At 66.4% G+C, this 48,415-nt stretch carries 58 protein-coding genes, 1 tRNA gene and 1 pseudogene; 39 read left to right on the forward strand and 21 right to left on the reverse strand.

The genetic code is table 11. From position 1 onward, the window contains the following. Nucleotides 1-331: 331 nt before the first annotated feature. The 3 genes from CA984_RS11095 to CA984_RS11105 all read right to left on the reverse strand — a co-directional run bounded on the left by CA984_RS11095 (nt 332) and on the right by CA984_RS11105 (nt 2,610). On the reverse strand, nt 332-928 hold the full coding sequence (locus CA984_RS11095) for a nucleoside/nucleotide kinase family protein (protein WP_086570954.1): 597 nt from the start codon (nt 926-928) through the stop codon (nt 332-334). Further along, nucleotides 925-1,677, reverse strand: coding sequence for a P-loop nucleotide/nucleoside kinase family protein (locus CA984_RS11100; protein WP_242675873.1), 753 nt, complete (start codon nt 1,675-1,677; stop codon nt 925-927). Before CA984_RS11100 ends, CA984_RS11095 begins: the two co-directional genes overlap by 4 nt. Nucleotides 1,678-2,241: 564 nt before the next feature. After that, nucleotides 2,242-2,610 carry a GntR family transcriptional regulator gene (locus CA984_RS11105; RefSeq protein ID WP_242675874.1) on the reverse strand — a complete coding sequence of 123 codons (369 nt, stop codon included), beginning with the start codon at nt 2,608-2,610 and terminating at the stop codon, nt 2,242-2,244. A gap of 138 nt (nt 2,611-2,748) precedes the next feature. Here CA984_RS11105 and CA984_RS11110 point away from each other — a divergent pair, with 138 nt between their 5' ends. From CA984_RS11110 to CA984_RS45420, 9 genes are all read left to right on the forward strand, one after another. Next, a complete protein-coding gene (locus tag CA984_RS11110; protein WP_086570958.1) occupies nt 2,749-3,087 on the forward strand; it encodes an SCO3933 family regulatory protein in 339 nt (112 codons plus the stop codon). Then, on the forward strand, nt 3,084-4,457 hold the full coding sequence (locus tag CA984_RS11115; RefSeq protein WP_242675875.1) for an FtsK/SpoIIIE domain-containing protein: 1,374 nt from the start codon (nt 3,084-3,086) through the stop codon (nt 4,455-4,457). Before CA984_RS11110 ends, CA984_RS11115 begins: the two co-directional genes overlap by 4 nt. Before the next feature lie 21 nt (nt 4,458-4,478). Continuing rightward, nucleotides 4,479-5,180, forward strand: coding sequence for a DUF2637 domain-containing protein (locus CA984_RS11120; protein WP_086570960.1), 702 nt, complete (start codon nt 4,479-4,481; stop codon nt 5,178-5,180). Between the two features lie 17 nt (nt 5,181-5,197). Beyond that, nucleotides 5,198-5,374, forward strand: coding sequence for a hypothetical protein (locus CA984_RS45985; protein WP_165781198.1), 177 nt, complete (start codon nt 5,198-5,200; stop codon nt 5,372-5,374). Then, nucleotides 5,371-5,502 (forward strand): hypothetical protein, encoded by a 132-nt coding sequence (locus CA984_RS48635; protein ID WP_278248998.1) that lies wholly within the window; start codon nt 5,371-5,373, stop codon nt 5,500-5,502. Before CA984_RS45985 ends, CA984_RS48635 begins: the two co-directional genes overlap by 4 nt. A gap of 101 nt (nt 5,503-5,603) precedes the next feature. Then, the gene (locus CA984_RS11125) at nt 5,604-6,974 is read left to right on the forward strand and encodes a replication initiator (RefSeq protein ID WP_086570962.1); all 1,371 of its coding nucleotides are present in this window, start codon (nt 5,604-5,606) and stop codon (nt 6,972-6,974) included. Next, nucleotides 6,967-7,152 (forward strand): helix-turn-helix domain-containing protein, encoded by a 186-nt coding sequence (locus tag CA984_RS11130; RefSeq protein WP_086570964.1) that lies wholly within the window; start codon nt 6,967-6,969, stop codon nt 7,150-7,152. Before CA984_RS11125 ends, CA984_RS11130 begins: the two co-directional genes overlap by 8 nt. Then, the gene (locus tag CA984_RS11135; protein WP_207620818.1) at nt 7,152-8,393 is read left to right on the forward strand and encodes a site-specific integrase; all 1,242 of its coding nucleotides are present in this window, start codon (nt 7,152-7,154) and stop codon (nt 8,391-8,393) included. The genes CA984_RS11130 and CA984_RS11135 overlap by 1 nt, the downstream gene beginning before the upstream one ends. 296 nt (nt 8,394-8,689) lie before the next feature. Continuing rightward, nucleotides 8,690-9,379: a hypothetical protein gene (locus CA984_RS45420; RefSeq protein ID WP_133061619.1), complete on the forward strand. Its 690-nt coding sequence runs from the start codon at nt 8,690-8,692 to the stop codon at nt 9,377-9,379. A 642-nt stretch (nt 9,380-10,021) separates the two neighbouring features. Here CA984_RS45420 and CA984_RS11145 read toward each other — a convergent pair. After that, on the reverse strand, nt 10,022-10,660 hold the full coding sequence (locus CA984_RS11145; protein ID WP_133061620.1) for a DUF6461 domain-containing protein: 639 nt from the start codon (nt 10,658-10,660) through the stop codon (nt 10,022-10,024). Between the two features lie 584 nt (nt 10,661-11,244). On the opposite strand from CA984_RS11145, the gene CA984_RS11150 reads away from it, so the two are divergent. From CA984_RS11150 to CA984_RS11155, 3 genes are all read left to right on the forward strand, one after another. After that, nucleotides 11,245-12,429 (forward strand): AlbA family DNA-binding domain-containing protein, encoded by a 1,185-nt coding sequence (locus tag CA984_RS11150; RefSeq protein ID WP_133061621.1) that lies wholly within the window; start codon nt 11,245-11,247, stop codon nt 12,427-12,429. A gap of 123 nt (nt 12,430-12,552) precedes the next feature. Beyond that, nucleotides 12,553-13,293, forward strand: coding sequence for a hypothetical protein (locus CA984_RS45425; RefSeq protein WP_133061622.1), 741 nt, complete (start codon nt 12,553-12,555; stop codon nt 13,291-13,293). 367 nt (nt 13,294-13,660) lie between these two features. Further along, on the forward strand, nt 13,661-14,221 hold the full coding sequence (locus CA984_RS11155; RefSeq protein ID WP_086570972.1) for an NUDIX hydrolase: 561 nt from the start codon (nt 13,661-13,663) through the stop codon (nt 14,219-14,221). Here the strand turns inward: CA984_RS11155 and CA984_RS11160 are convergent. Beyond that, entirely contained in the window at nt 14,202-15,419 is a 1,218-nt protein-coding gene (locus tag CA984_RS11160; protein ID WP_086570975.1) for a helix-turn-helix domain-containing protein, read from the reverse strand. The genes CA984_RS11155 and CA984_RS11160 overlap by 20 nt on opposite strands. Nucleotides 15,420-15,539: 120 nt before the next feature. Here CA984_RS11160 and CA984_RS11165 point away from each other — a divergent pair, with 120 nt between their 5' ends. The 11 genes from CA984_RS11165 to CA984_RS11210 all read left to right on the forward strand — a co-directional run bounded on the left by CA984_RS11165 (nt 15,540) and on the right by CA984_RS11210 (nt 22,891). Continuing rightward, the gene (locus CA984_RS11165; RefSeq protein WP_242675876.1) at nt 15,540-15,950 is read left to right on the forward strand and encodes a hypothetical protein; all 411 of its coding nucleotides are present in this window, start codon (nt 15,540-15,542) and stop codon (nt 15,948-15,950) included. Between the two features lie 143 nt (nt 15,951-16,093). After that, entirely contained in the window at nt 16,094-16,249 is a 156-nt protein-coding gene (locus tag CA984_RS47800) for a hypothetical protein (protein ID WP_242675877.1), read from the forward strand. A gap of 92 nt (nt 16,250-16,341) precedes the next feature. Next, nucleotides 16,342-17,058, forward strand: coding sequence for a GntR family transcriptional regulator (locus CA984_RS11175; RefSeq protein ID WP_086570980.1), 717 nt, complete (start codon nt 16,342-16,344; stop codon nt 17,056-17,058). A 120-nt stretch (nt 17,059-17,178) separates the two neighbouring features. Then, complete coding sequence (locus tag CA984_RS11180) at nt 17,179-17,619, forward strand: plasmid replication, integration and excision activator (protein ID WP_086570982.1); 441 nt, start codon at nt 17,179-17,181, stop codon at nt 17,617-17,619. Then, nucleotides 17,616-17,936 carry a hypothetical protein gene (locus CA984_RS11185; RefSeq protein ID WP_086570984.1) on the forward strand — a complete coding sequence of 107 codons (321 nt, stop codon included), beginning with the start codon at nt 17,616-17,618 and terminating at the stop codon, nt 17,934-17,936. Before CA984_RS11180 ends, CA984_RS11185 begins: the two co-directional genes overlap by 4 nt. Nucleotides 17,937-18,021: 85 nt before the next feature. Then, nucleotides 18,022-19,476, forward strand: coding sequence for an FtsK/SpoIIIE domain-containing protein (locus CA984_RS11190; RefSeq protein WP_086570986.1), 1,455 nt, complete (start codon nt 18,022-18,024; stop codon nt 19,474-19,476). Then, the gene (locus CA984_RS11195; protein ID WP_086570989.1) at nt 19,473-19,670 is read left to right on the forward strand and encodes a hypothetical protein; all 198 of its coding nucleotides are present in this window, start codon (nt 19,473-19,475) and stop codon (nt 19,668-19,670) included. The genes CA984_RS11190 and CA984_RS11195 overlap by 4 nt, the downstream gene beginning before the upstream one ends. After that, the gene (locus CA984_RS45990; RefSeq protein ID WP_165781199.1) at nt 19,667-19,822 is read left to right on the forward strand and encodes a hypothetical protein; all 156 of its coding nucleotides are present in this window, start codon (nt 19,667-19,669) and stop codon (nt 19,820-19,822) included. Before CA984_RS11195 ends, CA984_RS45990 begins: the two co-directional genes overlap by 4 nt. After that, nucleotides 19,819-21,492: a replication initiator gene (locus tag CA984_RS11200; RefSeq protein ID WP_086570991.1), complete on the forward strand. Its 1,674-nt coding sequence runs from the start codon at nt 19,819-19,821 to the stop codon at nt 21,490-21,492. Before CA984_RS45990 ends, CA984_RS11200 begins: the two co-directional genes overlap by 4 nt. Then, nucleotides 21,489-21,683: a helix-turn-helix domain-containing protein gene (locus CA984_RS11205; protein WP_086570993.1), complete on the forward strand. Its 195-nt coding sequence runs from the start codon at nt 21,489-21,491 to the stop codon at nt 21,681-21,683. The genes CA984_RS11200 and CA984_RS11205 overlap by 4 nt, the downstream gene beginning before the upstream one ends. Then, nucleotides 21,680-22,891: a tyrosine-type recombinase/integrase gene (locus CA984_RS11210; protein ID WP_086570995.1), complete on the forward strand. Its 1,212-nt coding sequence runs from the start codon at nt 21,680-21,682 to the stop codon at nt 22,889-22,891. Before CA984_RS11205 ends, CA984_RS11210 begins: the two co-directional genes overlap by 4 nt. Nucleotides 22,892-22,952: 61 nt before the next feature. On the opposite strand, the gene CA984_RS11215 is transcribed toward CA984_RS11210, so the two are convergent. Further along, nucleotides 22,953-23,025, reverse strand: a tRNA-Arg gene (locus CA984_RS11215). A gap of 771 nt (nt 23,026-23,796) precedes the next feature. Further along, nucleotides 23,797-24,387: a hypothetical protein gene (locus tag CA984_RS11220; protein WP_086571054.1), complete on the reverse strand. Its 591-nt coding sequence runs from the start codon at nt 24,385-24,387 to the stop codon at nt 23,797-23,799. 143 nt (nt 24,388-24,530) lie between these two features. Between CA984_RS11220 and CA984_RS11225 the strand changes: the two genes are divergently transcribed. Together CA984_RS11225 and CA984_RS11230 are read left to right on the forward strand one after the other, a co-directional pair. After that, a complete protein-coding gene (locus CA984_RS11225; protein ID WP_242675878.1) occupies nt 24,531-25,661 on the forward strand; it encodes a sensor histidine kinase in 1,131 nt (376 codons plus the stop codon). Continuing rightward, a complete protein-coding gene (locus tag CA984_RS11230) occupies nt 25,658-26,299 on the forward strand; it encodes a response regulator (RefSeq protein ID WP_086570999.1) in 642 nt (213 codons plus the stop codon). The genes CA984_RS11225 and CA984_RS11230 overlap by 4 nt, the downstream gene beginning before the upstream one ends. Here the strand turns inward: CA984_RS11230 and CA984_RS11235 are convergent. Genes CA984_RS11235 through CA984_RS11245 form a run of 3 tightly spaced genes read right to left on the reverse strand, consistent with a single transcriptional unit; the run spans nt 26,269 to nt 28,689 of the window. Further along, the gene (locus CA984_RS11235) at nt 26,269-26,739 is read right to left on the reverse strand and encodes a MaoC family dehydratase (RefSeq protein WP_086571001.1); all 471 of its coding nucleotides are present in this window, start codon (nt 26,737-26,739) and stop codon (nt 26,269-26,271) included. The two genes, CA984_RS11230 and CA984_RS11235, sit on opposite strands and share 31 nt — an antisense overlap. Before the next feature lie 10 nt (nt 26,740-26,749). Then, a complete protein-coding gene (locus tag CA984_RS11240) occupies nt 26,750-28,213 on the reverse strand; it encodes a hypothetical protein (RefSeq protein WP_086571003.1) in 1,464 nt (487 codons plus the stop codon). Continuing rightward, nucleotides 28,210-28,689 (reverse strand): SigE family RNA polymerase sigma factor, encoded by a 480-nt coding sequence (locus CA984_RS11245; protein WP_242675879.1) that lies wholly within the window; start codon nt 28,687-28,689, stop codon nt 28,210-28,212. Before CA984_RS11245 ends, CA984_RS11240 begins: the two co-directional genes overlap by 4 nt. A gap of 824 nt (nt 28,690-29,513) precedes the next feature. On the opposite strand from CA984_RS11245, the gene CA984_RS45995 reads away from it, so the two are divergent. Next, a complete protein-coding gene (locus CA984_RS45995) occupies nt 29,514-29,687 on the forward strand; it encodes a hypothetical protein (RefSeq protein WP_165781200.1) in 174 nt (57 codons plus the stop codon). A gap of 30 nt (nt 29,688-29,717) precedes the next feature. Here CA984_RS45995 and CA984_RS46000 read toward each other — a convergent pair whose 3' ends face one another. Continuing rightward, nucleotides 29,718-30,101: a VOC family protein gene (locus CA984_RS46000; RefSeq protein WP_165781201.1), complete on the reverse strand. Its 384-nt coding sequence runs from the start codon at nt 30,099-30,101 to the stop codon at nt 29,718-29,720. Nucleotides 30,102-30,371: 270 nt separating this feature from the next. Between CA984_RS46000 and CA984_RS11260 the strand changes: the two genes are divergently transcribed. Together CA984_RS11260 and CA984_RS11265 are read left to right on the forward strand one after the other, a co-directional pair. Next, the gene (locus CA984_RS11260; RefSeq protein ID WP_242675880.1) at nt 30,372-31,151 is read left to right on the forward strand and encodes a MerR family transcriptional regulator; all 780 of its coding nucleotides are present in this window, start codon (nt 30,372-30,374) and stop codon (nt 31,149-31,151) included. Continuing rightward, on the forward strand, nt 31,148-31,660 hold the full coding sequence (locus tag CA984_RS11265) for a GyrI-like domain-containing protein (protein WP_086571011.1): 513 nt from the start codon (nt 31,148-31,150) through the stop codon (nt 31,658-31,660). Before CA984_RS11260 ends, CA984_RS11265 begins: the two co-directional genes overlap by 4 nt. A 371-nt stretch (nt 31,661-32,031) precedes the next feature. On the opposite strand, the gene CA984_RS46005 is transcribed toward CA984_RS11265, so the two are convergent. From CA984_RS46005 to CA984_RS11280, 3 genes are all read right to left on the reverse strand, one after another. Then, entirely contained in the window at nt 32,032-32,337 is a 306-nt protein-coding gene (locus CA984_RS46005; RefSeq protein ID WP_165781202.1) for a hypothetical protein, read from the reverse strand. 491 nt (nt 32,338-32,828) lie between these two features. After that, nucleotides 32,829-33,341, reverse strand: a complete 513-nt coding sequence (locus CA984_RS11275) for a DinB family protein (RefSeq protein WP_086571015.1) — start codon at nt 33,339-33,341, stop codon at nt 32,829-32,831. A 61-nt stretch (nt 33,342-33,402) separates the two neighbouring features. Next, entirely contained in the window at nt 33,403-34,047 is a 645-nt protein-coding gene (locus CA984_RS11280; RefSeq protein WP_086571017.1) for a TetR/AcrR family transcriptional regulator, read from the reverse strand. A 60-nt stretch (nt 34,048-34,107) separates the two neighbouring features. On the opposite strand from CA984_RS11280, the gene CA984_RS11285 reads away from it, so the two are divergent. The 3 genes from CA984_RS11285 to CA984_RS11295 all read left to right on the forward strand — a co-directional run bounded on the left by CA984_RS11285 (nt 34,108) and on the right by CA984_RS11295 (nt 36,309). After that, a complete protein-coding gene (locus tag CA984_RS11285; RefSeq protein ID WP_086571019.1) occupies nt 34,108-34,398 on the forward strand; it encodes an antibiotic biosynthesis monooxygenase in 291 nt (96 codons plus the stop codon). Between the two features lie 80 nt (nt 34,399-34,478). Continuing rightward, nucleotides 34,479-35,444 carry an ATP-binding cassette domain-containing protein gene (locus CA984_RS47805; RefSeq protein WP_242675881.1) on the forward strand — a complete coding sequence of 322 codons (966 nt, stop codon included), beginning with the start codon at nt 34,479-34,481 and terminating at the stop codon, nt 35,442-35,444. A 394-nt stretch (nt 35,445-35,838) separates the two neighbouring features. Then, nucleotides 35,839-36,309, forward strand: a complete 471-nt coding sequence (locus CA984_RS11295; protein WP_086571023.1) for an SAM-dependent methyltransferase — start codon at nt 35,839-35,841, stop codon at nt 36,307-36,309. Here CA984_RS11295 and CA984_RS45430 read toward each other — a convergent pair. The 3 genes from CA984_RS45430 to CA984_RS11305 form a co-directional block, all read right to left on the reverse strand. Beyond that, a complete protein-coding gene (locus CA984_RS45430) occupies nt 36,290-36,505 on the reverse strand; it encodes a hypothetical protein (protein ID WP_133061623.1) in 216 nt (71 codons plus the stop codon). The genes CA984_RS11295 and CA984_RS45430 overlap by 20 nt on opposite strands. A 66-nt stretch (nt 36,506-36,571) precedes the next feature. Continuing rightward, nucleotides 36,572-37,117, reverse strand: coding sequence for a dihydrofolate reductase family protein (locus CA984_RS11300; RefSeq protein WP_086571025.1), 546 nt, complete (start codon nt 37,115-37,117; stop codon nt 36,572-36,574). 310 nt (nt 37,118-37,427) lie between these two features. After that, nucleotides 37,428-38,129, reverse strand: a complete 702-nt coding sequence (locus CA984_RS11305; protein WP_086571027.1) for a helix-turn-helix domain-containing protein — start codon at nt 38,127-38,129, stop codon at nt 37,428-37,430. Between the two features lie 350 nt (nt 38,130-38,479). Between CA984_RS11305 and CA984_RS11310 the strand changes: the two genes are divergently transcribed. From CA984_RS11310 to CA984_RS11320, 3 genes are all read left to right on the forward strand, one after another. After that, nucleotides 38,480-39,184 carry a class I SAM-dependent methyltransferase gene (locus CA984_RS11310; protein WP_086571029.1) on the forward strand — a complete coding sequence of 235 codons (705 nt, stop codon included), beginning with the start codon at nt 38,480-38,482 and terminating at the stop codon, nt 39,182-39,184. Between the two features lie 101 nt (nt 39,185-39,285). Continuing rightward, nucleotides 39,286-39,738 (forward strand): hypothetical protein, encoded by a 453-nt coding sequence (locus tag CA984_RS11315; RefSeq protein ID WP_086571031.1) that lies wholly within the window; start codon nt 39,286-39,288, stop codon nt 39,736-39,738. Between the two features lie 55 nt (nt 39,739-39,793). After that, the gene (locus CA984_RS11320; RefSeq protein WP_242675882.1) at nt 39,794-40,234 is read left to right on the forward strand and encodes a DUF3995 domain-containing protein; all 441 of its coding nucleotides are present in this window, start codon (nt 39,794-39,796) and stop codon (nt 40,232-40,234) included. Nucleotides 40,235-40,464: 230 nt separating this feature from the next. Here CA984_RS11320 and CA984_RS11325 read toward each other — a convergent pair whose 3' ends face one another. Beyond that, nucleotides 40,465-41,664 (reverse strand): MFS transporter, encoded by a 1,200-nt coding sequence (locus tag CA984_RS11325; protein ID WP_086571035.1) that lies wholly within the window; start codon nt 41,662-41,664, stop codon nt 40,465-40,467. Between the two features lie 91 nt (nt 41,665-41,755). Between CA984_RS11325 and CA984_RS11330 the strand changes: the two genes are divergently transcribed. After that, on the forward strand, nt 41,756-42,658 hold the full coding sequence (locus CA984_RS11330; protein ID WP_086571059.1) for a LysR family transcriptional regulator: 903 nt from the start codon (nt 41,756-41,758) through the stop codon (nt 42,656-42,658). A gap of 608 nt (nt 42,659-43,266) precedes the next feature. Then, complete coding sequence (locus CA984_RS11335) at nt 43,267-43,776, forward strand: cell division protein SepF (RefSeq protein ID WP_086571037.1); 510 nt, start codon at nt 43,267-43,269, stop codon at nt 43,774-43,776. A 336-nt stretch (nt 43,777-44,112) separates the two neighbouring features. Here the strand turns inward: CA984_RS11335 and CA984_RS46010 are convergent, their stop codons facing one another. Then, on the reverse strand, nt 44,113-44,277 hold the full coding sequence (locus tag CA984_RS46010) for a hypothetical protein (protein ID WP_165781203.1): 165 nt from the start codon (nt 44,275-44,277) through the stop codon (nt 44,113-44,115). Between the two features lie 625 nt (nt 44,278-44,902). Further along, complete coding sequence (locus CA984_RS11340) at nt 44,903-45,415, reverse strand: DUF6461 domain-containing protein (protein WP_086571039.1); 513 nt, start codon at nt 45,413-45,415, stop codon at nt 44,903-44,905. Nucleotides 45,416-45,901: 486 nt separating this feature from the next. Here CA984_RS11340 and CA984_RS11345 point away from each other — a divergent pair, with 486 nt between their 5' ends. The 3 genes from CA984_RS11345 (at nt 45,902) to CA984_RS11355 (ending at nt 48,049) form a co-directional block, all read left to right on the forward strand. Beyond that, entirely contained in the window at nt 45,902-46,396 is a 495-nt protein-coding gene (locus CA984_RS11345) for a hypothetical protein (protein ID WP_086571041.1), read from the forward strand. A 402-nt stretch (nt 46,397-46,798) separates the two neighbouring features. Further along, on the forward strand, nt 46,799-47,143 hold the full coding sequence (locus CA984_RS45435; RefSeq protein ID WP_133061624.1) for a hypothetical protein: 345 nt from the start codon (nt 46,799-46,801) through the stop codon (nt 47,141-47,143). A 180-nt stretch (nt 47,144-47,323) separates the two neighbouring features. Then, nucleotides 47,324-48,049 (forward strand): tyrosine-type recombinase/integrase, encoded by a 726-nt coding sequence (locus CA984_RS11355; protein ID WP_086571045.1) that lies wholly within the window; start codon nt 47,324-47,326, stop codon nt 48,047-48,049. 197 nt (nt 48,050-48,246) lie between these two features. On the opposite strand, the pseudogene CA984_RS44590 reads toward CA984_RS11355, so the two are convergent. Beyond that, a pseudogene (locus CA984_RS44590) lies at nt 48,247-48,415 on the reverse strand (IS701 family transposase); the annotation flags it as partial.

A 48,415-nucleotide genomic window follows, 5' to 3' on the forward strand; every position in this document is an offset into this window, starting at 1 on the left:
GATGAACGGTGTCTGTCCACCCCCTGACAGACACCGTTCATCCCACCCAACCCCCACAGACGGAGTTGGCCTCGGGAAGACATGGCCTCCGCTGCTGTCAGGGGCGGGGGAAGCACGGACAACGCGATGGTCGGCATCAGCGCAGCGAACCGAGAGGAAGCGGAAGCAGTGACGGTCCTGCCAGCGGGCTACCGGCTCCTCTGTGACGGCTGTTCCCACGGCTCGGTGCGCTGGACGTCGAACCCCCAGGGAATGTGGACGGGAGCCGAGTGCGCCGACTGCGGGACCTGGTGGCGGCTGGACCTGATTCCGCCGGACGTCGCGGCTCGACTCACGGGGGGCATGCCTCCTCACGAGGAAGCGCGGCCGTCTGTAGTCGGTCGTAGGCACCCATGATCTCCTCGGCTGCGGCGTCGGCACTGAGCTGGTCGGTATGGAGGCGCAGGTGAAAGAACCCCGCGTCGGTGTTGGCCTCCAGGTCGGCGAGGGTCTCGTCCCATGCGGTCAGGCGCTTGCCGGTGTCGGCGTCCCCGCGGCCTTGGGATCGTTGCTCGGTGACCTCGCGTGGGACCCAGAGCAGCACGCGAAGCCACCCGTCCGGAACCTCGCCGATGAGCTGGCGCAGGTCGGCGATGTTGCCCATGTGCGTGACGGGCACGTAGCCGGCGGCGTGCCGGTCCTCGATCGCCTGGCGGTCGATCGCGTAGACGTTGCCGTACCGGTGAGTCTCGGCTACCAAACGACCCGCGTCTCTGAGCTTGGCCAAGTGCTCAGCCGTGACGAACTCATACCCGGCGGCCCGGCCGGTGCCGACCTTGAGCTTGGGCAGCAATACGAACCGCGGATCCAGCCGGTGAAGCGCGGCAGTGACGGTGTCCTTGCCGCTGGCCGGCGGGCCGTACAAGACGATCCCCTGCAGACCGCTCACGTCAGGATCCGCTTGAGCGCCTCGCGGGTCTGGTCGGCAAGGCTGATCGCCGAACCGAGCCGGTTGTCCACCGTGACATGTGCAGTGGGCGGACTGGCCTCGACCTGCAGACCCTCGGCGTACTGCTCCCAGTTGCCTAGCTTCCAGGCATCCCGGGCGGCGCCGCGGAACTCGATGTACTCCCGCATGGACTCGGGATCGCAGCGGACCCAGATCGCCGCGACGTCGATGCCCTTGGCCGCGCACCGGTTTTCCAGGCGGGTGAACCACGCCGCATCCTTCAGTTCCGCGATGAACGGGGCGGACAGGATGGTGGAGGTGCCGACGTTGAGGTTGTCCCACGCGGTCTCCATCAGGCACCGGTACTCCAGCGGCCGGACCTCTTTCAGGTACAGGTCGGTGTGGCGGTCGTTGGGGTCGCCACCGAGGGAGATGAGCAGCCGCTCGACGATGCAGCGGGTCAGGGAGTCCTTGTCCAGGAACGCCCAGCCGGTGATGTCGGACAGGAAGCGGGAGAACTCGGTCTTGCCGGATCCGGCGTATCCGCCGACCAGGACGAGGATGGGCTTGGGGCTGCCTCCGCCGTGGCGTCGGCGCCAGGCGTCGACCACCCGGCTACGAAGAAGCGCCTGCGGGGAGTCGCCGGACTCGATGCCGCCGACGGAGACCTTCGTGAACGCCTCCTCAATGACCTGGGCGGCGGCGTTGTCGGCTGCGGGATCAGCGGGCGCAGGCAGATCGGAAATCACGATTTCCGCTTTCTGTGATTCACCGGGCAGAGGGGGACGAAAGCCTAGTTCGGGCTCAGTGGCCTCATAGAGCAGACAATAAGCGCGCCGGTAATGCGGGCCGGGGAACACGGTCCCCTGCTCGTGTCCCCAGAGCGTTTGGAAGTTGGCGGCCGGGACGCTCAGGCCGTGGCGGCCGGCTGCCTGGCGGAGTCGTTCGCCTGCGGCTTCGAGGGTGAGGCCGTGGGCTTCGCGGTGTTCCCGCAGGCGGGAGGGGGTCCAGCCGGGGCGCTGGGTCGTCTTCATTGCATACCTTCGCCTTCACGCTTCGGGGACGGTGCGCGGTGTGCGGTCGTGCATGTGAAAACGCATGTGTAAATGGGCGTTGAGTGGAACTGAAGAAGCTTAACTAGATCGGCGTGATACCGGAAACCCCCAGCTCACGGTGAACTTAGGCCATCCCGAAAGGCGAAACGCACCACAGAGCAAGGGAGAAACCGATGAACGTCGACCCGCAGCGGATCATCTGGGAATTGGCCGCGATCCGGGTGGAGCTGGACGAGTTGGCATGCCGGATCGGTGAGATCACTTCTGCTCTTCGAAGACTGCCGCCTCCACAGCGGCAAGCCGATCCCCCAGCTCCTTGAGGGACTGACGCATCTGGCCAAGCTGGTCGAGGATCTCGGCGGTCGCGTCGGATGCCTGTGACTCGGAAGGTTCGGCGGGGGCCTGACAGACGAACACGCCCTTGCCCTGCTGGCCGATGACCACTCCCTCGGTGCGGAGCACGCTGATCGCGGCCTTGACCACGCTGGCGGAGACGTCGAAGCGCTCGCCCAGTTGGGCGATGGACGGCAGGGCCGTACCGGGCGCGAGTGAGCCGGCGCGGATCTGGGCGCGCAGCTCGTCGACGATCTGCAAGTAAGCCGGCCGGCCGGTCTTCTCCACCATCATCTGCGCTCTCCTCGTCTCACCTCCAGTTGAGCACACCCAGGTAAAGAAACCAACCAAGTCGCCGAAGCACTCATTGACAACATGGAATGCTAAGTGTTCCATGTGTTCTAAGAATTCGATCGAGCAAAGGAAACGATCATGCGCACCATCCCCATCCCCGTCGACGTCACCAAGCTCCAGATCACCTGCGTCAAGGCCGCCAAGCCCCGCCTGGTCAACAAGGACACCGGCGAGATCAAGCGCGACAAGGACGGCAACACCATGTACGAACTCACGCTCCTGTTCGAGGACGAGTTCAACCGCATGGAACTGGTCAAGGTCAGCACCACGCCCGAACCGCGGGTCATCGCCGGCGAGGAAGTCGTCCCAGTCGGCCTGGTCGGCTACGTCTGGGAGCAGGGCGGCCGCTGGGGCATCTCCTACCGGGCGCAGTCCTTCGTCCCCGCCGGTTCCGCCGGAACGGGGGCGGACCTGTGATCGACCTCGGCCACCCCTTACTCAAGGTCCTCGCCATCCTCCTCGCGATGATCGTCTGGCGGCGCTGGGCTCCGGCCTCCTACTGGGCCCTGATCGTCTTCCCGCGCAAAGCCCTGTGGCTGCGCTGGACCTGGCGGCACGTGGCCTCCGGCTGCGGACTGACCAAGAAACGCCACCGCTGGTGGTTCACCACCGTCCCCGGCCTGGTCGCCTCGACCGGCGTCGTACAGGTCAAACGGCGCTTCCAACGGGTCGCGGTCGACACCAAACCCTGGATGGGCCTACCACGGCCGGTCCGGCACGGCTTCCGGATCACCTTCCACCTCCTCGACGGACAGGTGCCCGACGACTACGCCAAGGTCTGCGAACGCCTCGCGCACGCCTGGCGGATCGAAGCGGTCCGGGTGGTCGGCTCCCGACCTGGCCGCGTCACTCTCCAGGGGATCACCCGCGACCCTTTGTCCCACGTCGCGCCCGCCGTCCCCCCGGCTGAACCTCGGGACGGCTGGCGGGCCGAAGATCTGCTCCGGCCGGTGGTCGGGGTGCTGGAGACCGGCGCGGCCTGGCGGATGGACCTGCGGCTCATCCCGCACTGGATGAACGCCGGCGCCACCCAGTCCGGTAAGTCCAACCTGATCAACGCGCTCATCGTCGGCCTGGCCCCGCAACCGGTCGCCCTGGTCGGATTCGACCTCAAGGGCGGGGTGGAGCTGTCGGCCTACGCCGCCCGGCTGACCGCGCTGGCCACCACCCGCGCCGAGTGCCTTGACCTCCTGAGCGACCTGATCGCCGTGATGGGCGCCCGGATGCTCGCCTGCCGCCGCTACGGGGTGCGCGACATCTGGCAACTTCCCGACGCCGCCCGGCCCATTCCGGTCGTGGTCCTGGTCGACGAGCTGGCCGAACTGTTCCTCACCGCCGACAAGGCCGAAAAGGATCAGGTCACCCGTACGGCTACCGCCCTGCTGCGCATCGCCCAGCTCGGCCGCGCCTTCGGAATCCACCTGGTGCTGTCCGGTCAGCGGATCGGCTCCGACCTGGGCCCCGGCGTCACGGCGCTGCGTGCCCAGATCGGCGGGCGGGTCTGCCATCGGGTCAACGACCCCGAAACCGCGGTGATGACGCTGGGCGACCTCGACCCCGACGCCCTGGTCGCCGCCCGGTCCATCGCCCCGGAGTTGCCCGGCGTCGCCGTGATCACCGGCTCCGATGGCCGCTGGTATCGCGCCCGGTCCGGCTACGTCTCCACCACCGCCGCCGAACAAGCCGCCGGCACCTACGCCGACGTCACCCCCTCCTGGAACCAGGTCGCCGCCTCCGGCCTCGGCCACGAACTGCCCGGCGCCGACACCCCCGAACTCGCCGCCTGAGGTCCGGAAGGAGACCCGACCATGACCACGACCGCACCCCGCCTGGCCGTACGGCTGGCCGACTCCGCACCGGTTCTCATCCTCGCGCTCATCGCCGGGGCAGGCAGCTTCACCCACATCCGCGACACTGCCACCGAACACGGACAGAACGGCTGGATGGCCTGGGCCGTGGCCGTCTGCGTCGACCTCACCTGCGTCATGGCCGCCCGGGAACGGCAACGCGACAAGAAGAACGGCCGCCGGCGGGACGGCTGGATCTCCTGGCCCACCCTCGTCCTGGTCGGCGGAATCACCCTGTCCCTGGCCGCGAACCTCGCCCAGGCCGAACCCTCCGCCTGGGGCTGGATCACCGCCGCGACCCCGGCCGGCGCTTTCCTGATCGCGGTCTCCATGCTGGAGCGCCGCGCGACCGAACCCCGTCCCGAACCGTCCCCGGAGCTCGTCCCCGTTCCGGACGCCGTACCGGAGACCGTCCCCGAACCCGCCGCAGCCGTTCCACTGCCCGGCCTCGCCGTGCCCGGCCAGAACGGCACCGAGAACGGCCAGAACGACGCCGGTACGGATGATCCGCTCCTGGACTACGCCCGCCGCGTCGCCGACGAACACCACGCCCGGCACGGCAAACCGATCACCCGCGACCTGCTGCGTACCCGCCTGGGCGTGTCCAGCCAACTCGCCTCCGACCTGCTGCGCACCCTGCGCGACAGCCCCGAACCCGCCTGAGCCGAAGGAGAACCGCCATGCGCATCCGCATCGACGGCACCTACGCCGAAATCGCCTACGCCGCCAACAAGATTCGCACGATCCTCCCCGTCGGCCAGATATCGCCGATCATGCCGCTCCACGAACGGCCCCATACCTGGCGCGTGTTCATCAACACCGCGCTCAAGCGCGACACCGGGAGATGGATCACATGACCGACGACCAGGACGCCCCGCTCGTCGACATCGTGCCCAAGCGCTGGCTGTGCTGCCACTGCGGCGGGACCGGCGTCGACAGCCACGGCCAGACCTGCCAGCACTGCGAGGGACTCGGCTTCTGCTGAGCCTCGGCGCCCCCGGCGTGACCACACATCCGCCAAGACGTCCGCCACGTCGGGGGCCATCCCGCACCGAACCTCGAAAGCCCGGAAGGGACCCACCCATCATGCCAAGCACCTACGCGGTAGCCGGACTCATCACCCGGCTCCACGACCCCCAATACGCCCGCTGGGCCTCCCAGATCCGCCGAACCGGCGGCTGCCGACAGCCCATCCACCTACGCGGCCACGTCCACCACGTCGACCCCGCCACCGGCGGGCGCCTCCACAGCTACACCACCGCCACCGAACCGGACGGCATCCTGCGCGTCCCCTGCAAGACCCGCCGCGCAACCCGCTGCCCGTCCTGCGCCGAGACCTACCGATCCGACACCTACCAACTCGTCCGCGCCGGCCTCGTCGGCGGCAAGGGCGTCCCGGACTCCGTCACCGCTCACCCGTGCCTGTTCGTCACCCTCACCGCGCCGTCCTTTGGGACCGTCCACACCCGGCGGGAGAAGAACGGCACTGTCCTGCCGTGTCACGCCCGGCGCGACGCGGCCACCTGCCCGCACGGTCGAGTAAGGTCCTGCACCACCCGGCACGGCGCCGACGAGGGATGCCTTGGTGAACCGCTGTGCCCGGACTGCTACGACTATGCGGGGTCGGTGCTGTTCAACGCCATGTCCCCGGAGCTGTGGCGGCGCTTCACCGAAGCCCTGCGCCGACGCGTCGCCAAGAACGCCGGGCTGACACAGCGAGAGCTCCGCGAACAGCTCACGATTTCCTTCGCCAAGGTTGCCGAGTACCAGCGGCGCGGCGTCGTCCACTTTCACGCGGTCATCCGCGTCGACGGCCCCGAAGGGCCGGCTACACCTCCACCGGCCTGGGCGACGGCTGACGCGCTGGCCGACGCCGTACAACATGCCGCCTCGGCCGTGGCCGTCACCGTCCCGGCCGCCGGGGACGATCCCGCTCGGGTCCTGCGCTGGGGCGCTCAACTCGACGTCCGCGAGATCACCATGACCGGTGACCTCACCGAACAAGCCGTCGCCGGCTACATCGCCAAGTACGCCACCAAGGCCGCCGAATGCGTCGGCACCCTGGATCGGCGCATCAATCCCCTCGACGACCTGGAAGCCTTCAACCTCCGCGATCACCCCCGGCGGCTCATCGCCGAATGCCTGCGCCTGGGCGCTCTCGACGAACTGGCCGACCTCCGGCTCATCCAGTGGGCTCACATGCTCGGCTTCCGCGGCCACTTCTCCACCAAGAGCCGCCGCTACTCCACCACCCTCGGCACCCTCCGCGCCGCTCGCACCGAACACATGCGCGGGGAAGCGATCGCCACCGGTCGCCTGCCGCTCTTCGACGAGGACACCGTCCTCGTCGTCTCGCACTGGGAGTACGCCGGACAGGGCCACTCGGCCGGTGACGCCCTTTTGGTAAGTGCCCTTACCGGAAACCATTTCGCTGACTCGGGAGGCGTCCATGAGTAATCCCGCGTTGCTCACCGTCCCGCAGGCCATGACCGTTCTCCAGGTCAGTCGGTGGACGCTCTACCAGCTCATCCGCTCCGGCGAACTCGACTCGATCGTGGTCGGCGTGCGCTGCCGTCGGATCCCCGAAACCGCCCTGAACGACTACGTGAACCGACTCTGTGGAAAGGCTGCCTGATGGGCAAGCGCTCGAACGGTGAGGGCTCGGTCTTCCCGTACAAGGACGGTTGGGCCGGCTACGTCTGGGTCGTCACTCCCGAGGGGAAGAAGACCCGGAAATGGGCCTACGGCAAGACTCGTGAGGAGACCCATGAGAAGTGGCTCAAGCTCCACGAGCTGGCGAGCAAGGGACCGGTATCGACCAAGCACCCCACCCTCGCCGCGTACCTGACTCGCTGGCTCGCCGAGGTGATCAAACCCAACCGGGAGCCGACGACCTACGTAGCCTATGAGCCGCTGGTGCGGCTCTACATGATCCCCAGCCTCGGCAAGAAGCGGCTCGACAAGCTCACGGTCCGCGAGGTTCAGACGTGGCTGAACACGTTGGTCACGCTCTGCACCTGCTGTGACCAGAAGAAGGACCACCGGCGGACGGAAGCCAAACGGCGATGCTGCGCCATCGGAAAGTGCTGCAAGGGATATCCGTCCCGGAGCACGATCGCGGGCATCCGCCGAGTCCTGCGTTCCGCGCTCAGCACCGCCATCCGAGAAGAACTGATCCCCAAGAACGTCGCGGCGTTGACCACCCTGCCCAACCCAAGCAAGACCAAGAAGAAGCGCCAGCACGTGGCATGGGGCGTCGACGAGGCCCGGAAGTTCCTCGAACACCTGCGGGCGGAGGATGACCCGCTCTACGCGGCCTACGTGCTGATCCTCGTTCTGGGCCTGCGTCGGGGCGAGGTGCTCGGGCTCGCCTGGGACTGCGTCGACCTCGGTGGAGAACAAGTGTGGATCTCTCGACAGCTCAACCGTGTCAGGGGAGAGCTCCTCCACCGCGAGACGACCAAGACCGACGACTCCACCGCATCGCTTCCGCTGCTCGGCCTGTGCATCACTGCGCTCAGACACCGCCAGCGAACTCAAGAGGAGGCCCGCAAGGCGGCCGGAGCGAAGTGGAAGGACTCCAATCTCGTCTTCACCACGAGGAACGGCACGCCAATCGAGCCGCGCAATTTCAACCGATCGTTCGAGGTTCAATGCCGCAAAGCGGGTGTCCCGCGCATCCGGGTCCACGACACCCGGCACACCTGCGCCTCGCTCCTGGCTGCCCTCGACGTCCACCCTCGGGTGGCGATGCGCATCCTGCGGCACTCGCAGATCTCGATGACCATGGATGTCTACACTCAGATTCCCTCCCCGGAAACGCGCAAGGCGCTCGACCGGCTCAATCAGAGCCTCGACGGTTCAAGCGAGATATAGCTCCTCATCCGTTGCCGCAAAATGCCCTTTGGGATCACCCCAAAGGGCATTTTGCACATGCAAGAGCTTTACTCGTAACCGAAAAGGCATATCGAACTAACCATCGCGACGATTTCACTCTTCGTTTTTTGTGATTTAAAAGAATAGGATTTCCGGCGAGCTGCTCAGTTCGCCTTCACACCGAACGTGATGGAGGGCGAATGACGCACCCTGCGAGTTGTGAGCGCGCCAAGCGGCATCAGTGCCGATGTTCCGACTGTGGCGGGGCGCAGCACGGTTGGCCTTACGGTGTCGCCTTGGCCCGCGATCCCTCCCCGATCGGTCGCCAGGAGGCAAGAGACCGCAGCGACTCCGACTGGGCTAAGACCCAACCTCCCAGGGGACGACGAGAGCCGTCCCAGCGCAGACAGGCAGCCGCCACCGACAGTGCAACAGTCGATCTCATTGACTGGCTGTCCGAAAATCCAAGCACCATCGAACACGTCCAGAAAGTCGGCGACCTCCTTACCGGCTCCGTGATCAGCGAACTGGACAAGAGGTTCGGCGGCAGCAAGCCACGAGAAGCCAGAAGAAGCCTTACCAATCACTTCTGGTGCGATCTCCTCGTAGCCCTGTCCGAGGGTATTGAGGAGTTCTCGAAAGCCGTGGACCGAATACCCGAATACGTGACGGCGGCCATCATCAAATCTCGGAACGACGAGCGTTCCAGCCCTCTCTCCGAAGCGCTGGTTGCTCTTGCCGTGCAGACGGCGTGGGGCCCTATCAAGAGCATGGTCCATGCCGCCGGGGTCGAGGAGGTGCAACGGACGTGTCGGATCCTCGCCGTCCTGATCTGCCCGGCTCCCGAAAATCACGCGGCGGTCCAGAACGGCGCCCTCCTTCCCCTGGCGAAGGAGGGGATGTTGGAGATCAGCAGAGAGCGGCTTGAGCAGGTCTTCCCCGCGGAGTGGGTTCGCCGTCTCCGGGGTGACCTCGGCGGTGCCTGAGCAAGGTTGTCGGCTTCGGAGAGCCGGGGCTGGGGCGCTGGCCCTTGATGTTCGTCGTTCTCGCTCCGACCGCGCCGCCCCGGCCTTGACGCATGCTGTCCGCAGGAGATCGCCTGTGTGAGTCCGCGTTGCTGTACAACGCTGCTGTACGGACATGAAAAAGGCCCTCCGGGATGATCCCAGAGGGCCTTTGACCTGCTGTGCGGCCGGAGGTACTCGAAACCCCAACCTTCTGATCCGTAGGTCCCCAAATGATGTCCGGGGATGTTCAGGCCAGTTCGCCGAGCAGGTCGCGAACGATCCGTCTGTTCGTATCAGTCCAGCTCGATCCAGGGGCGTGCGGCTTGGTGGCTCCCAAGTTGGCTCCCAGAGTTGGAGTGCCAACGGTTTTACAGCGGGCTGACGTTCCCGACTACATCAGATGTCTGACCTCGGGATGCGGCTCTTACCTGTCCCCTATCAGGGAAGATCATCCCGCATATATCCCGCGAGGCAGAGCCAGCCACGATCGCCGCCGGAACCGCAGATCTCTCGGGAGAGAGAGGGCCTTCCCCCTGCAGACGTCGGTTTGAACCTCGGATCGGCGGTAAACCGGGAAGACCTGGTAGCCACCTGCGGCATCAGTGCACGCCGCCCTCGTGATCACTGACTGATGGCGCCGACGAGTAGGGGCCCGTCGAGGATGCTGGGAGTGAACACCACGCCAGTGATCTTGGCCGCCAGCAAGAACGCACGCGAGATCCTGTTGGTGTACATGTCATCCCACGTCGCCTCCCATTCCTCTTCATCCAACTTCTCCGGAGGCAAGCCGGTTTCACGCATGAGCTCGTTGATCCGGTCCGGGTCGCTGCCCCACCGCGTGCCCGGCAGGTGCGGCGTGAAGCTGGTGGCGACCTTGCCATCTACCGCGTACACGAAGCTGTCCTCCGCATAATCGTGCCGTCCCACGGCCACCACCTCGCATCCCCGAGACAGCCCGGTCAACGGCTCGGCCAGCACCGCCTGGAAGCCCCCCGGTTCGACGGCCACGCCCCACTCACCGACCTGGACGACGCCGACATAGTCGTTGCCGGTCATCCCTGCCGACTCCCAGACCTTGACACGGAGTTCATGGAAGGTCTTCTCCCGCCCTGGGCGTCCGGCCCCGAAGCGGCGCAGCACCTCGGCAGGTTCGAGCCCACGAAAAAAGGACACGCAGAAAATCTCGCCAAGCAGATCCTCACGGTCTCCTACTCCTGGCGAAGCTTCCAACCAACGGAACGGAACGAGGGGATCGGCCACCACAACCTCCTTTGATGGTTTTACAAGGCGTCGCCCGTTCTACCGCTCAATGACCTCTGACCTGCGGTGCCGCCATGCGGCAGGCGATCTACTTCGGAGATTATTCCGCACACTTTTCGGATCATGGAGGACAGCATCTCGCCTGCTGGTTCATACCTCGGCATGGAGCTGGACCGCAACAATGCCGCTCGGTGAGCCGTGCTGAGGAACGAAGCACGGATCGTCGATCGCCCCCGGCAATCTATGGCGCCCAGCCATGCTGTGGCGATCGTAGAGCTGCATCTGTGCGGCGGCGTGGCAACCCCGGCCGGAGCGTTCGGTCGGTACGGCGGGGCCGGCGTGCGGTGCCCGGCCCGGTGTCCCGCCGCCGTTCGGGACCGGCCCCCAGGCCGCACGCCCGGACGGCGGGCGGGCGGAGGGCCGGGGGTACGGCGGCGCGCCGCGCCGCCGCCTTGATACCCATAAGAACAATTCGGCAATCCATCGGCTACATGGTTTTTGCGTAGCCCGCTATGGAACAGCCGCCAGGGGTGTAACTCCCTAAAGGGGTGACATGCATAGAGGCGTTGGATCATACTGACGGCATGGAAGTCAACGCATCCACAGGGGCCTCTTGGCGAGAGGCAATAATTCACCTGACCACCCAAAGCGCAGCATTGTGGACAATGAATGACATTGAATTTGAAATGTCTAGCGATCAAGCACCAAGCATCTCTCTAGCAACACTCCGAAATGGAATTTTCGAATACCGAAGATTGCTTCCACCCATCGACCCATCCGGGAATCCAAATAAATCAGTCAACCGAGAGGTCAATTTATGCATTGACGACATGATGCCCCTCCCCTGGGAAGAGGGTCCGATGATTTTCGTTGACTTTACACTAGGCGACGAATTTGATTTCGACTTATCGGTAAGATCCAACAAAGAAATTCCCTTAAGGGTGGTCGCAAGTAGAGTCGAGTCCATATTGGAAGAGTACGGATGCCGACTGCGTCGCACCAAGAGCACAGAAGAACCCTACGGCATACGCATGAGCCACGACCCTGGAAGTTACGTATGGACCGTGCAAGGGGTGTGCCCTTCGTCTGTCACCGTGTCTCAGATCTGTACCATTCGAAAAGAGTTGAATTATTCAACTTTCTTCTTTAATCAGTCCTTCACTGATCCTCGGACGGTGTACGAACTTGTTCGCACTGGCAGTATCGCACGGCTCCTAGGATTGGCAGAGAACGAATGGCTGGAAGTTAAGTCGTCACCGTACGAGATGAAGCGCGATAAACAGTGGCAATGCGAGCTTGCCGAAGATGTGGCGCGATTCGCCAACTCGGAATACGGAGGGATTCTAATTTTAGGAATTCGCTCAGAGAAGGCTGAGGGTCGCGATGTTTTGCGAAAAATCACTCCACTTCCACTAGACGGGAAGAGAGTACAGAATTATCATCAATCTCTGGACTCACACATTCACCCGCCAATAGAGCGCATAAAAATTGAGAGTATCAAGACGGAGGGCGGAGAGATCTTATGTATTCTCATCCCACCCCAACCAGAGGAGCGCAAGCCCTTTTTGGTGCAAGGAGGATTCGTGGATGGCAAGTATCAGCGCGGATTGATTTCAATCGTCCGTCGCAGGGGGGAGCATTCGATACCTATTACCGCTAGGGAAATTCACGCAATGCTAGTTGCCGGTAGAGCACTTCTAAGAGCTGAAGGCAGAAGGGCTCCAAGTGCTGAAGAGTCTTCTCAAGCGCTGGGAGATGATGCTCTATAGGGGCTCCAGATTTAGGACATGCCCTAAGCGGTATCGGCATCGATCGAGGCCGAAGCGCCGAGTGAGATCTGACACTTGCAAAAAAAGGTAGATTCTGTACGCTCAGTCCCTTAGATTGCTCCTATGGATGATGATGAGGTGCTGCTTTCGGAACTGGCGGCACATAGAAGGCACACGCTTGAGCTAATCTTCCGATCCTACGTTGAAGACGGGTCAATCGAAGTTTCCGACAGAGCGCCTGAAGACATCATGGAAGATTTTCATGAGATCCTTCGCGGAATAGTGAGTGCATCCGAAGGGGAACGTACAGAGTTCTGGCCATCTTTCGATCATAGAGAAACGTTGCGGCAACGGGCTGCACAGGAAGCCGCCAACGGCGACGATCGCATCGCTATCACCTTGTATGCAACATGGGTAGAGCATTTTGTCAATGGCATGCTTTCTCAAGCATTCCAGCGTAAAGGCTACTCAACTAAGTTCATCCTGCCTCTCTTAAGAGAGTTGCGGCTTCCCACTAAAGCCACAGTGCTGTGGGAGTTAGCAGGACTTCCCGCCCTCGATGAAGAGAATCTAAAGCTCTTAGACCATGCGATTAATCTTCGAAATGCCTTCGTTCACTACAAGTGGTCTCCCTCATCCGAAGTGGATTCAGACCGGGAGATTGGTCGCCTCAAGGGTGTTGTTGTAAGAATGAATGGCCTTGTGGCGGATTTCTCTGCGGTCGAATCTGCTGTTATCTGGCGCGGACGCGAAGAGGAAATACTCGGCTTCTACCATCGATCGATAGATGACCGCGAGGTCTCTGAAGGATTTGGAATGGATGTAGCAAACCAAACGATCAAGGAAGTGTTCGATTTTGAGTAGTAGAAAATGTTTTCCACTTGGCAGTCTAGATAAGGTGAATGCCAAACTATATCGAGGTTCATGTCACTGTTAAAGCATGGATAAGGTGAATCTCATCTGTTCGACAGTGGTGAGTCGGCGATTGTCTGCATGTGCTCGAATCGTTGCTCAGTCGAGACATGCCCTCATGGACCGGTAAGTAGAGGATGTCACCAAGTAGCTCTCTTGCTGCCTGATTGGACTGGGATGCAAGGACCTTCCCCACGGTGGCAAGGTACTGGAGCTCCCCAGGTCGACTCGCTACGCTAGGCCGATTCCAAGGCATAGCGTGCGTAGGTTACTGCTCATGCCCGTGTACGTCGGGGATGTTGGGCTGTAGCTTCGCTGTGTGGCTACCAACGAGGAGCAGACGCGCTGGATCGTCCATGGCGAGCGGCTGATCTACGACAACGAGTGGATCCGCCTCGGGCTCGTGGACGTCGAGATCCCGGACGGGGAGCGGTTCGAGCATCACGCGGTTCATCTGGGTCGGGCGGCCATGACGGTGCTGGTCGACGATGAGAACCGCGTGCTGATGATGTGGCGGCATCGGTTCCTGTTCGACCGGTGGGGCTGGGAGCTGCCCGGCGGCCTGGTGGAAGTCGGAGAGGACCCGAAGAACACCGCTGCTCGTGAGGTGGAAGAGGAGACCGGCTATCGGCCCAAGGAGATGGAACACCTGATCACGTTCCAACCGATGGTGGGCATGGTCGACTCTGAACACCTGGTGTTCCTCGGCCGGGGTGCCGAACTGGTCGGTGAGCCGGTAGGTGAGGTGGAGGCCGATCGGCTGGAGTGGATTCCGATGGCCGAGATCCCGGACATGATCGCTCGGGGAGACGTCTGGAACTCCGGCGTGCTGGTCGGGCTCCTGTACGCGCGAGAGCGGCTTAACGGAGGCCGCGGGTAGCCGCTCGGGTGAGTTCCTTGACGCGTCGCCCGTGCCGGCGAGAGCCGGTCATGGTGGCGAGTTGTCCAGCTCGGTAGAGATGGGGCTGCGCGGCGTCCAACTCCCCCATGGCCAAGAAGGCGTGAGCCAGGTCGCACCTCAGCCCGGCCTCGGCGCGGTTATAGGTGCCGTCCATCCCCGTGAGAGCCGATTGGAGATCCTCGATGGTGTCGGGGTCGCCGAATCGGACGAGGCAGTTACCGCGCCAGCGGGCAAGGTGGTGGGTGTTAAGAGAGACGTACGGCAAATGAGGGTCGGCGTCTCCCTCGGGGAGAAGCGTGGCGGCCTGGTCGAGGGCTGTGCGGCAGGTGGTCTCGTCGCCGAGTATGGCCGCGGTTTCCGCTTCGGCAGCGGCAAGCCAGGTCCGTAGATGGCCGGGGACACGGCGGTCATAGGTGGCGCGAACGTGCTGAAGTAGTTCTGTAGCCTCCGCCGGCCGTCCGAGGTCGGCCAGGACATAGGCCTGCTGGCCACATGCGTAGGCGAGTAGGGCGGAGTCCTCGGCTTCGCGAGCGGCGGAGATGGCGTTTTCGTGGTGGTCCCAAGCGTCTGACAGTGCGCAGGTGTCGATGGCCTGCCATCCGGCGAGAGCTGCGGTCTCCGACAGTACGTAGGCGAGTTGAGCGCGGATGCCTGGCCGGATGGCGTGCCGGTGGGCGCGTTCGATCTGGGCGATCTGGGCGCGCATCTTGTCGGCGATCGCTGCTGCGCCACGACGGCGGTCCAGTAGGCGCAGGTTGTTGGTATCGGTGGAAAGAATCATGACCGTGGTGGGGTCGATGACGGCCGCGGCTTCGATTCGGGCTGTCAGCTCGTCGGTCTGCTCCTGGTGGCTGTCGTCGTAGTCGCCGGTGGGAGATGCGATGTCGAGTGGGGCCAGGCCGAAGAGCATGCGGGCGTGGTCGGGCAGGCCAAGACCGGCGGCGATGCGTTCGTAGACCTCCAGGTCGGTGACCTGGCGTTGTCCCCGGATGATCTGGCTGATGCGGCCCTGGGATATCCCGGTCGCCGTGCTGATGCGGACTTGGCTGGCGCCGTCGTACTTGACTGCGAGATTGAATAGCCCAGCTACGTCACGCTTTTGAAGGATTTCTCTGCTTTCATCGCGATCCCAGACCCATGCTGGAATCTCGATCGGATTGAAAGCGTTCTTGTGCATGCTGTCCTCCGGCGATCATTCCCCGAGGTGGTGCATCGCTACAAGCCAAAACTCTATATCTCTCGGTGGTATATCCGCGTGGGATAGGAGTCGAAAGTTATCCCGGACATCCTTTCCGGCATGACAACACCAGTTAAGTGCACGGAGTGCGACGGGCGCGGCTGGAAGATCGTCACCCGTCGTGGATGCGTCGCCGCCATGGGCCTGCACATGGAACTGTCCGCGCGGGAGGACTGCCTCTACTGCGCCAGCCCGGAACAGGTTGTCGAGATGTTCGAGTGGGAGGTGTTCACCACCTCCGGCGGAACCGACGATCTCGGGCCGTGCGGGACCAGCTCGGGACAGGCACCGTCGATGGACGCGCTCCGTACGGCACTGCGCCAGATGGCACCGAACACCGGAGCCTGGGGGCGGATCACACACCGGGTCTACGACTTCGGCACGGTCCCCGACGACTGGTCACGGCAGGTGATCTTCCGGGCGACGGTAGATCCGGCCGGAGCGGTGCGCTTTACACGGACCCTTCCATGACGGGACAGACGGCCATACCGGGGGCACCGTGCCCGGCTTTCCATCTGCCGCCGATGAGGGATGGGCATCGGGCTCTGTCCTGGAATGAGACACGTCGGTTCGAGCGAATTCGCGTGACGGCCTGGACCTGCCATGAGCACCGGGTGACATTTTACGAGTTCTGCGAAGCGGGCGGCCTGGCCTTTATCCAGCGAACGTTCAGCGACAAGAAGAAAAAGGTCGTTTCGCAGAGCGAGGCCTGGCCGCTTCGGGAAGCTCGCGCCGTGTGGATCGCGCTGCTGTCCGGAATGGTGAGATAGCCGTTCAGGCTGCTGCTGGGGGTCCTGACAGGCTCCTGCCCAGCCGGTACTGTGCTTATGCAGACAAGTGGAAGAGTGATCGGGCGGTTGACATGAGCATGGACTTCGCTCCGCCGAAGTATGCCCAGGTGATGAAGGCTATTCAGCAGCGGATCGAGGCTGGTGAGTACGCCCCTGGTGACATGCTGCCGTCCGAGACGCAGCTTGTCCGCGAGTTCGCCGTGGGCCGCACGACCGTGGTCCGAGCGTTGCAGACACTCGCCATGCAGGGCTGGATTGAGCGGGAGCACGGGCGTGGCTCGTTCGTGAAGGGCCGGCCTGACAGTCCACCGGATCGCGTCCGGCCAGGCCTGGCAGTAACCGAGCAGGCCGAGGGCGCCGAGAGCGTGACCGAGGTTGAGCGCGTTGCGGCTCCTCGTCACATCGCCCGTCTTCTGGGCGTCGCGGAGCGGACCCCCGTGATCGCTCGTCGACGGGTGGCCAAGCAAGGTGGCCGACCCTCTGCGGTGGAGACGCTGTGGTTCCCGTTGGAAATCGCGCTCGGCACCGACGTGGACAAGCCCGAACCGCTCCGGCATGGAGTCCGTCAGCACCTCCAGGCGGTCAAGCACCTGCGATTCGATCACGTCACGGAGCGGCTGACCGCGCGTAACCCCACCAAGGAAGAGGCTGAGTTGCTCGGCTCCCCCAAGCCCGTTCTCGGGGTGCTGGCCACCGTGCATGACGCCGCGGGGTCCGTGCTCCTGGTGATGAGTGCCGCTCTCCCCGGTGACCTGCATGAACTCCAGGATGTCTACCAGGTGAGCTAATCCTTCTCCCACCCGTTCCGCTCAACCACTTGTGCGGACGAGTGGAAGAAGCTATCTTCAACTCAGTCGGACAAGTGGACAACCGAACGTCGGGCTGTCCTCAGTGAAAGGAAGCATGACATGGCCATCCAAGGCCCCATCCCCATCAGCTTCGACCAGGTCTTCCCGCACGGCTGCTACATCGTCGGTGAGGTCGAGCAGGTCAAGGACTTCGACGCCTCGACCAACGGGCGGACCGTCTACGCCAAGGACAAGACCACCGGGGAACCGGTGTGGCAGGTCGCGGTCATGGACGCCGACCCGACCGTCAAGGCCGGACAGAAGACGGTGGCGGTCAAGATCCTGTCCACGGTGCAGCCGGTCCCTCCGGCCTCGCTGCCGGGCCTGCCGTTCGTGCCGGTCGAGTTCGAGGCCATGACCGTCACGCCGTACGTCGGCCAGAACACCGGCCGACTGGCCTGGTCCATCCGGGCACGGGCCATGCGCGCTCCCCGTACCGCTGCCGCTCCGGCTCCCGTCAAGAACGCCACCGCTGCGGCCACCAAGGAGGTCGCGGCATGAGCACCCCCAAGCCCTACACCTACGTCACGGCCGTTCTGCGCAACGGTGAGATCCGCCTCGACGTCGCCTTCAGCACCCCAGAGATCGGCGTGCTGGCCGCGGTGACCGACAACAAGCGGCCGTTCCTGGACCTGGCCACCCCTGAGGCCCAGGTATCGGTCTCAACCACCGGCGGCGGGCCGGTCACCGAGCAGGACGTGACCCTCGCCCGCGAGATCTTCAACGCCGCCGCGCGCTACCTGACCGACTGCGAGCGGCTGCACGCCGAACAGGCGGCCGGTCCCACCCTGCCGGGCCTGGATGAGATCCCGGCCTGAGAGGTAAGCGGGGCCGCTGGAAGGTGCAACTTCCGGCGGCCCCTCGGTTCTCCCCAGATGCGAATCAAGAGAGGGCTCAAGCCTAATGTTCAAAAAACTGCCTGGGGACGAGGCGCAACAGCTCGTCTCCACCACCCCGGACACCGCCGTAGTGTTCCGCCCGGCCGTGCTCCGTACCCCGGCAATCGTCACTCTTGTCATCTTCGTCTGGCGGCTGCTGGCCAGCCTGGTGCGGCTGGTGTGGCGGCACCCGATCGCCTCGGCCGTCGTCACCGCCCCTTGCATCCTGGCCTGGCTGTACGGCTGGCAGTACGGTCTCGGCCTCGTCGCCCTGGTGCTCGTCGGCCTCACCTCCTGGGCACTGCTCGGCCGCATCTCCTTCAATCGCTGGATCGGCTGGCAACTGCTGGCCTTCTGGCGGCTGGTATGGGTGTACCGGCGGCACTGGCAACCGGTAATGATCATTTCCGGATTGGGGCGGCACCTACGGGGCCGGGACTACTTACCCCGCCTGGTCTCCATCCGGTGCACCTCGTGGGCCGATCTGGTCACGGTGAAGATGCTGCACGGCCAAGCGGTCAAGGACTGGTCCGATCGCACTGAACATCTGGCGCATGGGTTCGGGTCGCGTTCCTGCCGGGTCTCCGTCGCTCGGGCTGGCCGGTTGCTGCTCGTCTTCCCCCGGCACGATCCCCTCGCCACACCTCTGCCTGCTCTGCCGATCCCGGAGACCGCGTCAGTCGGGCCGGTGGAGATCGGCACGTGTGAGGACGGCACGCCGTGGCGGCTGAAGGTGCACGGCACGCATGTCCTGGTCGCCGGGGCCACCGGGGCGGGCAAGGGGTCGGTCATCTGGTCGACCGTCCGCGGCCTGCTGCCCGCCGTCCGCGCGGGCCTGGTCGAGATCTGGGCGCTGGATCCCAAGCGGATGGAACTGTCCTTCGGCCGGGACCTGTTCGGCGACCGCTACGCCGCAAGCCCCGCCGGCTGCGCCGACCTGCTGGAAGCGGCGGTCGCAGTGATGCAGGAGCGGGCCGACCGGTTCGCCGGACTCCAGCGCAACCACACCCCCACCGTCGAGGACCCCTTCGTCCTGGTCGTGGTCGACGAGGTGGCGTTCCTGACCGCCTACCAGTCCGACAAGGGTCTCAAGCTCCGTATCTCCGCCGCCCTGGCCACGCTCACCACGCAGGGCCGGGCGGTCGGGGTCGGTGTCCTGGCGGCTCTGCAGGACCCACGGAAAGACGTGCTGAACATCCGCAACCTGTTCCCCGACAAGATCGCGCTCCGGCTGGACGAGTCCGAGCAGGTCGACATGGTCCTCGGCGACGGCGCCCGGGATCGCGGCGCGCTGGCCGATCACATCTCACCGATCCCCGAGCAGGGCGCGGGCGTCGCCTATGTGCGGCTGGAGTGCTCGCCTGATCCGATCCGGGTCCGCGCCGCCTACGTCTGCGACGCCGACATCCATGCCATGGCCGCCGGCTTCACCTCCGGCTCGGACACCGCGCCGCTGCCCGTGGTGGAGGTGACCCGATGAGGATCTGCTTCTACGGCACCGACGAGGAGATCACCCGGCTGTGTGAACGGCCCGTGCTGGCCCTCCTGGGACCGCGCCATGCTCAGCCCGTCCTGGCCTTCGAGCTGTTCAACGCCCGGATCACCACCGACCCCTACGGCTCGCTGTTCCGCCTGGCGGCCGATCTGACCGAGATGGAGGGGGAGCGGCCGTGACTGAGCTGGCTCACATCCTCGACGGGCTGCGCTGCGCGGCCTGCCACGCGGTCAACACGCTCTGGCTGGACCTGATCCGCGGCCTGGTCGAGTGCCGAGAGTGCGGCCAAGGCGCACTCATCGACCCCGACGACGAATGGGAGGACGCATGACCAACCCGACCGGCCGCGCCCTCTCCCGCGCCGAACGCCAGGCCATGCCGGTAGCTCTGGACGTCGCGGTGGAGATCGCCAAGCACAACGGGGTGTGCATCCGGCCCGTCGTCCTGCGGCGGCTGGACACCCACACCAGCACCACCGAGGACGTCAACGTGCCCTGCGGGGCCACGATGGAGGCCAAATGCCCGCCGTGTGCCAAGCGCAACCGCTACCTGCGGATGGCCCAGTGCCGGGAAGGGTGGCACCTGGAGGCCGAACCGTCGGTCGCTCCGGATGAGCCGAATGAGGAACAGCGCTGGCTGGTGGAGTTCCGCGCCGACATGCAGGCCCAGCGCGATGCCGCCGAACAGGCCGGCGACGACACCACCGATCTCGACGCGGTACTCACCGGACTGGATGAGGAGATCAACGCTGCGGGGATGCGGGGCAACCTGCTCGGCCGTACCGCCGCCAAGCGCAACCGCTCGACCCGGCGGCGCCAGGATGCCCCCGACCTGCCCAAGCGAGTCCGGCAGAACACCACGCTCGGGCGGACCTTCACCGGCTCGGACGGGGCCACCTACCGACCGTCGCTGTTCATCACCCTGACGCTTCCTTCCTACGGGAAGATCCGGGCGGGTCAAGGCGTGCCGGTCGATCCGGACGCCTACGACTACCCTCGCGCCGCTCGGGACGCCCTGCACTTCTCCAAGCTGGTGGACCGGTTCGTGCAGAACCTGCGCCGGGTGGCGGGCTATGACGTGCAGTACTTCTCCTCCGTCGAACCGCAAAAACGGCTCGCCCCGCACCTGCACATGGCCGTGCGGGGCACCATGCCACGCGCGGAGATCAAGGCCATCGCGGCGGCGACCTATCACCAGGTGTGGTGGCCGTCCGTCGACGAGGTCAAGTTCGACAGCGATCACCTGCCGGTGTGGACGCCGCGGGCCGACCTTCCGGACGGAGAAACTTACTCAGACGGTCAGGACGGCGACTACCTCGACCCGGTTACCGGAGAACTCCTGCCGACCTGGCGGGAGGCACTCGACCGGCTCGACGCCGACGAGGACGCCGAACCGCTGCATGTGGTCCGCTTCGGCCCCCAAATCGACGTGCAAGGCGTCCTGTCCGGAACCCCGGATGCCGACCAGTGCATCCGCTACCTGAGCAAGTACCTGACCAAGAGCCTCGGCGACACCCTCGACGCCGACAACCCGGCCCAGCGCGCGCATGCCGCCCGGATGACCGAAGCACTCCGCTACGAACCCTGCTCTCCGGCCTGCCCGAACTGGCTGCGCTACGGGGTCCAGCCCAAGGGCGCCAAGGCGGGCATGGCTCCGGGCCGGTGCCGGGGCAAGGCGCACAAGCCCGAACACCTCGGCTACGCGGGCCGCCGCGTCCTGGTCTCGCGCAAGTGGTCGAACAAGACCCTGGCCGAGCATAAACGCGACCGCCGCACCTGGGTCATGGAAGCCCTCGGCCTGGCGTCCGACGAGCCCGCCGACCCGCACCGCTACGTATGGAAACCCGTCCCGGCCGGCGACGACACCATCCCGTCCCTCGCTCTGCGGCTGCTGCGCATGGTCGCCGAACGCCAACGCTGGCGAGCAACCCTGCTGGCTCTCCAAGAGAAAGCCACCGACCAACCCACAACAAATCTTTCGGCAATGAGGGAGGCGGCATGACAGATGACATCGATCCCTTGCTTCTCCGGCCCGAGAAGGCCGCGGAGCTTCTCAGCGTCGGCCGGACCACGGTCTACGCGCTGATGCGATCGGGCGCTCTCCGCTCGGTCCGTGTCGGCACCCTTCGCAGAATTCCCCCGACCGCGCTCGCCGAGTACGTCGCACACCTGGAAGAGGAGCAAGCAGCATGAGCACCAAGAAGCGCGGCCACAACGAAGACTCGATCTACAAGGACGGCGATCGGTGGCGCGGGGCCATCTCCATCGGATACGGGCCGAACGGAGAGCGTGTCCGCAAGAAGGTCTCCGGCAAGACCCGGCCCGAGGTCGTCGAGAAAATCCGGAAGATCCGCGAGGGCCTCGCCAAGGGTCTTCCGGTCCCCGACGACAAGATCACCGTAGGTGCGTTCCTCGACCGCTGGCTGTCCACGCTTCCCGGCCACATCGCGGACTCGACCTTGGACGACTACGAGGACACCGTACGGCTCCACCTCAAGCCGGGACTCGGGCGGCACAAGCTCACCGCGCTGACCGTCGCCCACGTCGATGCCCTCTGGCAGGCCAAGCGGGAGAAGTACAAGCCCAACAGCGTCCGGATCATGCGGGCCGTGCTCCGCAAGGCTCTCGGGCAGGCTGAGCGTGAGGGCCTGGTGGCGCGGAACGTCGCGGCGCTGTCCATGCCTCCCCGGCTCAACACCGACGAGGGCCGGACACTCACGGTCGACCAGTCGCACAAGCTCCTGGACTCGGTCGCAGAGCATCGGATGGGCGTGCTCGTCCTGCTATCGCTCGTCTTCGGGCTCCGCCGCGGTGAGGCGCTCGGGCTGATGTGGAGCGGCTTCGACCCGGAAGCCCGGACCCTGCGCGTGACGCACGCGGTGAAGCGAGTCAAGAACCGCGGCACCGACACCGAACGGAAGACCAAGCTCGTGATCGCCGAACTCAAGACCAGGAAGTCACGCCGCACGCTCTGCCTGACGCCCCAACTGGTCGACGCGCTGAAACGGCACAAGAGCGCGCACAACAAGGAACGTCTTCACGCCGGACAGGACTGGACCGAGCACGGGCTGATCTTCCCCACATCTTTCGGCAACCCGTCCGACCCGGACACCTTCTCTCACCTGTTCTCAAAGCTGACGCAGAAGGCCGGCCTCGGCCACTGGCACCCGCACGAACTGCGCCACTCCGGGGCCTCGCTGATGCTCGCCCAGGGCACGCCGCTGCACGTGGTCTCCGACGTCCTCGGGCACGCGAGCATCGCGATCACCAAGGATGTCTACGGGCATCTGATGGAGGGCGACAAGCGCGCGGCGACGGAGGCAATTTCGGGGGCCCTGCTGGGCAGACTCGCACCTTTGGCTCCCAGGTTGGCTCCCACCGACACCGAAGAGATCGGTTGAGCACCAAAAGAAGAAAGGCCCCTGAGCAGATAATCCCTGCTCAGGGGCCTTCTTGCATCTGTGCGGCCGGAGGTACTCGAAACCCCAACCTTCTGATCCGTAGTCAGATGCTCTATCCATTGAGCTACGGCCGCTCGCTGCGTAAGTAATCATAGCGGGTCTTGAGCCATGCCTCGAACCACTTAACGGACGCGTCTCTGACGGGCTCGTTGGTCTCCGCGTTCTCCGGGGTAGATGGGCGGGCGTCCCCTGCTGACGGGATCGAGGGATCGGGGTGATCACGCAGGTGGGGCGGGGTCGGCTTGGAGGATCAAGGGAAGCATTCCCGGGAAGCGGGTCTCTGTCTCAGCCAGGCGGAGGTCGGGGCGGCGAAAGCCGCTTTCCGGGGTGACGCGGAGGGATCGGCCTCGTGGAGGACCTTCACGTGTGGGCCTCACCGGTCACGCCGTGAACCGCAGACCGCAGACCGCAGACCACAGATCGCAGACAGGTCGGCGGGTTCGGGGGGTTCGGCTCGAACGTGTCTGGGCTCTGGAGGTTCACGTCGGCCGCGCGGGCCCGTTCACAGGGCGGGACATGGCTGAGGCCGCTCTGCACGGACCGGGAGGAACCAGGGTTCTCTGCATACCGCACGGGTGATGCGCGCATACCGTACGGGTCGTCTGCATGCCGTACGGGTGATCTGCCCATACCGCACAGGTCTTCTGCATGCCGTACGGGTGATCTGCCCATACCGCACGGGTGATCTGCATGCTGTACGTGTCCTCTGCATACCGCACGGGCAGGTTATGCAGATGGTCCCCCTCTCCCCGGACTACACGATCTCTTCCTGGACTACACGATCCAGCTCCCTGGACTACACGATCCAGGCGGACCTCAAGCGCGTGGGGTGCCGGTGGAGGAGGTCATGCGCTGGAGTCGCTGGTGACCTTCTCGCCGCCGTCCCGATCGCCGGGGGCCTCCTTCGGAGACTTCTTCGGGAACAGGGTGTAGCTCACCGGCCAGAGCACCGCGATCAGCGGGATCTTGAGCAGGCTGCCCATGAAGGCGGTCAGAGCGGCCGTCCGTGAGGGGTCGTCGACGAGGCGGATCAGGCCGAACAGCAGGACGCAGGTGATGCCGTACGCGACGACGATGCGGATCCACACGCCCCATTCGTAGCGGGCCCTGGCCATGCCGCCGGCCGGAGGTTTCCACGGTGCGGGGCCTCCGGCGAAGCGGTGGGCGAACGTGGCGTCGGCCCATTTGACGGTCCGGTGGCCGAAGACGATCGAGTAGCCGAGGTAGGCGGCGGCCAGGCCGTGGTGCCAGGCCGCCTGCGCCCCGCCGCGCATGTCGATGACGGCGGCGGTGAGCAGGACCACGTCGAGCAGCGGCACCGAGATCAGCAGAGCCGTGCTGAGCCGCCGCATGCCCCAGAGGTAGCGCGAGGCGAGCCCCAGTCCGAGGAGGACCCAGAATCCAATCTCGCAACCGATGATAATCGCCAGAATCATGATCCCAGGATCGCCGGACACCCCACGGCCGGGCATCGTCGGGGGTGATGAACCGGCCTACATCCTTGTGTGTACGAGGTGTGTACGGCGGCCCATTCCCCAGCCGGAGCAATCGCCCTGCCAGGGATGATGGGATGGAGGGCATGAGACGGGACGACACGTTGTGGGCCGTGGCGTGCTTCGCCGGCGGCCTCGTCCTGCTGGCCGCCGGCGCCTATCTGCATCGGGCGACGCCCGCCTACCTGCTCGCCGTACCGCTGCTGGTCAGCTGCCTGGGCGTCGCGGTACGGCGGAGCTCGCCGATGGCCGCCCTCTGGCTGGGCCTCGTCGCCATCGTCGCGGACTGCTTCCTGGGTCCGTCCATGGGCACGATCCTGGTCTTCACCGACAACATCTACGCGGCCGTCCGGTACGGCCCGGCCAGGCTGAGCAAGTGGATGCTCGGCATCACCTCGGTCTTCGCCGTCGTCGGCGGGACGGCCGCCGGGTTCGTCTTCCGGGATCTGAGCCTCCTCGCCGTGGCCGTCGTCCAGCTCGGCCTGATCGGGGTCACCCCGGTCTTCACTGGAATGATCATGAAACAGCTCCACGACCGGGCCGAGTCCGAGCGGTCCAGGGCCGAGCAGGTCGCGCGGCTGGCGGAGCTGGACCGGCAGGCGGCGGTGGACTCCGAGCGGGCCAGGATGGCCAGGGAACTGCACGACATGATCGCCAACCACTTCAGCGCGATCGCCATCCAGTCCACGGCCGTGCTCTCCCGTAAGGACCTGACCGCCGAGGCCGTACGGAACGTCCTGGAGTCCATCCGGGAGAACAGCGTCCAGGGCATGGCCGAGATGCGCACCATGATCGGGCTGCTCCGGCAGGACGGCGAGGAGACCGAGGCCACCCGGCGGCGGGTGGCCGATGCGGAGGATCTGGCGGATCGGGCGCGGGAGGCGGGGCTGGAGGTGCGGTTCCGCGTGGACGGTGACACCCGGGATCTGCCCGCCTCGGTGGACCTCGCCGGATACCGGATCGTCCAGGAGTCGCTGACCAACGCGCTCAAGCACGGCGGGAAGATCGTCGACCTGGTGATCGGCTACCGGCCCGGCCTGCTTACGCTGACCGTGGACAACCCGGTCAACGGCGCCGGGCGGGCACTTCCCGGCGCGGGCGCGGGGCTCGTCGGCATGCGGGAACGGGTCGCCCTCGTCGGCGGCTCCATCGAGGCCGGCCCACACAACGACGGCTGGCGTGTCCGCGCCGAGCTACCCACCGGGGAGATCTCATGACCATCCGAGTCCTCGTCGCCGACGATCACGCGGCGGTCCGCGCCGGGATCGTCCTCATCCTCGAAGGCCAGGAGGACATCGAGGTCGTCGGCCAGGCCTCGGACGGGGAGCAGGCCGTCTCCATGGCCCTCGGACTACGGCCCGACGTGGTGCTGATGGACATCCGGATGCCGAAACTGGACGGGATCTCCGCGACGCGCGAGCTGAGCGGGATCACCGACGTCCTGATCCTGACCACGTTCGACATCGACGAATACATCTTCGGGGCGCTGCGGGCGGGGGCCGCCGGGTTCCTGCTCAAGAACACCGACGCCGACGCGCTGGTGGACGCGGTGCGGGTGGTGGCCCGGGGGGACGGGCTCATCTCACCGTCGGTCACCCGGCGGCTGATCTCGGCCTTCGGCACGGCCGTCCCGGAGCGCAGGCCGCAGGAGGTGGGCGGCCTGACTCCGCGCGAGCGGGAGGTGCTGGCCTGCATAGGGCGGGGCATGTCGAACGCGGAGATCTCCGTCGAGCTGGACATGGCGGAGGCGACCACGAAGACCCATGTCAGCCGGTTGCTGAACAAGCTGGGCCTCCGCAGCCGCGTCCAGGCGGCGATCCTGGCTCAGGAGCTCTCCTCGGGGACCGGGACGTAGAGGGAGAGGGTCTCCGCGATGCAGGACGGCCTCTTCTGGCCTTCGACCTCGATGGTCAGGCGCATGTTCGACAGGTAGCCCGAGGGGGTTCCCTTGACGTCGACGATCTCCGCGCCCGCCCGGATCAGCGCGCCGACCGGGACCGGCGCGGGGAAACGGACCTTGTTGAGCCCGTAGTTGATCCCCATGGCCAGACCGTCCACCCGGACCAGCTCCGTCATGAACGACGGCAGCAGCGACAGGCTCAGGTAGCCGTGGGCGATGGTCCCCCCGAACGGGCCTTCCTTCGCCTTCTCGGCGTCCACGTGGATCCACTGGTGGTCGTCGGTCGCGTCGGCGAACAAGTTAACCCGTTCCTGGGTGATCTGACGCCATTCGGTGTAGCCGAGATGCTCGCCGACGGCCGCCTTGAACTCCCTGACATTGTTGAAGATCCTCATACCTGAAACTTTATTCCGTCGGGGGGACGGCGAGAAGGTTCACCACCGTCAGCTCCTTGCCGCCGCCTTCCGTGGTCGTCGTGCACGACGTGACCTTCCCCGTGGGGACGGGCTCTCCCGGCGGGTGGGGGACGGAAGTGGCGTCGACCTTCCTGCACTTCTCCACCTGCCGCTGCCCCTCGTCCCAGTAGAGGATCGACGTGGGCGAAGAGGAGGTGCCGGTTCCGTAGCTCCCTCCACCGGACGGGTCCCGCCTGCCGATTCCGGCCGCGGTCCCGGTGGCCGGGTCGTACACCGCGGCCAGGGGCGCCTGCGCGTCCTCGATCTCCTCGCCCCGCGCGTCCCGGCCCACGACCCCGGAGATCTGGAAGAATCCAAACCCGCGGGCGAGGGAGCGCTCCCCACCCCAGAGGCTCAGGTCCGGCGGGCTCTTGCGGTCCGAACCGTCCACCCGCTGCACCACGCTCGCGTCGTTCTCCTGGTCCTTCTCCTTCCCGAAGCACCAGACCGGACCGCAGCGGAGTCCCTGGACACCGGCCGGGACGTTCACCTCGGCCGCCTGCCCCGTCTCCAGGTTGACCACCTTGGTCTGGTTCTTCTGCTCGGCCTCGCCCCCTCCCTCCTTGGCGACGTCGGTCGCCCACGGCCAGGACATCAGGTGGAGGCCGTCCGTCCCGGCGATCTTCTCCGGGGAGCCTCCGGCCAGGGGCATGCGGTAGATCCCCCCGCCGGCCGCCGACCAGACGACGGAGTCCGCGGTGACGCCGATCCGCTCCACCTCGGAGAGGTCTCCGGTGACCTGCCCGACCTGCTTCGCCGTGCCGCCGGCCCGGGGCACCACCCAGAAGTCGGCCCATTTGTCGGAGTTGTTGGGAGTCTCACCCCACCACGCGACGTACTCCGCCCCTGCTTCGACGTCCTGCACGAAATAGCCCTTGACCCCCTCGGGGGTAGGCATGTCGGCGAGCACGGTGCTCGTGCCGGCCGCCGTGTCGTAGACCTCCAGCCGGCCGGCCTTCTCGAAGGAGGACTCGGCGACCAGCAGCAGCTCGGTGGCGCTCAGCCCGGTCACCGGCCGGTATCTCCAGCCGTCCGCGGCCTTCACCGGGATCTTGGTCACCGCCGCGGGCCACACCTCGGCCGCGGGCCGTATCGCGACCCTGCGAGGCTCCGCGGCCTCGGTCGGCCCGGCCGAAGCCGTGGCCGTGGCCGTGGCCGTGGCCGTGGCCGTGGCCGCCGAGAGGGTCTGTCCTTCTCCGCCCCCGCTGGAGAAGAATCCCCTGGCCACCGCCGTACCGCCGCCGATCACCGCGACCACCCCGGCGACCGCGAGCGCGGACTGCACCCGCCTGCGCGTGCGCCGCCCGCGCCGCCGCTGAACCGCCGCGAGCAGGTCGCCCACCGGTGGAGGCGCGGCGTCGGCCGCCCCGGTCAGCGTGCGGGCCAGCTCCGCCTCGCTCCTGTCGTACGTCATCCCACTCGCCCCGTTTCAAGATCGGTAACCCGGATTCTGAGCTTGTCCAGCGCACGGGCCGCCTGGCTGCGCACCGTGCCCCGCGATACGCCGAGGAGCTCGGCGATCTCCTGGTCCGACAGGTCCTCGTAGTAGCGCAGGACCAGCACGGCCCGCTGTTTGGGCGGCAGCCCCTCCAGCTCCTTCCACAGGCCGACGTCGCCGTCGAGGCGATCGTCGGTGTAGGTCACCTCGGGAACCGCCGCGACCAGCCGTTCCCTGCGCAATCGCCGCCAGCGACTGACGTGCAGGCGAGCCATGGTCGTGCGGACGTATCCCTCCGGATCATCTTTTTTCCGGATCCTGGACCATGCGTCCCCAAGGCGCATCAGCGCCTCCTGCGTCAGGTCGGCCGCGTCCTCGGCGTTACCGGTGAGGACGTAGCCGTACCGGTACAGCGCGTTCCCCCGCGCGGCGACGAAATCTGTGAACTCCACACCCCAAGGACGCGGGGGACCCCCGTTCTGTTGCATCCCACTCTTCACGGTCTTGGCCATGCACCCTCATCGCAAATTAATTCCGGCTAATTCGAGGATTCGGACCGAAGTCATAATCCGGCCTGGAAAGCGGAGCGCCGGAAACGGCGAATGAGAACACTTTCCCCTCGCCGCGGCACCCATTTAACCTCCGTTAACCGAATTGATGTGCCGCCGCGCCCGCCGATGGGTATCTCCGGGCTGTCACCGCCATGGTGATTTCATATGAGCCCGATTCACCGGAACCACTGACGATACGGAACGAAATGACTTCTAACGGCACCAGGAGTGCTCTGTCCCTGCAGCCCGGCAGGCGGGTCCGGGCGTGGACCGTCGCAACGGCGGTAATCAGCGCGTTTCTGGCCGGATCACACCAGGCGCCGGCCGGAGCCGCCGCGGATAAGTCGTCCACCAGCTCCCTTTACTCGATCTCCCACAGTAACGGGACGACCCTGATCGGCCATTTCAGCGGTTCTTCCGGGAATTCGACGTTCCTCACGCCGGGGGGCTGCAAAAACGCGTACGGCAAGCAGTCCAAATGTCTGCGTGGCCCACAGGGACCGCAGGGCATTCAGGGAGCCCGGGGACCCCAGGGACCTCCAGGACTGCCGGGTCCGCAGGGTCCGCAGGGTCCGCAGGGCTCCAGTGCGAGCCTCGCCACGGCATTCCAGGGCAGCCTCACGTTCATCGGAGCCGCGAGGAGCAACGGGGCGACGCTGATCCGGGACCCGCGAACGGCGCCCCGGTGGGTCGACATCTCATCGCTGGCGAACTATCCGGGCAGCGTGGTCGCCGTCTCCCTGGCGAGTATGGGCAACGACGTCCATGTCACGGTGCGGAGCGCGATCGGCGAGATCGCTCACACACGGTGCGCCGTCCAGCCCACCCCCGGCACGCCCGGGAACCCCGCATGGCCGGGGAACTGCACCGCCTTCGTCAACCTGACCCCACCGAACTGAGCACCGCCGGAACGCGCACCCGTTCCGGGGTCAGGGAGACATCGCGGCGTGGTCGGATCCGCTGCGCAGAACGCAGAACTCGTTGCCTTCGGGGTCAGCGAGGACGGCCCAGCCTGAGCCGTCGGGCTTCCGATGGTCGGCGACCAAGGTCGCGCCGAGGCCCAGCAACCGCTCGACCTCCTCCTCACGCGAGGTCTCCGGACGCAGGCACAGGTGGATCCGGTTCTTGGTCGTCTTCGCCTCCGGCACCTGGTTGAAGTACAGCAGCGGGCCCTCCGGCAGCATCACTCGGACCTCGGGGTCACCCGGTCCGTCCTCCGGGCTCAGGGGGCTGCCGGTCACTCCGCTCCAGAACCGGGCCAGCCCATAGGCGTCCGCACAATCGATCGCCACGTTCTGCAGTACCGAGACCATGAGCAGGAGCCTGCCTGAGCGCCGCCCCGCCCGCCATCGGTTTTCGGCCCAGCCCCGGTTCCACTCCCGGGAACCCGCGTGTCAGCGAGTGCGGCCGCAGGTCCGCCGGGCTTTCACGGCCGGTCGGACCGGCGGCGGCCCGGGGGCCGCCGGCACGCCGCGTGGAATGCCGCCAGAAGATCGCAGACGTGCTGAGCGCGCACGTGAAGACCGAGCGGGCAGGCGCCGGGATTGGACTCTCCCCGCGGGGCAGGCCCCATGCTGAAGGGCATGGACGGAGATCTGCTGCCGATCGGGCAGTTCGCCAGGCTCGGCCGGCTCAGCGTCAAGCAGCTACGCCGTTACGACGAGCTGGGGCTGCTGGTACCCGCCTACGTGGACGAGCAGACCGGCTACCGCTACTACCGGCCGGCGCAGGCGCGCGAGGCCCTGTCGATCGGGTTGCTCCGCTCTCTGGACGTGCCGCTCGCGGTCATCGGTCACGTCCTGTCGGGCGCCACGGGCGTCCTCGCGGGGGTGCGCGACGACCTGGAGGCGGAACTGGCCAGGCGGCGTCGGACCATCAGGGCACTGGAACGGGTGATGGCCGAGGGACTCCCATCGGCACAGATCCGCCTCGTCACCGAACCGGCGCGCAGAGTCGCGATCGTCAGGGAGAGTGCAGCGGGGCCGCAGGATATCGGCCGCGCCACGTCCGCGGCCGTCGCCCGGTTGACGTCCAGCGCGTCCGGTCTCCTCCCCGTGCAGCTGATCGGGCTGTTCCCGATCGATATGGGCGAGCCGGTTCCGATCGGCGTCGCCCTGGTCACCGGCGAGCCGGTGTCAGGGGCCGAGCTGGACGTACTGCCAGGCGGTGTCTTCGCCTGCGCCACCCACATCGGCCCCTACGACCAGATCTCGCTTACCGCCCACGCCCTGCTGAGCTGGTGCGCGGAGCACGGCCATCCCGCACACGGTCCGATCCGTGAGGTGTACGTGTCGGATCCCGCCACCACGGCACCCGAGCAGTTCGTCACCCACCTGATGATTCCCCTGGAGGAGCAGTCATGACCCCACGACTTTCCGGCCACGGCCCTGTCACCTGCCTGAACGTCACCGGGTGCGGTGAGCCCGGCGGCGCCGAACACATCTCGGCGATCCAGGCCCTCCACGCGGTCGCCGCCGCGATGAACGTCCCGGTGGGTCCGTTGGAGGGCCGCTGGTGGGTGGAGGACGAGCAGCCGTGGACAGAGGTGCCGCGCGACCGGTGGCGCTGGCATCTGCTGCTGTCGCTGCCCGGCGCGCCGGAGCCGGGAGCGGCCGACGCCGCCAGGGAGACGGCGCGCGTCTCCGGTGCGGCGGTCGACCGGGTACAGGTGGTCACCTTCACCGAGGGGCAGTGCGTGGAGCTGCTGCACGAAGGCCCCTACAGCGAGGAGCACGTGTCGCTGAAGGTGATGGACGACTTCATGGCCGCCCACGGCCTTGTCCGCAATGGCCTGCATCACGAGGTGTATCTGTCGGACTTCGACGACCCGGCCCCGCGCACCCTTCTCAGACAACCCGTAGCGCCTGCCTGAGGTACCGGCCGGCGGCACATCCGCGGGAGCGGGCCGTACCCGGCCCTCCGCTCGCGGCGCAGCCGTACCGTGGGGATGTCTCCGTCCGCGTCCCGCCCTCAGTTGATCATCTGGTCGATGCTTCCGGCCGGGGCCGCTCGATGTGCGGGGAGCGCGCCGGGCTCCTCCCACGCCTTGGCGGGACCCGTGTGCCGTGCGGACGCCCCGTCCGCACGGCGCGTCGCGTGCGGTTCAGGCCCACCCGGTACGGCGTTCGCCGGGTCGGCCGCATCCGGCCGGGATGACAGCTCGGACGTGGGCTCCTGCCCTCTCAGTGGCGGAGGGAGATCACCGTCATCGGGGGACCTTCATCCCGTCAAGCCACCCGGAACTCAACCTTCGGGGCCCTCTGCGGTCTCGTACGCTTTGGCGCCGTTCACGAGCCCGTCCCTGACCCCGTCAAGATAGTCGATATGGGACCTGAACAGGTCGAATATCGCCTCTTTCTGCGCGGGGAAGGTTTTGGCGAGCTCCGCGCCGTACTGGTCGCCGCCCAGGGGGTTGCCCTCCGCCGCGAAGAGGGCCTGCAACTCGTCGCGTACCGCCGCCACGTACTCGGCCCTCTCCCGGACGTCCTGCGCGCCGGAACGCATCCCGGCCCAGTTGGCGTAGTAGCCGCCGGCCCCCTTCAGTCCCAACGCTTTCCCCTTCCTCAGGAACACCGAAGATGGTGTCACCATGCATGGCTTTCTTGCATCCCGCGATGAGGAAATCGGGGACTCCACGAGCGGCGGGGGCGATGTGCACCTCGAAGCCCTCGAAGCCCTGAAAGCCCTGGAAGCCCTGGAAGCCCTCGAAGCGCGCGGCAGGCGAGCCCGCAGGCGGCGGGCTCTCCAAGGCCCCGGAACAGGGCCTCCGCCCTGCCTCCAGTCGCGGCGCCGGCGCCTTTCGTCGTTCACCCGATTCTGTCGGGTAGAAGGCAAGGATGCATGACAGCCGGAAAACAGGTCCGTGGCCGGAACCGACAGGGGGAACGACCTGCTGCGGGTGAGCAGGCCTTCCTGGCCCCGCGAAACCATGGGTCATGAGGTGTCGCCGATGCGCATCTGCTGCGGTACGCGGTGGTTCCGAAATACCGGAGAAACGGGCCACACCCCACAGGGATGCGTGTGCGACACGTGACCGGCAGTCAGTAGTAGCCCTTCTCGCCGTCGAGCAGCTCCCGGATGGCGTCCACGTGACCGGCGTGCCGGGCGGTCTCCTCGACCATGTGGATCACCATCCACCGCAGGGTCGCGGCAGCGGCACGGAAGTCCGGGTGCCGGCCCACGTCATCCAGCGAATGGGCCGCGATGATCTCGTTCGACACCGCACACTGCCGGTCGTAGTCCTCAAGGAGCTGGGCGAGCGGGATGCCTTCGACCATCATGTCGGCGTCCTCTTGCTCACCCTCGAATTGCGGACCCTCGGCCGGACGCCCCAGGAAGAGGACCTCGAACCAGCAATGCTCGGTCCAACGCAGGTGGGAGACGACACCCGCCATCGTCATGAGGGGTGAGGCCGGAAGAACGGACCGGCGGGCGTCCGCGTCGGACAGCCCTTCGCATTTCCAGTGAATGATCGAGCGCTGCATGTCGAGCCAGCCGACGAGCTGGGTCCGCTCGTCGGCCACGTAGGGAGGGCGATCACGGGGAGGGGTCATGAGCGCCGACGTTACTTCAGTCGAGGTGACATCACACGGTATTTTCGGCCGGGACGGGCGGTCATGATCGCCCGTCTGTGGAACAGAGCTGGGCGTTCAGCGTCTGGGTGACCCACTGCTCCCAGCGCTCCCGGCGCCAGCCCCGCTCCTGCACGAACAGCAGGTACAGCTCGGGGCTGAGCAGGCCGTACAGCAGGTCGGCGGTGTATTCGACCGGGATGTCCGTACGGGCCCCGGGCTTGGTGACGAGCGCCGCGGCGGCCCGCTCCTGGACGGCGAAACGCGGGTCTTCGTCCTGCGGCCACAGTGCGGAGATCTCGGGATCGCTCGCCGCCGCGGCCTCCAGCACCTTGAGGATCGGCGCCACCCGCGCCAGGACCGCGGTCGTGCCGGCGATGTAGGCGCGCAGCATGTCCTGGGCCGTGCCGGCGGCCAGCGCTGCGACATACCACGGCCGGTCCATCGTGGCCACCGGCTCGTCGTCGCCCGCGATCGTGACGTCGACCAGCTCCTTCAGCAGGGCGCGCTTGTTGCCGAAGACGAAGTAGATCGTCTGCACCGCGACGCCCGCCTTGTCGGCCACGTCTTGCAGGTTCGTCGCGCCGTATCCGTCCCGCACGAACAGCTCCAGTGCCGCCGCCAGGATGCGCCGGCGCGTCTCCTGCGCCTTCTGGGCTCGTTTGTTCGGTCGCTTGACATCGCTCATGGTTAGAGTCTATCTCTAGATTCAGTTCCTAGAAGTCAACTCTAGAGAAGAGATCTAGCTGTGTCGCTCATCAGCATCACCCGCTTCCACGCGAACCCCGCCGACGCCGAGCAGGTCCAGGACAGGCACGCCGCCCTGGTCACCGAGATCAGAGCCACGCTGCCCGGCCTCACCGAGGCCCGCCTCGGCCGGCTCGACGACGAGACCTGGGTCGGCATCTGGCGCTGGGATTCGGCCGCCAGCCTGCAGGCGGCCCGCCAGGCAGCGCCAGGAACCGCCGCGGCCACCGAGGCGTTCGCGCTGGTCCGCGACGTCACCGCGGAGGACGTCGAGGTCCTGGCCGAGCTCTGACTGCCCGTCCCGGCCCCGGCGCCCGGGGCCGGGTTCCCCATCGAGGAGATGACACGATCGAGATCGAAGCGCTGACGAAGGTGTACGGCTCGGCGCAGGTCCGGGCGGTCGACGAGGTGTCACTGCACATCCCCGCCGGAACGGTCTTCGGTTTCCTGGGACCCAACGGCGCCGGCAAGACCACCACGATCAAGATGCTGGCCGGCCTGCTGACCCCCACCTCGGGCCACGTCCGGTTGGGCGGCTTCGACGCGGCCCGGCAGCGTCCGGCCGCGATGGCGCAGTTCGGGGCCGTACTGGAGGGTTCGCGCAACGTCTACTGGAGCCTGTCGGCCTGGCAGAACCTGATGTACTACCTGCTCATCGTGCTGTTCATGGGGCGCGGGCAGCTGCGTGCGGACCTGCTGCTGCCGGTGCTGCTCGGCATGGTGGCGCTGACCTTCATCCATGAGCAGGTCAACCGGGTGTTCTGGAGCTATCTGGGTGACATCCAGTCCGGGGTGCTGGAACAGACCTACCTGACCCCGCTGCCGTCGGCCGCGAGCATCCTCGGCCGCCAGGGCGCCGCCGTGATCTCGGCTCTGCCCACCGCGCTGGCCGTCCTGGCCACCGGCGCCACCGCCGTCACCGTCCAGGGCGGGCAGGTGCCCTTCGACATGCAGGTGATCGTGCCGCTGGCCGCCATCGCGGTGGGCACCTGCGGGCTGGCCCTGATCCTCTCCGGCCTGACCTTGGTGTTCAAGCGCATCGAGATCATCACGCAGCTGTCGGTGGCCGTCTACGCGATCGCCGGCGGCACTCTGGTCCCGCTGGCCGCCATGCCCGATGCGATCGCTCTCATCAGCCGGCTGGTCGTTCCCATCGCACCCGGCATCGAGGCGATGCGCGACATCCTGCTCGGCGGGCACTCCCTGTTCGCGTTGCCGACCGGCTGGGGTGTCGGCTGGCTGCTGGCCCAGCCGCTGCTCATCGCGGCCGCCGGGGTGGTCGCCTTCAACCGGCTCGAACGCCTGGCCAGGCACCGCGGCACCCTCGGCCGCTACTAGCAACCACCGGGAGAGCGACTGACGTGAACGTGTTCCTGTGGGTCCTGCAGGCCGTCCTGGCCACCGTCTTCGGCCTGGCCGGGGTCATGGCGTTCCACCCAGCCCGAGGAGCCGTCAGCCGTCGCCGTCAATGCGGTACTGCTCGCACCGGCCGCTGTCATCGCCTGGGGCCGCTTCGGCCCTTACGTCTTCTGACCCTCCATCCCGCTTTCGCGGTCGTGAACGCCTCGGGGCGGGTCGTCAGCTCAGGCGGGAGGGAGCCGCCGATGTGGACCACGGCGTCCGAGGACATCGGTCACTGCTCAAGCCTGCGACCGATATGACATACCCCGACCCGAACATCCCGCCAAACAGCGCGACACCCTCAACCGCCGCGGCAAACCTGGAGATCACCATGACAGCGCACAGCGTGTCCCTGCGACCAGTCGGCCAGGTCGTGGGCGGTCGGAGCGAGATGTTCGAAGACGACTGGCACGACATTCGAGCCGTGATCCGGCTGGACGGCGAATCCTTCACCGCCTCGGCGGTGCTCGGCCTGGAGCACTTCTCCCACCTGGAGGTCGTCTTCCTCTTCGACCGGATCAACCCGGCCACCGTGCACAGTCAGCCCCGTCCGCCGAGGGGGAACCCGAGCGCGGCGCCCGTGGGGGTTTTCGCCCACCGCGGGCCCTACCGGCCCAACCGCCTTGGTGTCTCCCGCTGCCGGCTGCTCGCCGTGGACGGCCTGGACCTGCACGTCGCTGACCTGGACGCGCTGTCAGGCACACCGATCCTGGACATCAAGCCCTACCTGGTCGAGTTCGGCCCCCGCCATCCGGTCATTCAGCCAACCTGGGCCACCGAACTCATGAGCGGCTATTACTGAGGGCTCCACCCGACGGCTGCTCCAGAGCGCCCGGCCGCGCAACCTCGGCAGTGCCGCTGAACGGCAGGCGCTTGGCGGCGTCCAGTCGCACCTCGCCGTAGAAGATGACGCTGTTGGCGCCGTTGGAGGACTCCACCACGTCGAGCCACTCCTGGATCACCCGCTGCAGTACTTGTATGGTGTCGGCGCCTTCCACGCACGCCCCCCGCGACGTGCCGCCATGGTTACGGACCGAACCATGGCGGCGTCCCACGGGCATCGGTCAGCCGGCGTCCGGCACGTAGGTCAGGTTGAGCACGCCGGTCTGGAATGTTTCGGACTTCACCAGCTTCAACGGGTGGGTCGGGGTGTCCTCGAACAGCCGCCGGCCATGCCCGACGGCGATCGGGTGGACGAGCAGGTTCAGCTCGTCGAGGAGCCCGTTGGCGAGAAGCCACCGCACGGTCGTCGCGGAGCCGGACATCTGGATGTCGCCGTCGGTCTGCTCCTTGATCTCGCGCAGTCTGGCCACGACGTCACCGGAGACGACGGTGGTGTTGTTCCAGTCCGCCTTCTCCAGGGTGTTCGACACGACGTACTTCTGGGCATTGTTGATGAACTTGGCGAAGTCTTCGTCCATGTCCGCCGTCGGCCAGTACGCCGACCACTCCTCGTACAGCTTGCGGCCCATCAGGAACGCCGCCGCGTTCTGCACGCCCGCCTCGACTGCGGCGCCCATCTCGTCGTTGAAATACGGGAAATGCCACTGGTCCGGTGACTCGGTCACGCCGTCCAGCGAGATGAAGAAGTTGGAGACGATCTTAGCCATTGCTCTGCTCCTTTTTCGTTGGGGTTACGAGGAGTGGCCCACGATCACGGCCCGGTCCGACCGGTTTCCTCACGACGACCTCCTCGGTCAGTACCGACAGCGGGGGAGGAGCGAGCCGGTCGGCGTGCTCCGCGTCGCATCCGACTCCAGCGCTCCGAACCGGCACCCGTCGTGCGTACGACGGGCTCCGGGCCGGCACCCGTCGTGCGTACGACGGCCGCGCGGCACCGTGTCCTGGGTGCCGATGCCGGCCGCGAGACCCTCCACCATGACGATGGCCGCGACTGGGAGGCTAGGTGGGAACAAGTGTTCAGGTCTTGTACAGAAGCGACAGCGGCTCCAACGGATCCCGATCGCTCAACTGCGTGGCGGTCCGCCCGATATAACGGGTCAGCGACCGTGCCAGGTGCGGTTGGTCGAAGTATCCGAGCCGGTGGGTCACGTCGCGGGCCGGCACGCCCTCCAGGATCAGGACCGCCGCCTGCCTGGCACGATCGATCTGCCGGATGGCACCGCGAGTAAGTCCGGTCACCGCCACGAAGCGCCGCTGGACGGTGCGGTCGGACACGTCCGGCGACGCGCCGCGGAGCGCCGCGGCAACGATCGGGTCGCACTCCAGAACCCCCTCGCGCACCATCCGCCGTACGAACACCTCGGCATTGTCATAGCCGGGAAGGCGCCAGGCGGAACCCTTCAGCCAGAACGATCCGCGCGTCGCGTCGGGGATCTCCGCGGAACCGTCGACGAGCCGGCTGATCGGAAGATGGGGCATCGAAGTGCCGAGTGCGAAGCTGATCCCGAAGAACGTGGCGTCTTCGGGAACGGGGGCCGGACTCGCCCTCGACCCCGGCCCTTGAACAGCGGCGCTGACCTGACCACGGTGCTCCCAGAAGACCAGATCCCAATGGGCTGTCGCAATCGACGTCATCCGGTCGACGTCATGGCTGCTGCTCCGCCACACCCGCTCGATGTACGGCGAATCGGACGGCCGGCTTTCGACCTCCAGGCCCATCCGGGTCATTCCCCCTCGCCCCATTGGCGCTATTGGCGGCACTGAGCAGGAAGTGTGGCACGGGACCCGGTAAAACGTCGTGTCATCTGGTGAGCGGCGGCGAATGAGTCGTGTCATCTGGTGAGCGGCGGCGAATGAGAGGGGCGGCGCCGGCGGCGAAGGAGCCGAAACAGTCGTGATCGTCGACCTCCCGGCCTGCCCGACGACACCACCGACCCACACCGCTGCATCTGGCGGCCGATCCCCGCTGGGACGCCCCCGCACGGCGGCCCGGATCGCATCCCCGATCACCCCGCAGGTGACGAAAACTCCCCGGAGGCGGTCCCCGTACCTGGGGTAGCGTGCCCGCCATGACCGACTTCATCTCTCTCCCCTTCTACGACCTGTTCCACGAGAACGGGCACATACCGGGGGTCCGTGCGAAACTTCCCCCGCTTCTGGCCGGGGTACGGCGGAGCATCCTGGAGATCGGTGCGGGAACCGGCCTGATCACCACGTCGCTGGCCGACTGGACACCGGCCGAGATCTTCGCGCTGGAGCCCTCGCCCGGTATGCGCGGGATGTTGCTGTCCCGGCTGAGCACGCGCCCGGAGCTGCTGCGGCGCGTGACCGTGCTTCCCTGTGACGCGCTGAACGTCGATCTGGATGAGCCGGTTGAAGCCATGGTGATGATCAATGTGATGTACGCCCTGGAGCCGGACTACCGCAAGCGGCTCTGGCCGGTGCTGGCGGCCCAGCTGGAACCTGGCGGCCTGCTGGTCTTCACCTGGCGCGATGGCGGCCCCCCGGCGCCGCATCATCTCCAGGAGTTGGAGTCGCGGCAGGTAGGCCGCCATACCTACACGGTCCTGTCGGAGGTCATCGAGTCGAGCGAAGAGGCGGCCAAGGTCCGCTACCTCTATCGGATCACCGAGGACGACAAGGTGATCAGCGAGGAGGAGATCGTCGGCTCCGCCTACCGTCCCGTGTGGAAGACGATCGAAGGGGAGCTCGTCAGGGCGGGTTTCGTCCAGGTCGACGCGCCCGAAGGCTTTCTCGCCTGGCGGCTCGCCTGAGGTCAGGCGCAAGGGGAGCCGCTGCCGCTCCCTCCTGCGGGGGAGGCGCCTCCCCCGCTTTCGGGAGTGATGCCCGGTGTGCGGCCTCTACGGTCGCAGTCATGGTTGATTCTGATCGTCCACGCCGCTGGCCGGCGTACGCGGTGGCGGTGCTGTTCCTCGGTTACGCCGCGGGGAAGGCCGTCTTCGCCCTGCAGGCCCGGCTCGGGTTCCCGGGCGGCCCGCCCGTGACGGCCGCCGAGACCGGAAGCTACTTCATGGACGCGGCCACCGCACAGTGGCTCGCGACCGCGTCCGGCGTATTGGGGGCGTGCGTCGTCATCGCCACGGTCACCGCGCTGGGGCACAGAGTGCCGAGAACGTTGATGCTGCTGGTACTGGCCGGGATGCTGCTGGCCGTCGGCGGCGGCGCGGGCATCATGGTCGTGGACGGGTTCGTCGGTATCGGCGTGGGCTGGCAGTGGTACCACGGAGTCCTCGGAATCCTCGTGATCGGGCTGTTCCTGGAGACGGTCCGGTCCTACGCGGCGGCGACGCGACGTGTCACGAGCTGATCGGGCGCGGTTGGGCGCGTACGGGGCGGCGGCGTGCGCCGCGGCCTATGGATCGATGAAGCTCGCCCAGGCGTTGGGGGCCAACGCGCTGGCCGACAAGGACCCACTACCCCCGGAGCTGCGCGAACGGCTGCTCGCACGTGATCCCTTGTTCGTGGCGAGCCACTGGTTGCTGGCCGGTGCCGCGGTGGTCGGTGTCATCGTCGCGCTGGCCACCGTACGGCCCTGGGGAGCGGCCGTCCCACGCCGGCTGCTGCTCGTGATCCCCTGGACACTGGGAATCTTCATGATCGCCCGATCGATCGGGGTGGTGGGGTTCGGCTTCGTCGGCGACACGCTGCTGCTGACCGGAGTCCACCCGCCACCGGCCGAGCACGCCGCGCTGGCCCGCGACCTGGCGCGCTGGGATCTGCTGCTGTGGTCGCCGTTCTTCCTGCTCTGGGGTACGTGCTGGACGATGGCGGGATGGCGACTGGGCAGGCGCGGCGAGAAGTAGCACCGCCGGCCCTGCCTGTCCCGATCAGTCCCACCTGGGCCGACCTGCGCGACCGGTCTCCCTGGAACCGCATGCTACGGCGGTGAACCGTGACCCGGAACCGCAACCCGATGATCAGTCACAGCCACCGGCTGTGGATCGGGTGGGCCGGCCCGGCCGGTACAGGTAGTCGATCCCGCCCATGGTGATCGTGTCAGTCGTCCCTGAGAACACGATCGGGTGGCTGCGGCTCATGAACCGGTCGTCCTGCTCCTGCCCGAGACGCCGGCGACGGCCGCGCCGACCACGGCGAGCGCCGCTCCCACCCACATCACCGCGGAGATCGACACGCCGTCCACGACCCGGCCGCCGGCGAACGAGCCGAGCGCGATGGAGACGTTGAAGGCGCTGACGTAGAGCGCCGTACCCATTTCGCCGCCGCCCGACCGCATGATCCAGAGCTGCAGGGTCACCCCCACGCCGCCGTAGCCCAGGCCCCACACCACGAGCATGATCAGGGGCAGGTCGATCAGGGGCAGTGCCGCCGTGGAGAGTGCCATGAGCACGGCCAGCGTGACCAGGACCGGCTTGGGGTTCCTGGCCGCCCATGCGCCTGCCACGAAGTTGCCGGCCACGCCCGCGGCGCCGTACAGGAGGAGGGCGGCGCTGACGAGGGCGGGACCGGCGTGGGAGACCTGCTCCAGGAACGGCCGGACGTAGGTGTAGGCCGCGAAGTGGCCGGACACGATCAGGACGGTCAGGACGAGGACGACCTTGAGCGGGCCGGAGAGCCACGTGAGCCGCCCCTGTGACGCGAGGGCCGGGGCCTTGTGCAGCGACGGCTCGGACGCGCGGGCTCGGGGTTCGCCGGGTAGCGGCGGCAGGGTGGTGGCCAGCAGCGCGAGCAGGACCAGGGCCAGCACCCCCATGGCGACGAACGCGGTCCGCCACCCCGCGAACGACGAGATGAACGTCGCTGCGGGCACCCCCAGTACCGACGCCACCGATACCCCGGCCAAGATGATCGACGTGGCTCGCCCGACGGCCCCTTCGGGCACCAGTCGCGGGCCGAGGCCGGCCGCGAAGGCCCAGAATCCGCCGATGCTCACCCCGGTCAGCACCCGGGCGGCCAGCATGACGGGGTAGTTCGGCGCGAACGCGCCCGCCAGGTTGGCCACCGCCAGCAGCGCCATCAGCCCCAGCAGCATGACGCGCCGGTCGAGCCGTCGGGTGGTGATCGCCAGCACGGGCGCGGAGACGGCAGCGACCAGTCCGGGTGCCGACATCATCAGCCCGGCCGTCCCTTCGGAGACGCCGAGGGTGGCGGCGATCGAGGTCAGCAGGCCAACGGGCAGCATCTCGCTGGTCACGATGGTGAAGGTGCCCATCGCGACCGAGGACACGGCGAGCCAGCGCGCTCGGGTGGTGACGGAAACATCGGTCATGGTCATGCCAGCCAGCCTTCTGCCGGCCACCAGCGGGAACAATGGCGAAGGTCGAAGGCTTGGTTTAGGTGGACTAAGCAATCGGATGGGGGCGGAGATGGAGTTCAGGGAGCTGGAGTGCTTCGTCGTACTCAGCGAGGAGCTGCACTTCGCGCGTACGGCCGAACGCCTCTACCTGTCACCTGGCCGGGTGAGCCAGCTCATGCGCTCGCTGGAGACCAGGGTCGGCGGCCGGCTCTTCCACCGGACCAGCAGGCGCGTGCGCCTCACGCCCCTGGGTGAACGTTTCCTGGCCGACCTGCGCCCCTCCTACGACGGCCTCGCGAACGCGGTCAGCCGGGCCAAGGCGGCCGCCCGCGAGGTGACAGGCGTGATCAGGCTCGGCTTCCTGGCCACGCCCACGGACGTCGTCATCGGCAGCGTGCGTGCCTTCGAGCGCCGGTACCCGGGATGCGAGGCGGAGCTGGTGGAGATCCCGCTCTCCGACCCCTTCGGCAAGTTGCGGGCCGGGCAGGTGGACATCGCGTTCACACTGCTCCCGCTGGACGAGCCCGATCTGGCGACGGGTGAAGAGCTGAACCGGGTCTCGTACCAGCTCGGCGTCTCCTCTCGCCACCCGTTGGCCGCCCGTGCGAGCATCGGCGCGGAGGAGCTGGCCGGCGTGTCCCTGATCGGCCTGGACGGCCCGGCTCCGCGCACGTGGCGCGAGCGTGTGGCACCGTCCATGACCCCTTCCGGCCGTCCTATTCCCCTGGCCGGCACGGTGGCCACCAGCCAGGAGGGCATGACGCAGGTGGCGCTCAACCGGGGCGGCATGTTGTTCTGCACCCCCACGGCGGCTCACCACGGACGCCCGGACGTCACCTTCGTCCCCGTCACGGGGTTGCCTCCCTCGATCCTCGGCCTGGCTTGGGTGAAGGCGGCGGAGACAGCGGCGATCCGGGCATTCAACGAGACGGCCGTCGGGCACGCGCTCGGGGCAGCGGTCCTGGTGGCGTAAGACATGACGGGCGACAAAATCCCAGAGACCGCTGTGGAAGTTATCGCCGAGGACGTTGACCCGCGTGACTACGGCTCGGCCCGCTGGGGCGGGGCCTTCCGCAAGGCGGCTATGAAGGCAGCTGAGCGGTTCCAACTTGGCGAGCCTCCCGTGCGGAGGCCCATCAGTGGTGTTCCTGGCGTGAGCGAGGAGTCCACGCGTGCCACCGGGCGACGGGTGGCAACTGCGACCCCGGCAGTGCCCAGGCAGCAGAAAGGCCTCTCCCGAGATTCTGGGAGAGGGCCTCTGACCTGCGGAGGCTCGGGGATTTGAACCCCGGACGGGCTGTGGACCCAAACCGCATCAGCAGCTCGGGCCACCACCGTTCAGGACAGTCCCACCTGGACCAACGCCCGCCGGCGATCCTTCTGGAACGAGCTGGTACGGCGGTCAGCTGCAACCCTGGAACCTCGGTGGTCCGGGGCTGAGACATCCGATGGTCGGGGCGTGTCAAGTCAGTCCGGAGTGATCGCCCCCACGACCCGAGTAACCGCTTCCTCGGCGGCATCGTTCCCCGCGTGTACGTCATGAGCCCTTGATGTTCCCGTCGGCTCAGGAAGACTGGCGTCGTGATACTTGAGACAGTGCGTCCCCGCGACTACAACGACGTCCGACACGTGGGGCACTACTTCCGCGAAGGCATTCCGGTCGTAATGGATCTCACGGCGGTGGCGGACGACGAGGCGAGACAGTTCGTGGACTTCGCTGCGGGCCTTACCTGCGGGCGACGTGGCGATATGGAGCGCCTGAGCCCCAAGGTCTTCCTGCTGATCCCCTCGGTACTGGCCAAGCCGGGCACCATAACGGGCATCGTCAAAAAATTGCGCCCACGCGACTACAGTGAGGCGCTGTATGTGGGGCACTACTTCCGCAAGGGTCTTCCGGTCGTAATGGATCTCACGGCGGTGGCGGACGACGAGGCGAGACAGTTCGTGGACTTCGCTGCGGGCCTCATCTGCGGGCGACGTGGCGATATGGAGCGCCTGAGCCCCAAGGTCTTCCTGTTGATCCCCTCAGGGTCGACCAAGCCGAATGCAGCCGCGATCAAGGCTGAAGCGCCCCCATCGGAATCTTCTTGATCTTGGGTTGGTGAGGGTGGGCCGTACGAAGACGATGAGCCCCCGTTGCAACTACGACGCCTTCAGAGATCAAAAAGGCCCTCTCCCAAGGTTCTGGGAGAGGGCTTCTGACCTGCGGAGGCTCGGGGATTTGAACCCCGGATGGCTGTAGACCCAAACCGCATCAGCAGATCGGGGCATGCCAGTTCAGGACAGTCCCACCTGGACCAACGCCCGTCGGCGATCCTTCTGGAATGGCCTGGTACAGCGGTGAACTGCAACCCAAACTGCAACCCCGTACAGGGTCTTCACCCTGCCTTCGGTCGCTGCGTCCTCCGGCATTCACATGTGCGGATGTCACTCAGCCGGCTGGCGTTGCCTTTTCCCGATCTTTCGCACCAACCGCACGACGAAGGCCACGAGTCCCAGCAGGAAGAGCAGGCCGATGAGTGTCATGGGTCGGCCGCTCAGCACGTTCGCCAGCCACGGCAGGTCGAACAGCGCGGATATTCCGAAGATCACACCGAATCCGACTAACCCTAAGACCGCCGTGAAGGCGGACCCTATAGCTGCTTCCCGCAGGCGGCTCATCCGGTACCTTTCGCCGTTTAACCCGATTCCGTCTGGTAACCGGGACGGGCGCATGGCAGCCGGTAAGCAGGTTCGTGGTCGGAACCGAACGGGAGTAACGACCCATGCGGGGTGAGCAGGGCGCCAATGGCCGGCGAACCGCTGAAGTACAGCACGCGCTATGCGACGACTCGAACTCCTGACATTCTGCTTGCAAAGACGGATGCCGATCTTGCTCCATCTGCGAAGACGCAGCTCACGGCACTGATCGCGTTCCCCGTGACTCCCCGCTGCTCCCCCCGTTGCCCGCCCCGTCGGGCACGCGACGGGCACGGCGGTACTCTCGTTGAGGCGGTCTCCGGCATTGCGCCGCGCCTCCCCGCATGGGTACGGCTTGCCGTAGGCGATCGGGCACGACGCCGGGGACGCTGGACAGCACCGGAGGCCGTCACCACACCATGAATCTTTTTCCTCCGGCRCCGCMGTTCATCGGTGGTCAGGGCAAGAAACAGAGCACCGTTCGGCAAGCCGCTGGGCGACCGCGCTCACGACGCCCGGCACGTGAGACTGAAAAGTTTCAGTACTCAAGGACGCCGTGGGCGGCCACGATGTGGCTGGAAGCGTTCGGCCGTACCCCGGTTATGCGCTCGGCCAGCTGCCGCGCCGCGACAAGCCCGCCCTCCGAGTTGCCATGGACCAGGCCGAGCTCGATCCGGTCAGCCAAGTAGTCCTGCGGGGCGTCATCTGCGTCATGGGGGATCAGCGGGTCGAAAGACAGGATCTTGCGACCGTCCGCGTAGTGCTTGAAGGACGCGACCCTGTTCACGTTGACAAAGACGCTTGCCGTGACCGTTCCTGCCGACAAGGGCCGCAACACCTCATCCAGTCTGCCGGCGAAGCCGTTCCACTCGCCCAGAATGGTGCCGCCCTCGGCCGGATGAGCACAGATGAGACCCTCCTCGATCTCACCTTCCTCATCGTCACCGTCAAACACCTCGATACCGAGGCGGGCCAACGCCTCGTGCGGGGTGAGGCCGCGGACGTGCGTTGCGCAGAACGCATCGTCATCAAGCCAGCTGTAAACGCTCATGGGAATCCTGCTCTCTGAGGCTAGATCAGGGGAATCCTGGCATGCGGGTCCGACGGAAACCGCGGGCGCTCCTCTCAGCCTCACGTGCCGGGTGTCGTGAGCGTGGTCGACCTGGGGCAGCTCGGCCTGAGCGAGGTCACCCGGCGCTTTGCCTGACAGTGCTCTGTTCCTTGTCCTGACTACCGATGAGCGGCGGCGCCAGGATGAAAAAGGCTCTGTGCAGGTCGAACCGGAACCCCGCGGATCAAAAGATCGGCTTCGCGCTGTTCCGGACAGTTCAATGCAGGTCAGCGGACGTGTGCGGTCCATCCTGAACGGCTCTGAACGCCCCTGTATTGCAACCCGAAGTGCAACCCCGGTGCCCGAATGGAATTGGCATGGTGATCAGGAGACAGGTGCGCGTCAGCACAGTGATCTTGTCGGTGGAGCCCCCTATGCTCCTCGAGCATGGAAAGAGACGGAACTCCTACGGTGGAAACCGCACAGATGGACGTCGAAGTGAACTACAGCCATGCTTACCTCCTCGCCGAGGATGACGACTGCTATCCAGACGGCATGTTGGACGACTCTCCAACTCACCCCGTTGGGATCATCCGAGTGGAAAAGGGCATCGCCTTCCTGATCACCGGTCTTCACACGGGCACGGTGAGTTTCACCGTAGCTGTAGCCGATCAGGATCCGGGTGCCGACCTTGAGGGCTATGAAGACATAGTAGAGATCAGCTTCGAGTCGCCGTCAGCTTACATCTCGCTGTATGAAGCGGGGGGTGCAGGCGTTCACGGCATCCCTTCGTTATCCGCCGGTCCCGGGACGTATCGCTTCCGGTATCACGCGCGTGGAATGGACGCCGCCCGTGAAGAGAATTTTTCCGATGTGGTGATCGATCACTACCTTCTTCAAATTTGGCCGGCGTTGCACAGTGATCCCGTCGTACTCAAGTCCACCAGCTCATATTTCCGGTACTGGCTGAGCGCCGGGTGATGCGGTACGGCCAGCACGGAAGAGATCGGGCGGCGTCGTCAGCTTGGGAAGTCTCTATCGCACCTGGTCGCTGAGCTGGGGAAGGACTGACCTGCGGGGGAGCGCTTCGAGTACCCGTCATTCCCCGTGAATCCCTCTTGCTCCCTCTGCTGACGGGCACGCAACGGGCACGGCCTGAGAATCCCGTGCAGACGCACGCACCCCTCCCGCCGGATCTTCCCGCCCCCAGCCACCTACGAACCTGACTCTTGCTTCTGGCGATCATCCCGGAGCCGGAGCGCCCCCACCGGAGGTGCGAGTTTGTACCGGTTGATCGTCCAGAGGTGGAGGGTTTAGTTTCGGGCCGTGTCTGATACCTCCACCGAGTCGGCGCCATTACGACCCCGGCCTCTGGTGCCCGAGATGCACATCGGCTGGGCGTTAGTTGTCGCATTCCTGTCCTGGATCCTGGGAGGTCTCACCTGGTTCCTGGCCACCTCGCCGATTGCGTCGAAGGAGTGCGGACTTGATCCGTTGTCCTACGAGAGCGAGAACTGCGCCCCGGTGAGCGCCTGGGTATCCGTTACGGCATACGGGTGGTTGGCAAGCCCCCTGGTCTGGACCTTGGCGGTGTTGTTCCTGTGGCTGGTCCCGGATCGCTGGGGCCGTGCGCAGCGGGTCGCCGTGTGGTCCATACCTGCGCTTCCGGTCGGCATTGTCGTGGCGCAGATCATCGTGTACGTGCTCTACGGTCCGTTTCCGCCGTGAGCGATCAAGAGCGGCGGCGCGACCAAGGCTAGCGAAAAGCGTACGAGCGGCGCGGCGAGCGTACGGCGACGGCCCGCAGCCCTGCCCGCGCGTCGGGACCGGCCCCCAGGCCGCATGCCCGGCGTGCGCCGCAGGCGCAGGGCCGGGCGACGGCGCGCAGCGCCGCCGTCCCTCCTTGACATGGTCGGCACCCGGCGGAACGGCGCGCGCTGGTCGGTCGCTCTCGCACTCGGCATCCGCCAGGGAGAAGCGCTCGGGCTCCGCCGGCAGTACGTCGACCTGGAGAACGGAGTGATCAGGGCATGGTTCCAGATCCAGCGCACTGAGTGGCCGCACGGGTGCGCCGATCCTCACAAGTGCGGTGAGAGGTGGCACCGCTGGCCCTGCAAGAAGAAGTGCAGGGATCACGGACACAACCCCGGCTGTAAGGAAGACTGCAAGAAGCAGGGGCACACCTGCTTCAAGAGGACTTGCCTCAAGGACTGTACGAGCCACGCCGACAGGTGTCCGAAACGTACGGGCGGGGGCGTCGTCTTCCGGCAGCGCAAGGGCAGGAGCAAGTTCACTCTTCAATGCCCTCCCGAGCTCCTCGCGCTACTCAAGGCGGACCGCAAGCTCCAGGCCGCGGAGCGTCTCAAGGCGGGGGATCGCTGGGAGGATCACGACCTCGTGTTCGCCACCTGGCACGGCGGTCCAATCGAGCGCACCGAGGACTGGAAGGTGTGGAAAACCATCCTCAAGCAAGCGGGAGTGCGGGATATCCGAGTTCATGACGCTCGTCACACGGCCGCGACGCTCCTCATCGAGCAGGGTGTGAACATCCGCGTCGTTCAGGAGGCCCTCGGCCACACGAGGGTGACCACGACCGAGCGGTACACACATGTGTCCACGACCCCTTATGCGTGACGCCGGGGAGCGGCTGGCCTCGGCACTCTGGGGAAAACTCTGAGCCCCCGTTCTGCCCCGTTGCACCTAGTACTACAGCCTGATTTCGTGATGTTGGAGCCAGCGCCTCCAGTAGTGGCTGGCCCGAGCCCGGGTCTGGTGTAACCGGCGATGGTGGGACCAGGCCAGAGCAAAAGCGAGTGGGCGGGCAGTAGTGGTCAGGTGTGCCAGGAGACGGCGGATTTCTGCTGGTGTGAGGCGGACCAGGCCGCTTGAGCTTTTGGGGCGTGTGCGGCGGTGACGGCAAGGTAGGCGTGGGCAAGCATCGCGAGGGTGATGTGCCGGTGCCAGGCGTCATACCGCCGGACCTGGTACTGGTCCAGGCCG

It is taken from the genome of Streptosporangium minutum, assembly GCF_002149035.1.
Classification (GTDB): domain Bacteria; phylum Actinomycetota; class Actinomycetes; order Streptosporangiales; family Streptosporangiaceae; genus Streptosporangium; species Streptosporangium minutum.

What these genes read in the sequence shown, in the direction of transcription:
- CA984_RS11105 (WP_242675874.1), bottom strand. Translation starts at nt 2,610, where the DNA reads ATGATGGTGGAGAAGACCGGCCGGCCGGCTTACTTGCAGATCGTCGAC.
- CA984_RS11110 (WP_086570958.1), top strand. Translation starts at nt 2,749, where the DNA reads ATGCGCACCATCCCCATCCCCGTCGACGTCACCAAGCTCCAGATCACC.
- CA984_RS11120 (WP_086570960.1), top strand. Translation starts at nt 4,479, where the DNA reads ATGACCACGACCGCACCCCGCCTGGCCGTACGGCTGGCCGACTCCGCA.
- CA984_RS45985 (WP_165781198.1), top strand. Translation starts at nt 5,198, where the DNA reads ATGCGCATCCGCATCGACGGCACCTACGCCGAAATCGCCTACGCCGCC.
- CA984_RS48635 (WP_278248998.1), top strand. Translation starts at nt 5,371, where the DNA reads ATGACCGACGACCAGGACGCCCCGCTCGTCGACATCGTGCCCAAGCGC.
- CA984_RS11125 (WP_086570962.1), top strand. Translation starts at nt 5,604, where the DNA reads ATGCCAAGCACCTACGCGGTAGCCGGACTCATCACCCGGCTCCACGAC.
- CA984_RS11130 (WP_086570964.1), top strand. Translation starts at nt 6,967, where the DNA reads ATGAGTAATCCCGCGTTGCTCACCGTCCCGCAGGCCATGACCGTTCTC.
- CA984_RS11135 (WP_207620818.1), top strand. Translation starts at nt 7,152, where the DNA reads ATGGGCAAGCGCTCGAACGGTGAGGGCTCGGTCTTCCCGTACAAGGAC.
- CA984_RS11150 (WP_133061621.1), top strand. Translation starts at nt 11,245, where the DNA reads ATGGAAGTCAACGCATCCACAGGGGCCTCTTGGCGAGAGGCAATAATT.
- CA984_RS45425 (WP_133061622.1), top strand. Translation starts at nt 12,553, where the DNA reads ATGGATGATGATGAGGTGCTGCTTTCGGAACTGGCGGCACATAGAAGG.
- CA984_RS11160 (WP_086570975.1), bottom strand. Translation starts at nt 15,419, where the DNA reads ATGCACAAGAACGCTTTCAATCCGATCGAGATTCCAGCATGGGTCTGG.
- CA984_RS11165 (WP_242675876.1), top strand. Translation starts at nt 15,540, where the DNA reads ATGACAACACCAGTTAAGTGCACGGAGTGCGACGGGCGCGGCTGGAAG.
- CA984_RS11175 (WP_086570980.1), top strand. Translation starts at nt 16,342, where the DNA reads ATGAGCATGGACTTCGCTCCGCCGAAGTATGCCCAGGTGATGAAGGCT.
- CA984_RS11180 (WP_086570982.1), top strand. Translation starts at nt 17,179, where the DNA reads ATGGCCATCCAAGGCCCCATCCCCATCAGCTTCGACCAGGTCTTCCCG.
- CA984_RS11185 (WP_086570984.1), top strand. Translation starts at nt 17,616, where the DNA reads ATGAGCACCCCCAAGCCCTACACCTACGTCACGGCCGTTCTGCGCAAC.
- CA984_RS11190 (WP_086570986.1), top strand. Translation starts at nt 18,022, where the DNA reads ATGTTCAAAAAACTGCCTGGGGACGAGGCGCAACAGCTCGTCTCCACC.
- CA984_RS11195 (WP_086570989.1), top strand. Translation starts at nt 19,473, where the DNA reads ATGAGGATCTGCTTCTACGGCACCGACGAGGAGATCACCCGGCTGTGT.
- CA984_RS11200 (WP_086570991.1), top strand. Translation starts at nt 19,819, where the DNA reads ATGACCAACCCGACCGGCCGCGCCCTCTCCCGCGCCGAACGCCAGGCC.
- CA984_RS11205 (WP_086570993.1), top strand. Translation starts at nt 21,489, where the DNA reads ATGACAGATGACATCGATCCCTTGCTTCTCCGGCCCGAGAAGGCCGCG.
- CA984_RS11210 (WP_086570995.1), top strand. Translation starts at nt 21,680, where the DNA reads ATGAGCACCAAGAAGCGCGGCCACAACGAAGACTCGATCTACAAGGAC.
- CA984_RS11220 (WP_086571054.1), bottom strand. Translation starts at nt 24,387, where the DNA reads ATGATTCTGGCGATTATCATCGGTTGCGAGATTGGATTCTGGGTCCTC.
- CA984_RS11225 (WP_242675878.1), top strand. Translation starts at nt 24,531, where the DNA reads ATGAGACGGGACGACACGTTGTGGGCCGTGGCGTGCTTCGCCGGCGGC.
- CA984_RS11230 (WP_086570999.1), top strand. Translation starts at nt 25,658, where the DNA reads ATGACCATCCGAGTCCTCGTCGCCGACGATCACGCGGCGGTCCGCGCC.
- CA984_RS11235 (WP_086571001.1), bottom strand. Translation starts at nt 26,739, where the DNA reads ATGAGGATCTTCAACAATGTCAGGGAGTTCAAGGCGGCCGTCGGCGAG.
- CA984_RS11240 (WP_086571003.1), bottom strand. Translation starts at nt 28,213, where the DNA reads ATGACGTACGACAGGAGCGAGGCGGAGCTGGCCCGCACGCTGACCGGG.
- CA984_RS46000 (WP_165781201.1), bottom strand. Translation starts at nt 30,101, where the DNA reads ATGGTCTCGGTACTGCAGAACGTGGCGATCGATTGTGCGGACGCCTAT.
- CA984_RS11260 (WP_242675880.1), top strand. Translation starts at nt 30,372, where the DNA reads ATGGACGGAGATCTGCTGCCGATCGGGCAGTTCGCCAGGCTCGGCCGG.
- CA984_RS11265 (WP_086571011.1), top strand. Translation starts at nt 31,148, where the DNA reads ATGACCCCACGACTTTCCGGCCACGGCCCTGTCACCTGCCTGAACGTC.
- CA984_RS11275 (WP_086571015.1), bottom strand. Translation starts at nt 33,341, where the DNA reads ATGACCCCTCCCCGTGATCGCCCTCCCTACGTGGCCGACGAGCGGACC.
- CA984_RS11280 (WP_086571017.1), bottom strand. Translation starts at nt 34,047, where the DNA reads ATGAGCGATGTCAAGCGACCGAACAAACGAGCCCAGAAGGCGCAGGAG.
- CA984_RS11295 (WP_086571023.1), top strand. Translation starts at nt 35,839, where the DNA reads ATGACAGCGCACAGCGTGTCCCTGCGACCAGTCGGCCAGGTCGTGGGC.
- CA984_RS11300 (WP_086571025.1), bottom strand. Translation starts at nt 37,117, where the DNA reads ATGGCTAAGATCGTCTCCAACTTCTTCATCTCGCTGGACGGCGTGACC.
- CA984_RS11305 (WP_086571027.1), bottom strand. Translation starts at nt 38,129, where the DNA reads ATGGGCCTGGAGGTCGAAAGCCGGCCGTCCGATTCGCCGTACATCGAG.
- CA984_RS11310 (WP_086571029.1), top strand. Translation starts at nt 38,480, where the DNA reads ATGACCGACTTCATCTCTCTCCCCTTCTACGACCTGTTCCACGAGAAC.
- CA984_RS11315 (WP_086571031.1), top strand. Translation starts at nt 39,286, where the DNA reads ATGGTTGATTCTGATCGTCCACGCCGCTGGCCGGCGTACGCGGTGGCG.
- CA984_RS11320 (WP_242675882.1), top strand. Translation starts at nt 39,794, where the DNA reads ATGAAGCTCGCCCAGGCGTTGGGGGCCAACGCGCTGGCCGACAAGGAC.
- CA984_RS11325 (WP_086571035.1), bottom strand. Translation starts at nt 41,664, where the DNA reads ATGACCATGACCGATGTTTCCGTCACCACCCGAGCGCGCTGGCTCGCC.
- CA984_RS11330 (WP_086571059.1), top strand. Translation starts at nt 41,756, where the DNA reads ATGGAGTTCAGGGAGCTGGAGTGCTTCGTCGTACTCAGCGAGGAGCTG.
- CA984_RS11340 (WP_086571039.1), bottom strand. Translation starts at nt 45,415, where the DNA reads ATGAGCGTTTACAGCTGGCTTGATGACGATGCGTTCTGCGCAACGCAC.
- CA984_RS11345 (WP_086571041.1), top strand. Translation starts at nt 45,902, where the DNA reads ATGGACGTCGAAGTGAACTACAGCCATGCTTACCTCCTCGCCGAGGAT.
- CA984_RS45435 (WP_133061624.1), top strand. Translation starts at nt 46,799, where the DNA reads ATGCACATCGGCTGGGCGTTAGTTGTCGCATTCCTGTCCTGGATCCTG.
- CA984_RS11355 (WP_086571045.1), top strand. Translation starts at nt 47,324, where the DNA reads ATGGTCGGCACCCGGCGGAACGGCGCGCGCTGGTCGGTCGCTCTCGCA.